Origin of the sequence: Cryptosporangium aurantiacum, assembly GCF_900143005.1 — a bacterium.
Taxonomy (GTDB): domain Bacteria; phylum Actinomycetota; class Actinomycetes; order Mycobacteriales; family Cryptosporangiaceae; genus Cryptosporangium; species Cryptosporangium aurantiacum.
On the sequence record NZ_FRCS01000011.1, the window covers coordinates 115,344 to 172,780 of the forward strand.

Sequence of the window (57,437 nt, forward strand, 5' to 3'; positions counted from 1 at the left end):
GGCGTCCGCCAGGGCTTGCCCCGTACCGGGGCGGCGGTGTGGGATCGATCACACGGACCTGTCTTCCGGTGGCGCGGCCGGGATGTGCGCCGGCCGCCGGCCAGGCGTCCCGGCGAGCGCGAGGAGGCACCCCGATGGCGCAGAAAGTGGCTGGTAGCCCCGACCGGGCGGCATCCGCCGGGCCGGTGGTCGACGATCCCCGGTCCCTACGCAACGTCGTCCTGGTCGGCCATTCCGGGGCCGGCAAGACGACGTTGGTCGAGGCTCTGCTGGTAGCAACCGGAACAATCTCCCGGGCCGGATCGGTGGTCGACGGGACGACGGTCTGCGATTGCGACCCCGCAGCGGTACGGCAGCAGCGGTCGGTGACGCTGACCCCGGCGCCGATCGTCCACCGCGGCGTGAAGATCAACCTGCTCGACACCCCCGGCTACGCGGACTTCGTCGGTGAGCTGCGGGCCGGCCTGCGCGCGGCGGACGCGGCGCTGTTCGTCATCTCCGCGGTCGACGGCGTGGACGCCAGCACGATCGCGCTGTGGGAGGAGTGCGCCCGGGTCGGGATGCCGCGGGCGGTCGTCGTCACCCGGCTCGACCACCCGCGCGCGGACTTCGACGAGGCGGTGGCGATCTGCCAGCGGGTGTTCGGCGACGGGGTGATGCCGCTGTACCTGCCGGTGCACGAGGCGATCGAAGGCACCGTGGGGTCGGCCGCTGAATCCGGTAGCCGCCAGACGCTGTCCGACTTCCTCGGCGGCATCGACGGCGCCACCGAGCAGACCCGCACCGCCGGTCTGTTCGGTCTGGTCACCCAGCAGATCTACGACTACAGCGCCGGGGGCCCGGAACCGGTCATCCGCCCGGCCGACCCCGAGCACCTCGAACTGGTCGAGGAGTCCAGGAACAACCTCATCGAGGGGATCATCGCCGAGAGCGAGGACGAGACCCTGATGGACCGGTACCTGGCCGGCGAGGAGATCGACCCCGACGTGCTGATCACCGACCTGGAGACCGCGGTGTCCCGGGGCTCGTTCTACCCGGTCCTGCCCGCCGACCCGACGACCGGTGTGGGGCTGGCCGAGCTGCTGGACGGCATCGTCCGCGCGTGCCCGCCCCCGACCGAGCGGCCCACGCCCGCGGTGACGACGATCGACGGCGACCCCCGTGACGCGCTGACCGCCGACCCGAACGGCCCGCTGGTGGCCGAGGTGGTGAAGACGACCGTCGACCCGTACGTCGGCCGGGTGTCGCTGGTCCGGGTGTTCTCCGGGACGCTGCGCGCGGAGGACACCGTGCACGTCTCCGGCCACGGCGTCCGGACCCGGGACGACACGCACGCGCCCGACGAGGCCTGGGCCGACCACGACGCCGACGAGCGCGCCGCACACCTGTACTCCCCGCTCGGCACGCAGCTGCGCGAGGTGCCGTACGCGGTGGCCGGTGACCTCTGCGCGCTGACGAAGGTCGGCAGCGCGGAGACCGGCGACACGATCTCGTCGAAGGACAACCCGCTGCTGGTGGCGCCGTGGGACCTGCCGGAGCCGCTGCTGCCGGTCGCGGTCGTCGCGCGCAGCCGCAGCGACGAGGACGCGCTGGCCAAGAACCTCTCCCGGCTGGTCGCGGGCGACGCGACGCTGCGGATGGAACGCAACCCGGAGACCGGTCAGCTGGTGCTCTGGACGATGGGCGAGGCCCACGCGGACGTCGTCCTCGAGCGGCTGCGCGCGGGCGGCGTCGACCTGGACACCGAGCCGGTGCGGGTGCCGCTGCGGGAGACGCTCGCCGGCCCGGCCAAGGGGCACGGGCGGCACGTGAAGCAGTCCGGCGGGCACGGCCAGTACGCGATCTGCGACATCGAGGTGGAGCCGCTGCCGACCGGTTCGGGGTTCGAGTTCGTCGACCGGGTGGTCGGTGGGGCGGTGCCGCACCAGTACATCCCGTCGGTGCAGAAGGGCGTCCGGCAGCAGATGGAGCGCGGCCTGGTGGCCGGCTACCCGGTCGTCGACCTGCGGGTGACGCTGGTGGACGGCAAGGCGCACAGCGTCGACTCCTCCGACGCGGCGTTCCAGATGGCCGGTGCGCTGGCGCTGCGCGAGGCGGCGGCATCCGGGACGGTCAGCCTGCTGGAGCCGGTCGACGAGGTCGACATCACGGTGCCGGACACCTACGTCGGCCCGGTGATGAGCGACCTCTCCGGACGCCGCGGCCGGGTGCTCGGCACCGAACCGACTGGTGCTCGCGGAGAACCGGGACACGAGCGGACGATCGTGCACGCGGAGGTGCCGGCGACCGAGCTGGTGCGCTACTCCCCCGAGCTGCGGTCGCTGACGTCCGGCACCGCGACGTTCACCCGGACGTTCGCCCGCTACGAGCCGATGCCGCCGAACCTCGCCGCGAAGGCCCTCGCCGACCAAACCTGACCCGCTCCGTAGGATCGCTTGCATGACGGGCCCGGAGATCGAACGGCAGCAGGGGGCCGGCGACCCCGATCACTTCCAGCGACTGTGGACGCCCCACCGGATGGCGTACATCAAGGGCGAGGGCAAGCCTGCCGGCGAGGGAAGCGACGGGTGTCCGTTCTGCCTGATGCCGTCGCTGCCGGACGACCAGGGACTCATCCTGGCCCGGGGCGACACCGTGTACGCGCTGCTCAATCTGTACCCGTACAACTCGGGTCACCTGATGGTCGTCCCGTACCGGCACGTCCCCGACTACACCGACCTCGACGAAGCCGAGGTGGCCGAGCTCGGCGCGTTCACCCAGGACGCGATGCGCGCGGTGCGGAAGGCGTCCGGTGCCCACGGGTTCAACATCGGGATGAACCAGGGGTCGGTGGCCGGTGCGGGGATCGCCGCGCACCTGCACCAGCACGTGGTGCCGCGGTGGGGCGGGGACACCAACTTCATGCCCGTGGTCGGCCAGACCAAGGTCCTCCCCGAACTCCTCGGCGAGACCCGCACGCTGCTCGCCGCGGCCTGGGCCGACACCGCCGAAGCCGCCACCCTCGAGCGCCCGTAGCTCGCTTGCCCGGCGTCCACCGCAGCAATTGCTTGAGGCGCCGCCAGGCGCTGTTGTTTGAACCTGGAGCCCGTCCAGAGCGGCGCCGGCAGTCGAGCGGGCCGACGCCGTGACATCAGCGAAGCGTCATCAGGAGGCCCGCTCGCCTGTCAGCGTTGTTCTGGGCGGGCCGCCTACAGGGCGGACGGGCTCACGTTGGTGCGGGAGCGCACGACGTCGACGACGTGCTCGATCGCCTCGTCCAGCGGGACGCCGTTCCGCTGCGACCCGTCGCGGTACCGGAACGAGACCGTGCCCGCCGCCACGTCGTCGTCACCGGCGATCACCATGAACGGGATCTTCTGCTTCTGCGCGTTCCGGATCTTCTTCTGCATCCGGTCGCTCGCGGTGTCCACCTCGACCCGGATGCTCTGGCTGCGCAGGCGCGCGGCGAACTCCTCCAGGTACCCGACGTGGCCGTCCCCGATCGGGATCCCGATCACCTGCACCGGCGCCAGCCACGCGGGGAACGCACCGGCGTAGTGCTCGGTCAGCACCCCGAAGAACCGCTCGATCGAACCGAACAGCGCCCGGTGGATCATCACCGGCCGCTTCCGCGATCCGTCGGCGGCCTGGTACTCCAGCTCGAACCGCTCAGGCAGCATGAAGTCGAGCTGGATCGTGGACATCTGCCAGGTGCGGCCGATCGCGTCCCGCGCCTGCACCGAGATCTTCGGCCCGTAGAACGCCGCACCGCCCGGGTCCGGCACCAGGTCCAGCCCGGACTCGGTGGCGACCCGCCGCAGGGTCTCGGTCGCGACGTCCCAGACCTCGTCGTCCCCGATGTACTTCTCCGGGTTCTTGGTCGACAGCTCCAGGTAGAAGTCGTCGAGGCCGTAGTCCTTCAGCAGGTCCAGGACGAACTGCAGCAGCGAGGTGAGCTCACCCTCGATCTGCTCCTGGGTGCAGAAGATGTGCGCGTCGTCCATGGTCAGGCCGCGCACGCGGGTCAGGCCGTGGATGACGCCGGACTTCTCGTACCGGTACACGGTGCCGAACTCGAACATCCGCAGCGGCAGCTCGCGGTACGACCGCCCACGCGACCGGAAGATCAGGTCGTGCATCGGGCAGTTCATCGGCTTGAGGTAGTACTGCGCGCCCTCCAGCTCCATGGGCGGGAACATGCCGTCGGCGTACCAGTCGAGGTGGCCGGAGACCTCGTACAGGTGGCCCTTGGTGATGTGCGGGGTGTTGACGAACGAGTATCCGGCTTCCTCGTGCCGCTGCCGGGAGTAGTTCTCCAGCTCCCGGCGGATGATGCCGCCCTTCGGGTGGAACACCGGCAGGCCGGAGCCCAACTCGTCGGGGAAGCTGAACAGGTCGAGTTCTGCGCCGAGCTTGCGGTGGTCGCGCTTGGCGGCCTCTTCCAGGCGCTGCTGGTACGCCTTCAACGCGTCCCGGGTCGGCCACGCGGTGCCGTAGATCCGCTGGAGCTGCGGGTTCTTCTCGCTGCCCCGCCAGTACGCCGCCGCCGAACGCTGCAGGCTGAACGCCGGGATGTTGCGGGTGGTGGGCAGGTGCGGGCCGCGGCACAGGTCGGTCCAGACCCGGTCGCCGGTCTTCTTGTCGAGGTTGTCGTACATGGTCAGCGCGCCTTCGCCGACCTCGACCGACGCGCCCTCGGCGGCGTCGTCACCGGCTCCCTTGAGCGAGATGAGCTCGAGCTTGAACCGCTCGTGGGCGAGCTCGTGCCGCGCCTCGTCGTCGGTGATCGGGCGGCGGGAGAAGCGCTGACCGGCCTTGATGATCTCCTGCATGCGCTTCTCGAGGCGCTTGAGGTCGTCCGGGGTGAACGGCTTCTCCGGCAGGAAGTCGTAGTAGAAGCCGTTCTCGATCGGCGGGCCGATACCGAGCAGGGTGCCCGGGAAGACGTCCTGCACGGCCTGGGCCAGGACGTGCGCGGTGGAGTGGCGCAGCACGTTGAGCCCGTCGGGCGAGTCGATGAGCACCGGCTCGACCTCGGCGTCGGCGTCCGGGACCCACTCCAGGTCGCGGAGCTGACCGTCCGCGTCACGGACGACGACCGCGGCCTGCCCGCCGTCGACGGGGATCCCGGCGGCGACCAGCGCGTCCGCGGCCGTCGTCCCGGCCGGCACCACGACGGCGGCGGTCACGGGCGCGGAACGGGGTGCGGACACAGTTCTCTCCTCGACATCTCTGCGGGTGCCGGCTACTCGCTGCCGACTCGCCACGATGCTAGTCGGCGGGCGTCCCGAACCCGGCACCGGTTAATCCCGACACCGCCATCGGTTGCCAACTGTCGCCTGCACGACGGAACGGGGTCCGCAGGTGGCACGAAACCGGGATCCCCCGGCACACCGCCGTCCGTAGTGTCGTCGGCAAGCAAGCACACCCCTTTTGACGAGAACGGAAACCACGATGAGCGACAGCGGCGACACGATCGACTCCGGCGCCGACGCCCCCACCAGCACGATCGCCGACAACGATGTGCCGCTGGACTACGACGGCGACGGCGTCGTCGACGGTTACCTCCACCGGGAGGACGACGGCACGGCGTACGCGGTGCTCGACCTGGACCACGACGGTGAGTCCGAGACGGTCGCGGCCGACACCGACGGCGACGGCTACGTGGACGTCGTGGCGTCCGACACCGACGGTGACGGCGCGGTGGACTACGCGGTCGTCGACACCGACGGCGACCACATCGCGGACACCGCGGTCTACGACCGGGACGGCGACGGCGACTTCGACTACGCGGCCGTCGACACCAACGGCGACGGCGTGATCGACGGGACCGCCGCCGACACCGACAACGACGGTGACTTCGACGCGGTCGAGGTCGACTCCGACTACGACGGTGTCGTGGACGCGGTGGTCGTCGACACGAACGACGACGCCGAGTTCGACACGGTCTACTCCGACACCGACGGCAACGGCACCGTCGACACGGCGACCCCGATCGAGGACACGCCGGACCCGACGCAGCAGACCGCGGCCACCGACGCTGCGGCCGAGCCGACCACGACCACCACGACGACCACCACCACGACGACCACGACCGACAGCGCCGACAGCGCGACGACCGACACCACGACCGAGACGTCGACCGACCCGGCGACCGACCCGGCCACGGTCTCCGCCCAGCCGGCCGCCCCGGCCAGCTGATTCTCCCGCTCAGTGGGCGCTTCCGGCGCCCACTGAGCGCTCAGGCGGCGAGCAGGGCCGTGACCGACGCGCGGAGCGTCGCCCGCACCTCGGTGGGGTCGTCCAGTTGCCCGCCGACCACAACGCCGTCCCGCAGCATCACGAGCATCCGCGCCGCCGCGTCCGGGGTGGGGTGGTCGCTCGCCAGCAGCAGATCCCGCAGCGCGTCCGCGTACCAGCGCCGGTGGTCGGCGACGACCCGCCGCACCGGGCTGGCCGGGTCGGGGTATTCGACCGCGGCGTTGACGAACGCGCAGCCGCGGAAGCCCGGCCCGCAGGTGAATTCGCCCAGCGCGTCGAACATCGTCAGCACCACGTCGACCGGTTCGATGCCCGCCGACAGCGTGGCCAGCGCCGCCGCCTGGCGGTCGTGCAGGTCGGCGAGGTAGGCGCAGACCAGGGCGTCCTTGGTCGGGAAGTGGTGGTAGAACGTGGCCTTCGCGACGCCGGCCTCGGCGATGATCCGATCGATGCCGACCGCGCGGATGCCCACCGTGTAGAACAGCACGCTCGCGGTGCCGAGGATGCGACGGCGCGCGCTCGCCGGGCGTGCGTCCGGCGCGGTCTCGGACGCGAGACCGCCGGGGAGTTCGAGGGGAGGAAACGTCGGCACGCCTTGAAGTTACCAGACAGACCTGTCTATTCTGCGGGGTAGACAGACCAGTCTGTATGGCAACTTCGACGAAGGGACCGGCATGTCTGCGCTCTACACCGCGATCGCCACCGCCGACGGAAACGGCCGCAACGGGCACGTGCGCACGTCCGACAGCAAGCTCGACGTCCAGCTCTCGTTCCCGAAGGAGATGGGTGGCAGCGGCGCCGGGAGCAACCCCGAGCAGCTGTTCGCGGCCGGGTACGCGGCCTGCTTCTCCAGCGCGCTCGGGCTGATCGCCGGTCAGCGCAAGATCGACGCGTCCGAGGCCGCGGTGACCGCTGAGGTGGGCCTCGTCGCGGGCGAGAACAACGCGTTCGGGCTGGCCGTGACGCTGCGGGTCGAGCTGCCGGAGAGCCTGCAGGGAGAGGTCGGTCGCGAGCTGGTCGAGGCCGCCCACCAGGTGTGCCCGTACTCCAACGCGACCCGCGGCAACATCCCGGTCGAACTCGTCGTCGAGTAGGACGCGGCGCTGAGAGGCGCGGGCGGCGATCAGCGCCTACGGTCGAGCCATGACGCAGCTCGTCGCGGTCCATGGCGTCCTCCCCGACCACCGGTACCCGCAATCCGAGCTCACCGATCTGGTCGCCGAGGCCTGTCGGCTCGATGACGCCCAGCGGCGTTTCCTGGAGCGCGTCCATCGCGGCGCGGGCGTCCAGACCCGGCACCTGGTGCTGCCGATCGAGGAGTACCGCACGTTACGGGACTTCGGCGCCGCGAACGACGCGTTCCTCACCGGCGCGGTCGACCTCGGCTCGCGTGCGATCCTCGGCGCGCTGGCCGAGGCCGGCCTCACCGTGGACGACGTCGACGTGATCCTCGCGGTCAGCTCCACCGGCCTGGCGATCCCGTCGCTGGACGCCCGGATCGCCGGCCACATCGGCCTGCGCCCGGACGTCAAGCGCACGCCGATCGTCGGCCTGGGCTGCGCTGCTGGGGCGGTCGGCATCTCGCGGCTGCACGACTACCTGCGCGGCTGGCCGGACCAGGTCGCGGTCCTGGTCACGGTCGAGCTCTGCTCACTCACCGCGCAGTACGACGACCGGTCGCCGACCAACCTGGTGGCCAGCGGCCTGTTCGGCGACGGCGCCGCCGCCGTGGTAGCCGTCGGCCCGGAACGCGCAGCCGCCACGCCTGGCGTGGCCGGCTCGGCCGCCACGGCCGGGTCGGCCGCCACAGCTGGCTCGGCCGGCGCGCGGGCCTCGGCGCGGGGGCCGCGCGTGATCGCGACGCGCAGCGCGCTCTATCCCGGCACGTTCCGCACGATGGGCTTCGACGTCGGCGCCGGCGGCCTGCGGGTCGTGCTCGGCACCGAGGTCCCCGCGCTCGTCGCGGAGCACCTGCGCGCCGATGTGGACACGTTCCTCGCCGACCACGGGCTGACCAGGAAGGACATCACGACCTGGGTCTCCCACCCCGGCGGCCCGAAGGTGCTGGAAGCCGTGGAGACCGGCCTGGAACTCCCGGAGGGCGCGCTCGGCGCCAGCTGGAGCTCGCTGCGCCGGATCGGCAACGTCTCGTCGGCGTCCGTGCTCCACATCCTGCGGGACACTCTGGTGGATCGCCCACCGGAGCCGGATACGCCCGGCATGCTGTTGGCGATGGGCCCCGGCTTCTCCGCGGAACTGGTGCTGCTGCAGTGGTGAGCTTCTACACGATCCTCGTCCTGGCGGTCGGTCTCGAACGCGTCGCCGAGCTGTTCGTCGCCGTGCGCAACATGCGCTGGAGCTTCGCCCGCGGCGGCCGGGAGTACGGCAAAGGCCACTACCCGTTCATGGTCGTCCTGCACACCGGGTTCCTCGCCGGGTGCCTGATCGAGGTCTGGCAGGCCGACCGGCCGTTCCTGCCCTGGCTGGGATGGCCGATGCTGGTGCTCGTGGTGGCCGCGCAGGGTCTGCGCTGGTGGTGCATCCGGACGCTCGGCCACCAGTGGAACACCCGGATCATCGTCGTTCCCGGGATGCCGCTGGTCACCGGCGGCCCGTACCGCTGGCTCCGGCACCCGAACTACGTCGCGGTCGTCGTCGAGGGCTTCGCGCTCCCGCTGGTGCACACCGCCTGGGTCACCGCGCTGGTCTTCACGGTGCTGAACGCCGGGCTGCTGACCGTCCGGATCCGCGCCGAGGACGCGGCCCTGCGGGCTGCCTCGAGCACGTGACCGGGGTGATCGACCTGCTGGTGGCCGGGGGCGGCCCGGCGGGGCTGGTCACGGCGCTGCTCGCCGCGCGCCGCGGCCTCACGGTGACCGTGCTGGAGCCACGGGCCACCCCGATCGACAAGGCGTGCGGCGAGGGCCTGATGCCCGGAGCCGTCGAGCTCCTGTCGGAGCTCGGTGTCCAGGTTCCCGGCCTGCCCTTCCGCGGCATCCACTACGCGGACGCGACGCGCGGGGTCGACGCGCTGTTCCGGAGCGGCTCGGGACGGAGCGTCCGGGGCCTGGGCGTCCGGCGCACGGCGTTGCACGCGAACCTCGTCGACGCGGTAACGAGGGCCGGTGTCGAGATCGTGCCCCGCGCGGCGGACACCGTGGCCCAGGACGCCGACGGCGTCCGCGTCGCCGGGATGAGGGCCCGGTACCTCGCGGCAGCCGACGGGCTGCACTCGCCGATCCGGCGGCAGCTCGGGCTGCAGCGTCCGTCGAGAGGCCCCGCCCGGCACGGGCTCCGGCAGCACTATCGCGTCGCCCCGTGGACGGACCTCGTCGAGGTGCACTGGACGTCCGGCGCTGAGGCGTACGTGACCCCGGTGGCCCCCGACCTGGTAGGCGTCGCGCTCCTCACCACCGCACGGGGGCCGTACAACGACCACCTCGACGCGTTCCCCGCGCTGACGGCCCGCCTGGAACACCCGGTCGGCGCGGTCCGCGGCGCGGGCCCGCTCCGGCAGCGGGTCGCCTCCCGCGTCGCCGGCCGGGTGCTGCTGGTCGGCGACGCCGCCGGGTACGTCGACGCGCTGACCGGCGAGGGCCTCGCGGTGGCCTGGGCGAGCGCCGCCGAGCTCGTGGCCTGCGTCGCCGCGGACCGCCCGGCCGCGTACGAGCGACGCTGGCGCCGGGCATCCCGGCGGTACCGGGTGCTGACCGGTGGTCTGCTCTGGGCCCGCAACCGGCCGCTGCTGTCCCGGACGATCGTCCCGGCGGCGGCGCGGCTACCCCGCACGTTCGCGACGGTCGTGAACCAACTGGCCCGCTGACGCCCCCGCTCAGGCGACGCCCGATCATGGCGTCCATGGACGACGCCCTGCTCCGCACCCCCTCCGGCCGGCTGCGCGCTCGCGCGCTCGGAGTCCCGTTCCTCGGCACGCCCGGGCCCTGGAACGCGCTGACCGACGTGCCCGGCGTGGCCGTGGGCTACACGACGCTGGTCGAGGGTGCGGGCGTGCGGACCGGTGTCACTGCGATCCTGCCGCGCGGACGCGACGGCGTCGGCGTGCCGTGCGCGTCCGGCTGGTTCTCGTTCAACGGCAACGGCGAGATGACCGGGACGACGTGGATCAGCGAGAACGGCGCCCTGAGCACGCCGATCGCGATCACGAACACCCACGCGGTCGGCCCGGCGCACCAGGGCGTCGTCGACTGGATCGCCACCCACCACCCCCGGGTCGCCGAGCAGTGGCTGCTGCCGGTCGTCGCCGAGACGTACGACGGCGAGCTCAACGACATCAACGGGCGCCACGTCCGTCCGGAGCACGCGATCGCCGCGCTCGACGCAGCCACCACCGGGCCGCTCGACGAGGGCAGCGTCGGCGGCGGTACCGGCATGATCTGCCACGGGTTCAAGGGCGGTTCCGGTACGGCGTCGCGGATCGTGGAGTACGGCTCGGACCGGTACACGGTCGCCGCGTTCATCCAGGCTAACTACGGTGCGCGCCGGGAGCTGACGATCGCGGGCGTCCGGATCGGCGCGGATTTGGCCGAGACACACCCCGATCCGGTCGCGGGACCGGGCCGGAAACCGCCGGGCGCCGGGTCGGTGATCGTCGTGCTGGCGACCGACGCGCCGCTGCTTCCCGGACAGTGCGCGGCGCTGGCCCGCCGGGCGACGCTCGGCATCGGCCGGTCGGGCACCGCGGGCAGCCACTTCTCCGGCGACCTGTTCCTGGCGTTCAGCACCGCGAACGCGGGTGCGCTGACCAGCACGTTCCCGGCCGGACCGGTGGCGGACGACGAGTACGAGCAGCTGCGGTTCGTGCCCTGGGGCCGGATCGACCGGTTCTTCGACGCCGCGGTGCAGGCGGTGGAGGAAGCCGTGGTCGACGTCCTGGTGGCCAACGAGGACATGACCGGCCACCGCGGGTACCGGGTGCCGGCGCTCCCCCACGACGCCGTCCGCGCCGCGGCGGAGCGCGCGACGTAACGGCCGTTCATACCCAACGGAGAGCGCCCCACACGCCCGAGAACACCCCAATTTTTGGGATTCGGTACGATTGGTTCCCAACGGGTCGCTGACGAACACTTCGCGCTTCATAGTGGCCCCTGCACTGTGTCCGAGCTCAGGGAGACGCCGTGGACGAGCCCCAGCACCGCCTGGTCGTGCGCGCGCCGCTCTCCGCCGACGTCCTCGAGCCGTTCGCGTCCGGCGACGGCTCGCTGGACGTGGCGCGGGTGGTCGACGAGGAGACCCACTACGCGCTGTTCGTGCTCGTCGGCACGCTCGACGAGAGCACCGCGCCACAGACGCTGGAGCACCTGGTCGCGGCGGCCCGGCTGCCGGCCGTCGACCTGGTCATCGTCGACCTGCTCCGGGTGGCGTACCTGGGTGCGCCCGGGGCGGCCTGCCTGGAGGCCGCCTCGCGGGCGGCCGCGCGGCACGACGCGACGTTCGTCGTCTGCCGTCCCAGCCACTTCGTCCGGCGGGTCCTGGAGGCGGCCGGGCTGGCCGGGCTGATCGAGCACGACACCGACTGGCCGGACCTGCCCGGCCCGGCGTCCGGGTGGCGCTGGGAGTAGCTGCTCGGCGGCTCAGAGGATGCCGAAGCGCGCGAGCGGCTCGACCAGTTCGCGCTCCTCGTACGACAGGTGCGAGAGCAGCGTGTCCGAGAGCAGGTCGACGGCCGCCCGGACGTCGTCGATGGCCTTCTCGTCGGTCACCAGGGCGACCAGCGCCCGATCCACCCGTTCGAGCACCTCGTGGATCACCAGGTGCTCCTCCACCAGCCGGTTGACGACCGGCACCAGCCCGGCGTCCGCGCGGCGCAGCCTCGGGAAGAGCGCCTGGTCCTCCAGCGTGTGGTGGGTGGTGACGACCCGGCAGTACGACTCGCAGTAGGTGCCGAGCGTCCAGTTGTTCTGGCGCATCGTCATCGCGTTGATCGCCGATCGGGCGGCGCCGGGGTCGGTGAGCCCGTCCGCGACCTGCTCGACCAGGTCGCGGACGGTCGTGAGCTCGGAGCGCAGGTGGTCGTGGACGTCGATCAGGTGCTGGCCGGAGGCGCGCTCGGCGGGCGTGTAGGCCCGGTCGGCGTCGGGTGCCGGCCCGGTGGGCCGGGTGGTCTCGTCCCACAGTCGGACGTCGGAGAGCCGCACGCCGTCGTCGGGGGTCGGCGTGATCCCCAGCCCGACCGGCAACCGCCCGGCCGCCGCAGTGCTCCCGGCCGCAGACGCGGCAGCACTCCCGGCCGCCGCGGCAGCACTCCCCGCCGCGGGTGCGGCAGTGCTCCCGGCCGCAGACGCGGCAGCACTCCCGGCCGCCGCGGGTGCCGCGGTGCCGCCCGCCGCGGGTGCCGCGGTGCCTGCGGCGCGGCCGGTGGTGTCGGAGCCGGTGGGCGCCCAGCCCGCGTCGACCCTGCCCGCATCGACGCTGCTCCCCGTTGCGGTGGTGCGATCGGGGGACGGTGGGGCGCCCGCACGGCGCCCGCGCTCGGCGTCCACCAAGTCGTTGACCGCGGGAACCACCTCGGCGGCGAACCGGCGTACCTCGTCCGGGTCGTCGCCCATCGTGATGAACCCGCTGATACCCGAGCCGAGCGCGAGCTCGGCGAGTTGCTCGGCCCACATCGCCGGTGGCCCGGTGAGGAACCCGGTGCCGCGCGGCGCGAACCGGCCGGAGATGTTGTAGAGCCGCCGGATCTCCCGGGGGTCCCGGCCGGCCTCCTCGGCCGCCGCGTCGATCGTGGCGTTCATCGCGGGCAGCTGGTCCGGGCCGGCGTACGGGCTGCTGGGGAGCCACCCGTCGGCGGCGCGGCCGGTCAGCGTCAGCATGCGCTTTTTGTAGGCGCCCAGCCAGATCCCGACGTCGTGCGCCGGGGCCGGACCGGCATGCGCGCCCGCGACGCGGTAGTACTCGCCGTCGAGGCGAACCGACCCGCCCGGCGCCCACAGCGCCCGGATCACCCGGATCGCCTCGGCCAGCGCGTCGACGCCCTGCGCCGGGGTGAGCCGGCGTCCGCCGAGCGCGGCGATGCCGTCCCAGAACGCCCCGGACCCCAGGCCCAGCTCCACCCGGCCGCCGGTGAGCAGGTCGAGCGACGCGACGCTCTTGGCCAGCACCGCGGGTGGCCGCAGCGGTAGGTTCACGACGTTCGGCGTGACGCGCAGCGTCGTGGTGCGGGCGGCGATGACCGACAGCAGCGTCCAGGTGTCGAGAAATCGGGCCTGGTAGGGGTGGTCCTGCACGGTCGCGAGGTCGAGCCCGACCTGCTCGGTGAGCTGCGCGAGCGCCACCACGCGATCGGGCGCGTCGGCAGTCGGGGTCAGGAACGTACCGAACACCAGGTCGTGTCCGTAGTCGGCCATCGTGTCGCTCCACTCATCGTCCGTGGCAAATAGTCTGCCACGCAGAAGAGTTGAGTGACAGATGATCAGTCAGAGAGTCGCCCGAACGCCATCGCGTCGCGCACCGCGTCCGGCGAGAGCGGGCCACCGGGCAGCGGATGCGCCGCCTCACCACGCAGCCCGTCGAGCACGATCCCGACGTGCCTGCGCCAGGCGTCCGGCGCGACGGCCCGCAGCCCCTCGGTCGCCCGCACCGCCGCCCACATCAGCAGTCCGACGTCGGAGACGTCGACGTCCGGCCGGAGCGCACCGGCCCCCCGCGCCCGCTCGAGCAGCGCCACGAACAGCCCGTGCCCCCGCCCCTTGGCCTGTTCGGTGGCTGAGCCGGCCGGAAGCGTGCGGACGCAGATGTCGGTGAAACCGCGGTGCCGGGCTTGCAGCTCGCCGATCGCGGTCAGATGGTCGACCAGCCCCTGCCACGGATCGGGGTGGGCGAGCGCGCGTTCCGCGGAGGCCACCGACTCTTCGACGACGTCGATCAGGGCGGCGTCGATCAGCTCCGCCCGGGTCGGAAAGCGGTTGTAGAGCGTCCCGATGCTGACGCCGGCCTCGCGGGCGACGTCCTCCAGCGGCGCGTCGAGGCCCCGGGCGGCGAACACGTCCTTCGCGGCGGCCACCAGCAGATCGCGGTTGCGCTGGGCGTCCCGCCGCAGCGGGCGGGTCGGTGCGCTCATCGGACCAGGATAGCAACTTGAGGACTTCCTCAAGTTCAGCTAACTTGAGGGCATCTTCAACTTATTCGTTCGGAGGACTCCCATGCCCACGCTGGCTGTTTTCGGCGCCGGACCCGCGTTCGGCCTCTCGGTCGCCCACCGGTTCGGCCGTGAGGGATACGCGGTGACGCTGGTCGGCCGGAACCCGGCCACGCTGGAGCCGCTCACCGCGTCACTCCGCGCCGCGGACGTGTCCGCGACCGCCGTGGTCGCCGACCTGACCGACCGGAACCGGGTCCGCGAGGTCGCGCGGACGCTCAGGGCGCCGGACGTCACGGTCTACAGCCCGGGCGACGTGAGCCGGCTGCCGGTCGCCGCGCTCGACCTGGACGCCGAGGAGCTGGAGTCCTGGCTCCCGCTCAACCTGCTCTCGCCGGTCGCGCTGACGCGGGCGCTACTGCCGGGCCTGCTCGCCCGCGGGTCGGGAAGCCTGGTCGTGGCGCTCGGCTCGTCGGTGCGCACCCCCGACCCGGTGCTCGCCAGCTCCGCCGTGCCGCAGAGCGCGCTGCTGCAGTACCTGCACAGCGTCGCGGCGAGTGTCGGGCCGCGCGGCGTCGACGTGCACGCGTTTCTGATCGGCTCGCTGATCGAGCGCAGCGCGGCGGCCGCGCTGGTCGACCAGGGCCACTTCGACGAGCAGCTGTCCGGGGTGCTGCCGCGGATCAGCCCGGACGTCCTGGCCGACCGGGTGTACTCGCTCGTCGGCCGCACCGACACGGTCGAGACCGCGGCAGCCTAGACCGCGCCCGGATCACGCCGGGCGTGCCCAGTGACGCCGCAGTGCGGCGGCGAGCTCGCGTGCCCGCTCGTCCGGGAAGAACAACTTGCCGCCCGCGATCTCCACGACCCGGGACGCGCCCGGGATCGTGTCCCGTAACCAGTACGCCCACTTCCGCCGGAAGAAGATGTCCCCGGTGCCCCAGATGATCACGGTCGGGACGGTCAGCCGCGTCAGGTCCGACTCCACCGCGAGCAGGTCGCGGGAGCGCAGCGAGGTGAGGAACCGCTGGAACTGTCGAGCGGCGTCCGGGGTGCCGATCAGCGGTGTGAGGTTGGCCCGCACGATCTCCTCGGGGATCGCCTCCACGTCCTGGTACCCGGCGCCGTACACCAGCCTGCGCGCCCGGTCGACGTCGGCGAGCAAGCGCGGCCCGGTGCGTGCGAGCATGCCCGCCCGCGCGAGCAGCACGGTCGGCAGGAACGCGGTCGGCGGGATGTTGTCGTGCGCCTCGCAGTTTGTCAACGCCAGCGACGTCAGCCGGTCCGGGTTCGCGGCCGCGAAAACCTGCGCGACCGCCCCGCCGGTGTCGTTCGCGACCAGGTCGACACGATCGGCCCCGATCGCGTCGCAGCAGTCGGCGACGAACCCGGCCATCGCGGGCAGCGTGAAGTCCTGGTTGGGTTCGGCGGGCGTCCGGCCGTGCAACGGGAAATCGACCGCGACGCACCGGCGATCCCCGTCGAGTTCGGCGAACACGTTCCGCCAGAGGTAGCTGCTGGTCCCGACGCCGTGCAGGAACAGCACGGGTGTGCCGGGTCCGCCGGTGTCGACACAGCTGACCGGCCCGTTGCGGGTGGGTAACTCAGTCCGGAACTGGTCGAAGTAGTGCTGCCGCGTGCACGAAATCTCCGTCATGCCGCGCCCCCTCAACTCTGAGTAGAAACGGTCGAGACAGACTGTTCCGTTACCCCACATCGGAGTCCTACACCTCTCCGGCGTCACCTCGGCTCCCTCGCGACCGTCACACTGGAGGACGTCGAGCGAGGGGAAGCGCCCGGGTGGGGTGACGGCGTCCGTGGTGCTGCGGGGTGCCACCGCGGTCGCGAACCAGGCGCTGATGTTCGCGCGGCCGGACTCGATCGTTCATCCGGCGCTGGTGAACGGTGCGGCGGGCGTAGTGGTCACTGCGGATGGACGCCCGATCGCGGTGATGGGGTTCACGGTGGCCGGCGGGCTGATCGTGGCGATCACGGTGCTGGCGGACATGCCCCGGCTGGAGGCCTCGCACTCCCGGTCTTCCCGTGATTCGCGGCGCGGCCCGGCCTCTCGGGCCGGTTCGCTCGGGGCGGGCCGCTCGGACCGGTCGCTCGGGGGCGGGCCGCTCGGACCGGTCGCTCGGGCGGGCCGATCGGGGCGGGCCGCTCAGACCCGGCCGATCGGGGCGGGCCGCTCGGACCGGTCGCTCGGGCGGGCCGATCGGGGCGGGCCGCTCAGACCCGGCCGATCGGGGCGGGCCGCTCGGACCCGGCCGATCGGGGCGGGCCGCTCGGACCGGTCGCTCGGGCGGGCCGATCGGGGCGGGCCGCTCAGACCCGGCCGATCGGGGCGGGCCGGTCGGGCCGCCGAGCGGGCGTGGAGCGGGTGGGGCCTGCGGGGCGGGAATGACGGCGACGCGAGGGCATCTCCCCTGGATCCCCGGGTACCCCGCGGGAATCCATTTCGTCCCCGAGGAGGATCCCGTGCCTACTGCCAGGGAAATCATGACGCCGGACGTCACATGCGTCGGGGAAGCCGACACGCTCGCGGCCGCCGCCAAGAAGATGGCCGATCTGGACGTCGGGTCGCTGCCGATCTGCGGGCAGGACAACCGGCTGAAAGGAATGCTGACCGACCGCGACATCGTGGTGAAAGCGATCGCGGCGGGGCGCGACCCGGCGAACTGCACGGCCAGCGACTTCGCGCAGGGCAAGCCGGTGACGATCGGCGCTGACGACGACGCCGCCGACATCCTGCAGACGATGAGCAGCCACAAGGTGCGCCGCCTCCCGGTCATCGACGGCCACAGCCTGGTGGGGATCGTCGCGCTGGCCGACGTCGCCCGCGCGCTGCCGGACCGCCGAGTAGGCGACCTGATAGACGCCCTCACAACGCCGTAACCCGGGAGTGGGGTGGGAAGCGCTGCACACTTTGTGCCGTCAGAGGGGCACAAAGTGTGCAGCGCTTTCACACGGGTAGAGTGTCAACCGACGGATGACTTTCTACGTGTCATCGGAAGGACGACGATGGCGGACGAGGACGCGAGCGACCTGCCCCCGATACCGCAGGCCGCCGCCGACCGCGTCCGGCTCGTGCACGGCGTCGTGTCGGCGCCGCGCACCGAGGAGCCCGACGCCGCCACGATCCTGGCCGCACTCTCCACGCTCCGCGAACTGCGAGACGAACTCGCCGGGTGGGAGCCACAGCTGATCGACGCCGCCCGGGCGCTCGGCGTCAGCTGGCACGACCTGGCGCCGGCGCTCGGCGTCGCCAGCAGGCAAGCAGCCGAGCGGCGCTACCTGCGACTACGCCCGGCCCGCGACGACGAGGCCGGCTCCACCCGGGACGAACGGGTCCGCAACGAGCGCGACCGGCGCGCGGAGGATCGCGCGGTCGTCGAGTGGGCCCGGCGGCAGGCCGGGACGCTGCGCCGAATCGCCGCGCGCGTAGCCGAGTTGCACGACCTCCCGGACCTGGACGAGCCGACCCGGGAGAGCGTCGACCGCGTCCACCGGACGCTCGGCGGCAGCGACACTGCCGAGTTGCTCGGGCCGCTCCGGGCAGCCCGCGACTCGCTCGGCCCGAGCCACCCCGCGCTGGCCCAGTCGATCAGCGACGTTCTCGACCACACCGAGGCACTCCGCGACGACACCCGCCGTCGCCGCTCCGACGCCCGGCCGTGAGCCGCCGCGACGCTGCCTGCCCGCGGCGACCCGCGATACTGCCTGCTGGTGGGAACCGCGGGACCGATCGCCTCACTCCGCGGGAGGCCGACCCCGAAGCAGACGAGTGGTGCTCCGGTACGCCTTCGCCTCCGCGCTGTCCGGCGGGAAGAACTCGACCTTGCCGGCCGGGCGTCCGTCGGCGTCGCGCACGATGAGGTCCTGACGGGCGTTGAACGCTCGGAAGATCGCCTCCGCCTCGTACTGCTTCACCCACCGGATGAGTCGTTCCTGACCGTTCGCGCGGATCCGCAGCAGCGCCACGTTCGCGTGGAACTTCTGCGCCTCCTCGGTGCCCTCGGCGTAGTACCGCGCCTCGCCGACCTTCGCGCCGCCGGACCGGACGAAGGTCGTGCGCTCGCCCTCGTAGGCGGCGAGCACGGCGGCCGCCTCGTCGGGCCGGATCCACCCCGCCAGCCGGTAGCCCGGCGGAACCGGCACCGACGGCTTGTCGGACACCCGAGCCGCCGGACCCGCCTCCACGGCCCGCGCCGCTGGCACCGCCTCCACAGCCCGCGCCGCCGCCACCGGCTGCGGCGGTGCCGGCGGAGCAGCCTCCGCCGTCCGCACCACCCGCGCAGGCGCCGCCACCGGCTCCGGGGGCGCCGGTGGAGCCGTCTCTGCCGTCCGCACCACCTGCGTGGGCGCCACCACCGGCTGCGGCGGTGCCGGCGGAGTTGCCGCAGCCGGCACCACCCGCGCAGGCGCCACCACCGGCTCTGGCGGCGCTGGCGGGGCCGGCCGCTGTCGTGCCGCCGGATTGGCGCCTCCGTCGGGCACGGGCGGCAGGGGCGGCTCAGGGGGTGCCGGCGGAGTTGCCGATGGAGCGGTGGCGGGCTCCCGGTCGAGCGTCGGAGCGGACGCCACGATCGGGACCGGGCGCACATCGAGCACGTCGTCGACCGTCAACCGCGGCTCGACCGGTGAGTCCGCCGCCGACCCGGACCGACCCTCCCCGGCCGCGCCGATACCGAGCTCGGCGACCAGCGCCCACAGCCCCGCCAGGGCGCCCTCCGGATCCCGGGCGAAGTGACTCCCGCGCACCCGCCAGAACACGCAGCGGCCGACCCGCTCCAGGACGCTTTGCCGCCGAAGGTCGTCCTCCCAGCGATCGAGCCCGTGATACTGATCGCCGTCGCACTCGATCGCGAGCCGCCGCCCGTCCGGGGCAGGCACGACGAAGTCGACGCGGTAACTGCCGATCGGAAACTGCGGCACCGGCGTCAGCCCGCGGGCGACGAGCTTCCGGAGCACCGCCCGCTCCAGCCCCGACTCACACCGGTCCTCCAGCCGGTCGTAGACCTCGTCGGGCCGCTGCGGGTCCGCGCAGTACCGCAGCAGCTTCCCGCGGACGTCGTCGAGGCCCAGGTCGTCCGCCCGGACCGAATGGAAGACCCACATCTGGTCCTTGGCCCGGCTCGCCGCGACGTTGATCCGGCGCTCGCGATCCTGGGCGGTGAAGGCGCCGATCCGTCCCGTGTCGTTCGCCGAAACGACCAGGCTGAGGAACATCACGTCCCGCTCGGCGCCCTGGAACGCGTACGAGTCCCCCACCTTCAACTGACGGCGCGCCATCTCCTGCACGCCGAGGCGCTCTACCAGCGCCTCCTCGATGTACTGCGCCTGATTGCTGCCCGAGAGCAAGCTGACGACCCCGAAACTCTTGCCGTCGTAGCGCGGATCGACCGCAAGCCGGCAGATCGTCTCGACGAGCGCGTCCGCCTCGGCGTGGTTGACGGTCTTACCCCCGATGTCCTGCCGGACCCCCTCCGGGATGAACTCGGTGCGGATCGGCGGCAAGCCACCGCGGTCGGTGCGTAGCGGCTGGATCGCCCCCGCGTACCAGTGGATGCTCGAGAACGTGATGATTTCCGGCACGCACCGGAAGTGTTCGGTGAGCATGAGCTTCTCGGGCGCACGGCGCAGCGCGTGGTCGTAGACGCTGGTCGTCAGGTCGAAGAACTCGCGCGACGGAATCCCGGTCAGGTGCTGCTCGGTGAGCCGGACGACCGCCTCGGTCGGAATGCCCACCGCGTACGGACCGATCTGCTTGTCGTCCCCCACCACGACCGCGCGGCGCGCCAGCGACAGGACCGGCAGCGCGAACGGGCCGCACTGGCTGGCCTCGTCGACGATGACGACGTCGAACGGCGTGGTGCCGCCCTGGAACTGCTGGATCGCGCGGTCGGCGGACATGATCCAGACCGGGACGGCGGTCTGGGCATCGCGCATCTTCTCCTGGGCGAGGGCGATCAGCGGCGCGGCCCGTTCGCCGGTCTTCTTGCCGATCTTGCGGAGCGCGAGCGCCCACCCGCCGAGCGCGTCGCGGGTGCGGTCGTCGATGCCCTGCGCGACCGACAGCCACGCCGACTGCGTGGTGATCTCCCTGGTCAGCTCGCGGATCCGCTCGTTGAGCGCGTCGATCTGGCGGCTGAGCTGCCCGGTCTGCTCGGTGCCGATGACCTCGCGCATCCAGGTGTCGGCCTGCCGCCACCGCCAGGCGGCTTCGCACACGTCCGCGTCCGGCAGTGTGGTCGCCTCCGCTACGCGGGCGGCCCACAGCGGTGCGGCCCGGTCGAGCGTCGCCCAGAGATCGCGCCAGCGGCGTGCGCCCGCGGTGAGCGTGCGGAGGTGCTCGCTGTCGGCGAGTACGGCGTCCCAATCGTCGTAGTTGCCGGCGGTCCACGCCTCGTGCAGGCGCCGCCAGTGCGCCGCGCCGTAGGCGTCGGCCAGCCCGTCGTCCAGCGTGGCGCGCACCGCCCGGCGTTCGGCGTCGGCTTCGTCGAGCTCGTGGACGGACAGCAAGCCCGAGACCCGCTCGGCCAGCGACTGCACCGCGGCCGGATCGGCGCGGCCCTCCGGCGGAAACGGCAGGTAGCGCGCGGCCTGCGCCCGGAGCTCGGGCCACCGGGTCGCCTCGGCCTCCAGTACCGCGCCAAGCACGGGGAGGTGACGGCCGACGGCGTGCTCGGGGGCCACCTCGGCGTCGAGCGGCGGCCCGTCGATCTCGACCACCAGGTTGACCCAGCGGCGAGCGAGTTTCGCCCGCTCGTCCCGCAGCCGCAGGGTGCCGATCACCGCGTCGATGTCCTCGACCGTGCGCGCTGTTCCTCCGTTGACCCGGATCGCATCGCGCACGGTGACCAGGCGCCGGTGCAGGACCCGGTTCAGGCCCTTGCCGTCGGTCAGCCGCGCGCGGATGGCGGTCAGCTCGTCGAGCAGCCGCCCGCGGTCGGTCTCCAGGTCGGCCGGGATGTCGACGTCGTAGGAAGCGGTGTCGGTCTTCCACCGGGCGGTCTCCCGGACCGCCTCGCGGCACCGCTCGACGCCGGTGACCCAGGATTCCCGCCAGGTCTCGGAGAGCGCGATCTGCTCGGCAATGCGTTCGACCCACGCCGGTCGGCTACTGACGCCGTGGGCGAGTTGCTCGAGCGCGTCGGCGAGATCGGTCACCGCCGCCCGGCCGGAACGGCGGACTGCCTCCACGTCGACGCCGTCGGCCCGAAGGTCGCGCACCCGGGCAGCGGCCCGCGCGAACCGGTCGTCGATCCGGTGCAGCACCGCGCCGCTCGGGAGCTCGGCCCAGGACGGCAAGCGCCGGATCGCGTCCCTCCGCGCCTCCGGTGAGAGCGATCGTGTCAGCTCCACCAGCGCCGTGGTCTCCGTGGCGCCGAGCGGGAACGGATCGGCCGCGCTGAGCAGATCGGGAATGAACCCGTAGGTCGATTCGTGCGCGCGCAGCCACTCGCCGACCTGGGTCGCGGGTGCCTCGGCGCCGTCGAGCCGGAACGTGCGCCCGTCACGCTCGGCCACCGCCCGCAGCGCGGCCTGCTTACCCGCCCGATCCCGCTCGGCCCGCTCCAGCAGCGCGTACGTCTGCTGGAGCGCGTGGGCGGTGCGATCGGGTTCCAGCGATGCCGCCTGGCCCTGGAGGTGCTGGACGGCGATCTGCAGCTGGGTCAGCTGCGCGGAACTGGATCCCATCACGCTGACCGCGAGCGGCCGGATCGACGGGGGCAGCTTCTCCCGGACCTCGGCCAGCGGCTCCTCGCGGTGCGCGACGACCAGCACCCGCTGCCCGTTCGCCACGAGGTGACAGATGAGGTTCGCGATCGTGTGCGTCTTGCCGGTGCCGGGCGGACCCTGGACGGCCACCAGCCGGTGCCGGGCCAGCCGCCGGACGATCGCCACCTGCTGGTCGTTGGCGGGCAGCGGAAACAGCACGCGCTCGCCGGCCGGGAACCGCTCGTCCTCGGTGTCCGGCAGCAGCGACGGCGCATCGGCCAGCATCATGTCGAGGGCGCCGAGCGTCGCCGTGCCCTCGGCGATGCGCTCGCGCATCTGCTCCAGGAAGCCGGGTAGCGCGGTACGCCGGGGCCGCAGCATCAGCAGGCCGCTGTCGCGGACGTAGGCGTCACGGACCGGGGCGTCGTCGTCGGGCCCGACCACCACCGGGTCGAATCCCAGCCGGATCAGGGCCCGCCGGTACAGGTCCTCGCGCTGCTCGGCGTTCCACGGGTCGAACTTCAGGACGCCACCCGGTTCCGCGAGTTCGAGCAGCGCCTTGACCTCGACGGGCAGCCCTTCGAACATCTCGCTCTGCAGGCGGCTCTCCGCGCCCGGCGCGACCGTCAGCGAGGCCGAATCGACGTCGACCTCGACCTGGACCGGGGTCACGACCAGCGGGTACTCGACCGAGTGCCCGTTGATCGTCGCGACCAGCACGCCGTGGCCCCAGACGAGCTCGTGGGTGCCCGCCTGCCGCTCGGCGGCCAGCCGCAGCTCGAACAGCCGGTGGTAGCACGACCGGATTCGAACGGCCTCCTGCGCCTCCTCCGCCCACGGACGCCAGGAGCGCGCGACCCAGTCGGCGACCCCCTGCGGGCCCGCCTCGAGCGGCAACCGGCGGTCCGCGGCGAGCTGCGCCCAGTCGGCCCGCAGCTGCGGCTCACGAGCCGGGTCGTCGTACGCCGTCACCAGCGGTCCGATCGACGCGGACGGCCGTGGCGGCGGCGGCAGCGCGACGCGCCGGACGGCCAGCCATGGCCCGTCGAGCACGTCACCGAGCTGGGCGCCGCCGGGGCCGACCGGCAGGTGATGCTGCCAGTACAGAGAGGACCGGACCTGGTCGAGCCCGCGGATCGGCTCGGCCCAGAGCGACCGCAGCGCCGCGAGATACTGCGCGAACCGGGAGAGCCGCCCGCGCAGCGCCTCCGCGGTGTCGGTACCGACCGTTGCCGCCCCCATGACGCCCCTTCACCGTGCCGCCGATCTCCGGGCACGGTAACGGAGCCCACCGACAGAACCCGCAACGCCGATCCCTCACCAGCCAGTTCGGACAGTCGAAGCTCGGCCGAACGTCAGCGAATCCAGGTCATCACTCCGACGACACTGGGCTTGTCATCGTTCGGACGACGTGCTACAAAATAACTGCGCGTTGACGACCACTAGCGAGTTCGGAGGAGGACGCCATGTTGATGCGCACCGACCCGTTCCGGCAGCTCGACCAGCTGACGCAGCAACTGCTCGGCGGCGCGACCGGAACCTGGTCCAAGCCGTCGGTGATCCCGATGGACGCGTACCGCGTCGGTGACGAGTTCGTCGTCGACTTCGACCTGCCGGGGGTCTCCCCCGAAGCCGTCGAACTGGACGTCGAACGGAACGTGCTCACCGTCCGTGCCGAGCGCCGGCCGAAGGCCGAGCAGCCCACCGAGGTGCAGGTACGAGAGCGCCCGCTGGGTGTGTTCACCCGGCAGCTCTTCCTCGGCGAAGCACTGGACACCGAGCGCATCAACGCCTCGTACGACAACGGTGTGCTGACGCTGCGCATCCCGGTGCGCGAGCAGGCCAAGCCCCGCAAGATCAGCATCGCGCACGCCGAGAGTGGCCCGAAGCAGATCAACGCCTGACCGGGCCCCACGGGCCCGTGGTGCTCCCGCGGGAGGCAGACATGTCCGTAGCGGCTCCCGACGACGTCGACGAAGCCTTCTACGCGCTGATCGCCGCCGATCCCGATCTCGTCCGAGCGGAGTTCGAGGAGCTGATCGACGCCGCGTGGGATCCGCCGGAACCCGACGAAGCCTCTCCCCCGCAACGGCGGAGACCACGTCCGGCACCGGTGGGTGAGCGGACACGGTGCGGGCGCGGCCGGCGGGCGTGCGGTGTCCCGCGGCGCCAGGAGCGGTCGCCGCCGAGACGAACCTGACGGTAACTCACAGTAATCCGGAAAGGAGACAGGTCAGCACAGTGAGCCGACGGCGCCCCGATCGGCGCCGTCGGCTCCGCGCGCCGGAACGGAGGTGGTGGATGAGCGCTCGCCTCGATCACGTCCTCGACCTGGTCGTGGCCACCCTCGCGGACGCCACCGGACACGAGGCCGGTGTCCTGATCCGGAGCGACGACGGCTGGCACCCGTCCGCCGCGAGCGGCGTGGCGGCCGACCGCCTCGACCGCCTGCGGAGCGCGCAGGACGACGTAGCGCCGGGCCCCGTCCGGCTGCCCGACGACCGCAGGCCGGAGCTCTCCCGAGCCGCCGCGGAGTACGACGTCCGCGCGGTACTCGGCGTCCCGCTCGGCGTCGACGGCCTGTTGACGCTCTACGCCCGCGGCACGTCCATCCCTGATCAGGACGTGACGCTCGCGACCGTCTGCGGCGCGGTCGCCGCACCGGTGCTCGCCGAGGCCCGCCACGCCGACCACCTGCACGCCGCGCTGCGCACCCGGGATCTCATCGGCCAGGCCAAGGGCATCCTGATCGAGCGCCACCGGATCTCCGCCGAGAACGCGTTCGAGCTGCTCTCCGTCGCGTCGCAGCGGTCCAACCAGAAGCTCGCCGACGTCGCTGCCGCGCTGGTCGAGAACGGTCGGCTGGCGGGCTCGCCGACCCGGCGTCCGCGTAGGGGCAGAACACCGGCCTGACGGAACTGCTCAACGAGCCTGCCACCCGGCCGATCGGGAAGAGATGTGGCGGAGGAGGTCTGGTCGGGGACCGCGGCGGGCCGGCTGAACGACCCCGCCCGGCTCCAGGCGCTGCGGGCGACCGGTCTGTCGGAGACGACGTCCGCTCCGATCCTCGACCGCCTCACCGGCCTGGCCGCCCGCTGGCTGCGGGCGCCGATCGCGCTCGTCTCGCTGGTGGAAGCCGACCGGCAGTTCTTCGCGAGCGCCCACGGCCTGACCGGTGAGCGGCAGACGCCGCTCGAGCGCTCGTTCTGCCGGCACGTCGTGCTGGAGGACGCCGCCCTCGTCGTCGGCGACGCCCGGCTGGACGACCGGCTCCGGGACGACCCCGCGGTGGCCGGCGGCGTCGTGGCGTATGCCGGCATCCCGCTGAGCAGCCCAGAGGGACACGTCCTCGGGACGTTCTGCGTAATGGACACCCGTCCACGGACCTGGACCGACCTCGACCTGGCCACGCTCGCCGACCTCGCCGCGGCGGCCGAGGCGGAGATCGCGCTGCGGCAGGCCAACGGGCGGCTCGCGGAGTCCGCGAACCGCAGGCAGCGTGTCCTCGACACCGCGCTGGACGCCTACGTCGCGATCAGCCCGTCCGGGTCGATCGCCGCGTGGAACGCCGCGGCCGAAGGCATGTTCGGGTGGTCGGCGGCCCAGGCCGTCGGGCAGGGCCTGACCGGGTTGATCGTGCCGGAGCGGTTCCGCGAGGCCCACGAGCGTGGCCTGGAGCGGGTCCGGGCGACCGGGCGGTCCACGCTCGCCGGGCAGCGTCTCGAACTCGCCGCGGTGGACCGGGACGGCCGGGAGTTCCCGATCGAGCTGACGCTCCAGGTCAGCGGCGACCGGGACACGACGATGTTTCACGCGTTCATCCGGGACATCACCGACCGGCTGTCGGCCCGTGCCGCCCTGGAGCACGAACGGCAGCGGCTGGCCGACGAACGCACGTTCCTCCAGACGCTCCTCGACAGCCTGGACACCGGGGTGGTCGCGTGCGATAGCGCGGGGCGGCTCGCGCTGTTCAACCAGGCCCTGCTGCGGATGCACGGCACGAACATCCAGCCGCTGGACGCGGAGACCTGGGCCCTAACCTACGACCTGCACGGCCCCGACGGACGCACCCCGCTCGAGCCCGACGAGAACCCGCTCACCCGCGCGTTCTCCGGCCAGGTCGTCGACGGGCAGGAGATGGTGATCACCGCACCGGGTGTGTCCGCCCGGCGGTTCCTCGCGAACGGCAGGCCGATCGACACCCCGGACGGACGCCGCCTCGGCGCCGTCGTCGCGCTGCACGACATCACCGACGCCCACCGGGCCGAGGCGCTGCGGCGGGCCGAGCAGGCCGTCGCGCAGGCGCTCGCCGACGCGACCTCGGCGGACCAGGCCGCCGGCGCCGCGCTGGCCGCGGTCGCCGGTGGGTTGGGCTGGTCGTGCGGCGAGTACTGGGAACTGGACGAGGAGTCTCCCCGCCCGGTCCGGATCAGCCGCTGGGTGAATCCGGGCGGCAGCCCTTGCGGTCACGCGCGGAGGTTCGGCACCGACGGCCCCGACCCGGGTGACGCCGTCGACCCGCTCGCCCGGGAAGTCTGGGAGAACCGGTCCACGATCGTCACCGATCCGCAGGAGGAGGACGTCCGGATCCGGATCGGGCTACCGGTCCCGACCGCGGACACGGTGTCGGGTGTCGTCCTGTTCTGCCTGAACGGGACAGACCCCCCGGACGCGGACACGTTGATCATGCTCGACGGTGTCTGCGCCCGGATCGGACGTTATCTGGCTCGGCGCCGCACCGAGGACCTCGCGCTCGCACTGGCCGCGGCCCGCCGGGACTTCGAGCGCGTCGCCGCGCAGATCGAAGACTTCTTGTGGACGGTGGAGTTCGGACCGGACGGGGCGGTCCGGGAGGTCTATACGAGCCCGAACAGCGCCGGGGTGTTCGGCGCAGCCCTTCCCGGAGGCGCCAACGCGGGCGCGATCCTCAGCGAGCGTCTGCACCCGGAGGACCAGCCGCCGTTCGCCGAGTTCTCCACCGCGATCCGCGCCGGACGCACCGCCGAGGTCGAGTACCGCATCCGTGGCTTCGACGGCGAGACCCGGTGGATCTGGACCCGTGCGGTCCCACGCCCGGAGGGTGACCGGCTGGTCGTCGACGGGATCTCGACGAACGTCACCGAGCGTCGTCTGCTGGCCGAACGCCGCGAGCAGTTGCTCGCCACCGAGCAGCAGCAGGTCGCCAAGCTACGCGACCTCGACCGGATGAAGGACGAGCTCGTCGCGGTCGTCAGCCACGAGCTCCGGAATCCGATCGGCACGATCCGCGGGTACACCGAGCTGCTGCTCGACGACCCCGATCTGCCGGCCGAGCACCGCGCCTACGCCGAGGTCATCGATCGCACCAGCGCCCACCTCAAGCAGCTCGTCGACCAGCTGCTGGAGCTCGCGCGCATCGACGCCGGCCACGTGCGCCTCGACGCGCGCCCGCTGTCGGCGACCAAACTCGTCCGCGAGGCGCTCGGCGACCACCGCCCCGAGGCCGACACGAAGGGCCTGACGCTCGTCACCGACCTCGCCGCGCACCTGCCCGTCCACGGTGACGCCACCCGTCTGCGCCAGGTGCTGGACAACCTGCTCAGCAACGCGGTCAAGTACACCCCGGCGGGCGGCACCGTCTCGGTCAGCGGCAAGCCGGTGGACGGCGGTGTGGAGATCGCAGTCGCCGACACCGGGATCGGCGTCCCCGCCGACGAGTTGCCCCAGCTGTTCACACGGTTCTTCCGCGCGTCCACGGCGCTGGACCGCGGGATCAAGGGCACCGGGCTGGGGCTCGCGGTCACCAAAGCGATCGTTGAGGCCCATCACGGCACGATCACCGCGGAAACGGCCGAGCCCCACGGCACGCGCTTCTGCATCCGTCTCCCGAGCCGACCGCCGGGAGAGCCGGTCGGGTGAGGGTTTTGCGGGGATACTGGGTTGGCTTCGACCCGCCGTCGTTGGGACCTGCCTGTGGCGCCGCCCTCGTACGAACCCGGTCATCGCAGCCCCGTCCCCCGGGGCCGGGTCCTCGTGATCGGAATCGTGCTGCTCACGCTGATCTTCGTGTTATGGGCGGTGACGACCGGTGCGATCCGGTTCCTCGGCTCCGACGACGACGAGCCGGGGCCGAATTCGACGACCGCGCAACCCAGCGTCGGGTCGACCACGGCGGTCACCGACGGGGACCTGGAGATGAAGCTCCGCTCGATCCGGCCTGCCGGGCCGGGCAAGCTCGCGGTCACGCTCGTCGTCCGCAACCGCACCTCGGCCTACGTCTCGTTCTTCAGCGAGAGCCAGAAGCTGGTGAGCGCCGACGAGCACGGCGTGAACGGCGCGGTCGGGCTGACGCCGCTGGAGCCGCAGGAGACGGCGACCGTCACCGTCGTGTTCACGCTGCCGGACGGCTTCGTGGCCGACGAACTCGAACTGCACGCCGCCCCCGCCAGCCCCGGCGTCCGCGTCCCCCTGAGCTAGCGCTCCGGTGGGTCGATGCGGTGCGGGCGGCGGATGGGGACGCGGCGGGCCAGGCGGGCGGGCAGCGCCGCGACGGCGGCGACCCGGGCGTCGACGGCCTCCGGCGACGGCGTGCTCCACCCCAGACGGATCGCGCCCAGCCGCAGCGCGACGACGAGCGCGACCGCGGGGCCGAACCAGACGCCCGCGTTTCCGGTGAGCGACACCGGGACCGCGTAGAGCGTCGCGCCGAGGGCCGCCGCGGTCGCGTACACCGCGCCGGGTCGTAGCAGGACCGGCCGGTCGCCGACCAGGATGTCCCGGAGCACACCGCCGCCGACGCCGGTGATCACGCCGAGCAGGACGCACGACACCAGCGGAAGCTCCGCCCGCACCGCCTTGTCCGCCCCGACCACCGAGTAGACGCCGAGGAACAGCGCGTCGAGCAGGGCGAACGGTGTGGAAAGCCGGGTGGCGACCCGGGCGAACAGGATGCCGCCGAGCGCTGCGACCAGCGCGGTGGAGATCAGCCACGGGTTCGTGAGCGCGACCGGCGTCCCGCGTTGCAGGAGCGTGTCGCGCAGCAGCCCGCCGCCGAGACCGGTAGCGACCGCGATGACCACCGAGCCCATCAGGTCAAGGCCCGCCTGGCGGGCGGTCAGCGCGCCGAACAGGCCGCCGACCGCCGCCGAGGCAGCGTCCAACCAGGCCGGGATCGTCAGCGCGGCCGTGACGTCGGCCGCCAGCACCCCGCGCTACCCGGCCGCGCCGAACCGCAGCAGGAACAGCGCCTCGGCCAGCGCCATCGCCGCGATCTCCGCCGGGTCGACGCTCTCGTTCGGGGCGTGGATCAGGCACCGCGGCTCCTCCACGCCGAGGATCATGATCTCGGCGTCCGGATAGGTCTCGCGGAAGACGTTGCAGAGCGGGATCGACCCGCCCTGGCCCTGCGTCGTCAGCGGCCGCCCGTACGACTGCTCCAGCGCGTCCTGCAGCGCCGCGTAGGCCGGGCCCTCGGTCGCACCGGAGAACGGCTGGCCGAACGACTCCGGCTCCACGTCGAGGTCGACGCCCCAGGGCGCGACCGCGCGCAGGTGTGCGACCAGCGCCTGCTGCGCGGCCGTCGCGTCGAGGCCCGGCGGTACCCGCAGGCTCAGCCGGGCTCTGGCCTCCGGCTGGACGGCCGCCGACGACCCGACGACCGGCGGGCAGTCGATCCCGAGCACGGTCAGCGCCGGCCGGGCCCAGAGCAGGTCGGCGGGTGAGCCGGAGCCGATCAGCCCGACGCCTGGCCGCACGTTCGCGTCCACCCGGAACTGGTCGGCGGGGTAGTCGACGCCCGGCCAGGTCTGGTCGCGCGGCAGGCCACGGACCGTTGTGTTCCCGTCGGCGTCGTGCAGCGTCGCGAGCATCTGGATGAGCGCCAGCAGCGCGTCCGGAGCGGCGCCGCCGAACTGTCCGGAGTGCACGGCGCTGTTCAGCGTTCGCACCGTGACCACGACGTTCGCCAGGCCGCGCAGCGTCGTCGTGAGCGTCGGGACGCCGACCGCGAAGTTACCGGCGTCGCAGACCAGGATCGCGTCCGCGCGGAGCAGGTCCGCGTTCGCGGGGACGAACTCCTCCAGCCCACCGGTGCCCTGCTCCTCCGAGCCCTCGGCGATGAGCTTGACGGTCACCGGGAGGTTCCCGCCCAGCGCCCGGAGCGCGGTGAGGTGCGCCGCGATGTTGCCCTTGCAGTCCGCGGCGCCGCGTCCGTACCACCGCCCGTCCTTCTCGGTGAGCTCGAACACCGGCGTGAGCCACGCGCCCTCGTCCAGCGGCGGCTGCACGTCGTAGTGGCAGTAGAGGAGCACCGTGGGCGCACCGGGAGGGCCCGGCGCCTGACCGAAAACGGCCTTGCTGCCGTCGGGCGTCGGATAGGCCACCAGGTCGCGCAGCCCGGCCTCCCCGAACGCGTCGATCAGGTACTGGGCGGCCCGCTCGCACTCCTCGGGCGGGTACTGCTTCGGATCGGCGACCGATCGGAACGCGACCAGTTCGGCCAGGTCAGCGCGGGCCCTGGGCATGAGAGCCGTGACACGGTCGCGGAGCCCGCCGACGTCGAGGGAGATGTCAGTCGTCATCCGGAGCTTCCTTCGTTCGCGAGGGGTGGCGTGGCCGGATCATCCGCAGGACGGCGGTGTCGGTACTTCACCCACTGCGGGTGAATTCAGTCCTGTGTCCCCTGTGGTCCCGTGCATCCCGGACGACCGGAAGGGGCGCCGATGGCCGGGGACAGCCGACGCTGGGTCGGGTTGGTGGGGATGTGCACGGCCGCGGGCCTGGTCTGGCTGGCGTTCGCGGACTTCGGCGTCGCCGTGCCGACGATCTCCCGGGACATCGGTGGCTCGCTGACCGCCCTGCAGTGGGCGAACAACGCGTTCAGCCTGGTCACCGGCGCGCTGGTGCTCGCGACCGGGCGGCTGGGTGACCTCTACGGCCGACGCCGGATGCTCCAGGCCGGGCTGGTCGCGTTCGGCGTCACCGCGCTGCTCGCCGCGTTTCCGTCCGGGGTCGCCGGCCTGATCGCCGGGCGCGCGCTGATGGGCATCGGCGCCGCGCTGATCCTGCCCGCGACCCTGGCCCTGATCCCGGCGATGTTCCCGCGAGCGCAGCAACCCACCGCATTCGGCGCGTGGATGGCCGTGGCCTGGGTCGGCCAGGCGGCGGGTCCGGCGGTCGGCGGCCTGCTCACCGACACGATCGGCTGGCGGTCGATCTTCTGGGTGAACGCACCGCTGGCCGTGGTGGCGCTCGCGCTGGTGGGCTACGGAACCGCGGAGTCCACCGACCGGGCCGTACCGCGCCGGCTGGACGTCTCCGGCATCCTCACCAGCGCCCTCGCGGCGTTCTGCCTGCTGTACGGCTGCACCGAGGGACAGGAGCTCGGCTTCACCCACCCGCTGGTGCTCGCGCTGTTCGCCGCTACCGCGGTGCTGATCGTCGTGTTCGTCGTGCGGGAGAACCGCGCCCGGTTTCCGCTGGTCGACCTAGCGCTGTTCCGCGTGCGGTCGTTCGACGGCGCGCTGGTCGCGAACACCGTGATGAACATGGTCTTCGCCGGGACCACGTTCCTGCTCACGCTGCACCTGCAGGACGTGGAGGGGTACAGCGCGGTGGCCGCCGGGCTGCTGCTCCTGCCGTCCACGGTGACGATCCTCGCGGTGAACCCGCTCGGCGGGCGGCTCAGCAGGCGACGCGGAGCCCGGTTGCCGGTCGTCGCCGGCCTGCTGACGATCGGCGTCGGAACCGTGATCGTCGGGCTGATCGGCCGCGACTACTCGTACGCGCTGCTGGCGTCCGGGCTGGTCGTCGTCGGCGCCGGGTTGGGCCTGCTGTCGATCCCGCTGTCCGACACCGCGGTCGCCGGGCCGCCGGAACGGCTGGCCGGAACCGCGGCCGGCCTGTTCAAGATGACCAGCATGCTCGGCGGCGCGCTCGGCGTCGCCGTGCTGATGGCGGTGTCGCAGGCCTTCCGCCCCGACGACGCCGCTGAGGGCGCCCCCGAGGCCGCGTTCCGGCAGGTCGAGGCGATCGGCATCGGCCGGGCGATCCTGGCCGCCGGTGTGTTCACGCTGTTCGCCGCCGTCGTCGTCCGCCTCATGTGGCGGCCGGCCGGGGCGGAGGCGTCCACAGCCGACACCACCGCAGGCTCACTCCGCGCGGATGAAGCCACGCCCTCGGCGGGCGGCGACCGTGGCTGACACTACGAGGCTAACGGAGGACGCATGAGTACGGATGCGTTGAGTGGCGCGGACTCGGTCGAGCCGCGCGCCTCTGGGTCGGGCGGGTCCGGCTCGGCCGTCGACAAGGTCCGCACGGTCGCCACCAACCCGCAGTTCATCGCCTGGACCGCGCTGGCGTTCATGACGACCTCGTCGGTCGCCAGCCTGCGGCCCTCCCCCACGATGGCCGTCTACGGGCTGGCCTGCGTGTTCCTCTACCTGGTTCCCGCCATCGTCTTCCTGCTACCGACGTCGCTGGTCTCCGCGGAGCTGGCGTCCGGCTGGTCGGGCGGCGTCTACAACTGGGTCACCCGCGGCATCTCATCCCCGGCCGGCTTCCTGGCCGTCTGGTGCCAGTTCGCGATGACGATCTTCTACTACCCGAGCCTGCTGTCGTTCGTCGCGAGCACGCTGGCCTACGTCTTCGCCCCCGACCTGGCCAGCAACGGCGTGTACGTCGCCGCGGTGATCATCATCGTGTACTGGCTGGGCGTCTACGTCTCCTCGCGCGGCACCAAAGCGCTGGCCGGGCTGGCGAGCAGCGGCCTGATCATCGGGACGCTGATCCCCGGCGTCGCGCTGGTCGTGCTCGGCATCGTCTACCTGCTCCAGGGCAACGACTCCGCGGCCCCGATGGACGCCGGGCACCTGCTGCCGGAGTGGGCCGGGCTGGCGAGCCTCGTCCTCATCGTCAACAACTTCCTGAGCTACTCCGGCATGGAGATGAACGCCGTCCACGTGTCGTCGCTGCGCAAGCCCGGCAAGGAGTTCCCGCGGGCGATCTTCCTCGCGATGGGCCTGGTCCTGGCGATCTTCATCCTGCCGGCGCTGGCGATCAGCTTCGTGATCCCGGCCGAGGACCTGAGCCTCACCGCCGGGCTGATGCAGGCGTTCCAGGGATTCTTCGCCGAGTTCGGGATCGAGTTCCTCACGCCGATCCTCGCGCTGATGATCGTCTGCGCGTCGCTGGGCGGCATGCTGACCTGGCTGGCCGGCCCGTCCAAGGGCCTGCTGCTGATCAGCCGCCAGCAGGGTTACCTCCCGCCGTTCCTGCAGAAGATGAACAAGCACGGCGTCCAGCAGAACATCCTGGTCACCCAGGGCGTGCTCACGACCGTGATCGCGCTGGCGTACGGGCTGATCCCGGACGTCTCCAGCGTGTACTGGATCTTCTCGGTGATGACGACGCAGGTGTACCTGATCATGTACCTGCTGATGTTCATCGCGGCGGTGCGGCTGCGGCGGCTCGAGCCGAACCACCCGCGCGGTTACCGCGCGCCGGCGCTCGGCCTGCTCTGCGGCGTCGGATTCTTCGCCTCGCTGGCCGCGCTCCTCATCGGGTTCGTTCCGCCGTCCCAGTTCGGTGGCGGCAACCCGGCCAGCTACATCCTGATCGTGGGGACCGGGGTCGTCGTGATCGGCCTGCTCGTCCCGTTCCTGCTCTACCGGTTCCGGAAGCCGAGCTGGAAGACAGCGACGCCGGACGAGCCCGAAACCCCGGCTGAAGCCACGGTGTGAGGAGTATCTGATGTCCGTCGAGACCGAAGCATCGGCGCACGACCGGAACCGCGTCATCCTGTACGCGGTCATCGCCACCGCGTTCGTCCTGCTGGCGATCTGGGCGCTGATCGTGTTCCCGACCGCGACCGACAACAGCGTGGCGAGGGTGAAGGCCGATCAGACGATCGCCGCGCTGGAGGACGCCGGGCTCCCCACGCCGTCCCGGGACTTCCTCGTGCAGACGCTCGGCACAGATGGCGGCTTCCCGTGCCGCGATCCGGGCGGAGCGTTCGAGAAGGCGATCTGGAACCTGCAGCTGACCAACGGCGCCGCGCACGTCGGCGTCCGGCCGGTGCTGGTCGCCCGCAACCTGGTCCGGGCCGAGGCGATCGTGCTCAGCGTCTACTGCCCGGACCAGCTGGCCACGTTCGAGCGCTACCGCGACGGCCTGCGGTACTCCTAGAGGGGATTCCCCGTGACGCACCCCGATCAGCGGCGGCCGTTGCGCGGCACCGCGCACCGCGCGACCGCCGAGCCGGCTCCGTTCACGCCCGACGACTTCAGCGCCCGGATGGCCAGGGCCGCCCGAGCCGCCGGGAAGGCCGGTTTCGACGGGATCCTGGCGACACCCGGCCCGGACCTGCTCTACCTGACCGGCTACGCCCCGGTGGCGATCACCGAGCGGCTCACGCTGCTCGTCGTCCCGGTCGACGGTGACCCGACGCTGATCGTGCCGACCCTGGAGCGTCCGGACGCCGAGGCGGCGCCCGCCGCGACGCGCCTGACGCTCCGCGACTGGTCCGACGGCGGCGATCCGTACCGGCTCGCCGCCGGGGTGCTCGATCCCGGCGGACGCTACGCGATCTCCGACTCGGCCTGGTCGCTCCAGCTGCTCGGGCTCCAGGACCGGTTGCCCGGTACCGGATACGCGCCACTGACCACCGCACTCCCGATGCTGCGGGCGATCAAGGACGCCGACGAGCTGGAGCGCCTGGCCGCAGCCGGGGCGGCCGCCGACGCGACGTACCACCAGATCCTCGACGTCCGGTTCGCCGGACGCCGGGAGACCGAGGTGGCGCGCGACCTCGCCGACCTGCTGACCGAACACGGGCACTCGGAGGTGGACTTCACGGTCGTCGGGTCCGGCCCCAACGGCGCGAACCCGCACCACGAGGCCGGTGACCGGGTGATGCGCGAGGGCGACGCCGTCGTGCTGGACTTCGGCGGCATCAAGGCCGGCTACGGGTCGGACACCACCAGGACGGTCAGCATCGGCGAGCCGTCCGCCGAGGTCCGGCAGGTCCACGAGGTCGTCCGCCGGGCACAGGAAGCCGCGTTCCTGGCGGTCCGCCCCGGCGTGACGTGTGAGTCGATCGACCGGGTGGCGCGGCAGTACATCACCGCGGCCGGCTACGGCGAACACTTCGTCCACCGCACCGGCCACGGGATCGGGCTCACCACGCACGAGCCGCCCTACATCGTCGAGGGCGAGAAGCAGCAGCTGGAACCGGGTATGTGTTTCTCGATCGAACCGGGCGTCTACCTGCCGGGCCACTTCGGCGTCCGGATCGAGGACATCGTCACGGTCACCGACGACGGCGGACGGCGTCTGAACACGACCAGCCACACGCTGGCCGTCGTGCACTGACGAGGTCAGGCGCCGGAGCGCCGCAGCGACGCCGCGAACCCGATCTGGCAGAACCCGATCACGATCGCGGCGATGCTGATCGTGAGCACGATCGAGGCCAGCGAGAGCTGGGGCCACACCAGGAACGCGATGCCGGCCACGACCGTCAGGCCGCCCACGACGAAGAGCCAGATCCGATCGCTGCCGCGCGCCCCGACCGCGAGGACCAGCTCGGCCGCGCCGTCGATCACCCAAAGTGCCGCGACCAGGAACGCGAGCGCGCCCTTGCCGGTGGCGACGTCGGCCAGGCACAGCACGCCACCGACCGCGAGCACCACACCGACCACGATCGAGCCGAGGCGGCGTCCCGCGACGAGCCCGAGCAGCACCCGGATCACGCCGACGGCCAGCAGCCCGAGACCGAGCAGCACCGCGACCACCCGGATCGTCGCCTCCGGCCAGGCCAGGACGGCCACGCCCAGCACGATCCACAGGAAGCCCAGTGCGGCCTCCACCATCCAGGCCGAACTCCGTCCGACCGTCCCCACCGCAGACTCGGTAGCCATCGATGCCCTTCCCCTGTCGCTCGGGAACCCCCACCGGTGGGATCCGCGGGGAGAGCGTCTCGTCAGGGACGGGGCCGGGGATCACCCCGCGGGAGTGAATCCGCTCCGGCCGTCCGCGACGTCGTCGACGAGGTGCAGCTCGCGGGCGCGGCGGGAGGTCGCGCTCCGGTCGGACGTCCCCAGCTTGCGGTAAACGGACTTCAAATGGCTCTTCACCGTGTTGACCGAGAGGTTGAGCTCGCGCGCGATGTCGGTGGTGGACAGTCCCTGGGCGAGCCTGCTCACGACCTCGGTCTCCCGCGCGGTCAGCGGAACCGTGATCTCGGGCTGCGGATCGGCGTCCCGGACGGCCGACGGTTCGGCCGGGGCCCGGAACAGCCGGGCATACGGATCGGCCAGCGCCGGCTGCCGGTCGATCAGCTGGCGTAACCACGGCCCGGCGTCGACGAACGGGCGGCGACGCTCGTCCACACGCGCCTCCGCCAGCGCCTCCGCGACCCCACGTTCGGCCGCGTCGATCGCGCCGGTCAGGAACGCCACCTCCGCCCGGAGCAACGCGAGCCGAACCCCGGCGTCGGTGCCGAGATCCTGCGCGTGCGTGCCGGCCAGCAGGTCGGCCGCCCGGCCGAACTCTCCGGTCAGGAGCAGGAGCCGGCCGTGGACGAGCGTCCGGCAGGGCGACTCGGGTACCGCGGCGACGAGACGGCGGGCCTTGTCCAGGTGCCCCAGCGTCAGGTGGGCACGGGCGGACGCCAGGTCGATCCGGTGCTCGGCCTCGGGGTTCGCACGCCACCCGGCCGCCAGCGCCCGGAATCCGGCGAGCACGGCGAGCGCCTGCTTGCCGTCCCCCCGCGCGGTCGACGCCCCGGCCCGCAGCAGCACGAGCGCCAGCGCGGTCGTCGGGTCGTGGCGGGCGTCGACCGCGGTCAGCGCCCGGGGCAGGTGCGCGCGGGCCGTCGCGAGGTCGTGGTGCTCGAACGCGATGATCGCCAGGGCGACGCTCGCCGCCCCCAGCCGCGCCACCGGGCGCACACCGGCCGCGTCGGCCGCCGACAGCGCACCGGCCGCCTGGCGCTCGGCGCGCCCCAGCGACCCCTCGGCCAGCTCCAGCAGCGCGAGCTGGCCCTCGGCATCGTGGACCCCGTGGCCGGTCCCGGCGCGGGCGGCGCGTTCCAGCATCCGGCGCGCGCCACCGAGGTCGCCGGTCCACAGCTGGGCCGCACCGAGGTTGGCCAGCAGGAGCGAGCGGGTCCGATCGTCGGCGAGCGCGTCGTCCGGTCCGTGCGCCACCGCGAGCAGGTCCAGCCGCATCGCCGCGTCCTGTGCGGCCACGACGTCCCCGGTGCGGCGGGCCAGCAGCAGATCGACGGCGGCCAGCGCCGAACGATGCGGCGCCGACCGCTCGTCCACCAGCACCGCCGCGTTCGCCGCCGCGGTGCCTGCGGCACCCAGGTCGTGGCGGCCGAGTGCGATCGCGGCCCGGACGACCGCCGCCGCCCCACCTGGCGTCTGCGCCGGAAGCTCGGAGAGAACAGCGCCCGGCCCGGCCTCGTCGAGCGTTCCCACCAGCCAGCCGACGCCGAGCTGGTCGACGGCGAGTTCGGCGGCGTACTGCCACTCGTCGATGCGGGCGGCGTGCGCCACCGCCTCGGCGGGCCGGTGCCGCTCCGCGTACCAGAACGCGGCGCCCTTGTGCAGCGCGGCGACCGCGCTCGGGTGCCGGGCGGCGAGGTCGTCCGCGAGAACGTCCCGGAGCAGCGGGTGGATCCGGTAGGTGTCGTCGCCGGCCGGGCGGACGAACGCGTTGCGCGCGACGAGTTCCTCCAGCGTCGCCCGGACGCCGTACCGCGCCGTCAGCCACTCCGCGAGCCGCACCTCGACGACGTCCAGCACGGAGAGGCGTTGCAGCAGGTCCTGCAGTGCGGGCGGCAGGTCGGCGAGCACCTCGGCACGGAGGTACTCGCCGCAGAGCCGGTGCGTGGTCTCGAGGCCCCGGTGGACCGCCGACGCATGCAGGCAGACCCCGGTGGCCCAGCCTTCGGTGCGCCGGTAGAGCGCGTCGGCCTCCGCCGCCGACACGCGTACCCCGTACCGGCCGAGCAGTGCGGACATCTCGTCGAGGCGGAGCGCCAGGTCCCGGCCGTCGATCGTGGTGAGGTCACCGGACAGGCGGTAGCGATAGGTGGGAAGCGGTGGGGCGGTGCGGCCGAGCAGGATCAGGCGGACGGCGTCCGGCGCGGCGCGTACCAGCCGGTCCAGGCCGATCCCGACCGGGTCGGGGATCCGGTCCGCCCCGTCGACGACCAGGACGACCGGTGAGCCGCGCGCCGCGAGCGCTGCCGCTAACTCGGCCGGGTTCGGATCCGCGCCGACCGGCAGCGCGGGCACCGTAGGGCGGAGCGCCGCCACCACCGACGCCCAGTCGGGCGGGTCCGCGTCCGCGTCGACCGTGAGCCAGGCGACCGGACCGGCAACCGGACCGGTCAGCGCCCAGTCCGCGACGAGCGCGGTCTTTCCCGCGCCCGCCTCCGCCACCACGGTCGTCAGCGGACGACGGCCGAGCAGCTCGGTCAAGCGCGGGCGGACGAGGTGGTGCGGTGGGGGGCGGGGAACGGCGACCGGATCACTCATCGCTGCCCCCTAGCGGCGTCTCGGCCCGGTCTGCCCCGCCCGAAGATACGGGATACGGGCGCTTTTGTCGCTCCGAAATGGGGGCACTACCTGGCGCTACGCACACCGGTGAGCAACCTCGCGTGGGCGGTTTGCAACGGCCTGGGTGAGGAACACCGTCTATGGCGGGGCACATCGGACGCGGCAGGGAGACCTAGATGAGCGGCACGGACCGCACCCGACTGCTGGTGGCGGACTTCCCCACCGATGCCCTGGCGACCGGACTGGCCGCGGTCGCCGAGCGCATCGCTGCCACCGAGGCGACGACGGTAGTTCGCGCGACCTTGCTCGTCGCGGACGGCGGCGGTGCGCTTCGCGAGGAGGACGTGACCGACGTGCTGCTGCTCGGCACGTCGAGGGCGTCCGCCCGGCCCCTTACCGACGGATCGGAGTTCGACGAACTCGCCGGGCTCCGCGCCGCGCTCGGTCCGGAGCGGAGTGCGCTGGTCCTGGTCGTCCGCGCCACCGACGATCTGAGCCTGGAGAGCGCGATCCGGGACAGCGACGGAACCGTCCGGTTCGCCGCGGTGCTGCCGCGGCCGGTCGGAAAGAATCCACTCACCCGGACGTGTCGACCCGGTCATCGGACGGAAAGCGCGGTGGGCCCTTCGCCCCGATCTGGGCGGCCGTCACCAGCACCCTGATCCCGAGCCCCAGGAAGATCATGTTGCCGATCATCTGCACCGATGCGAGCAGCCGCGCGGGGGCACTGACCGGGGCGATGTCCCCGAATCCCGTCGTCGAGAACACGGTGATCGTCAGATACAGGGCGTCGTGGCGGGACAGCCGCTCGGTGAAGCTCTCCGGGTCCACCCCGGACAGGACGTGGTACGCGGTCGCGAACGTCACCAGGAACAACGGCGCCGAGACGGCCAACGCGTCGATCGCCCGCAGCCGCGGTGTCTCCGAGCGCGCGATCACGCGGGTCTGCCAGGCCAGAACGGCGGCCACTCCGACGGTTCCGACCGCGACCAGCACGATCGCGCTCCAACTCGTGCGCGCCGAGAATCCCGGAGCGGCGTAGTACACGGCGAACAGCAGCGTCGTCGTGCCCGCCGACCGCAGCAGCGTGGCGCGGACCGGCGTCATCCTCCGCGCAGGCGCCGCCGGATCAGCACGGCCGCCAGGCCGGCGAGTGCTCCGACGAAGAGTCCGAGATAGATGTTGAGGAACGACGACGGGCGGATCCCGCGTCGTGGGGCCGGCGCCACCTCCGGCGGCGCGACGGTGGCCGATGTTCCGGTAACCATGAGGGTCCTCTCCGCGTCCGTCGCCGGACGCCCGTGTCGGATCAGTACACGACCGCGAGCTCGTGCGGCGCCCGATTCAGCACGCGTCGGCCCGCCCGGGTCACGGTGACGACGTCCCCGAGCCGGACGCCGAACCGGCCGGTCAGGTGGACGCCGACCTCGAACGCGAAACACATGCCGACGTTGAGCGGCTGGACGTCGCCCTCGACCGGCCACGGCGGCTCGTCGGCAGTGAGGCCGACGCCGTGCGCGGCGCAGTGGGCCTTCGCGTGCCCGGCGTCGAGCAGTACCCGCCGCGCGGCCCGCTCGATGTCCTGGCCGGGCACGCCGGGCCGGACCGCGTCGGTCGCTGCCTGCTGAGCGCGGTACACGGCGTCGTGGAACCGGTGCAGCTCCGGGCTCGGCGGCCCGACGCTGACGGTCCGGACGAGGTCCGCGCGGTACCCGTCGACGACGCCGCCGAGACGCAGCACGACCGCGTCACCGAACTGGATCGGCCGGTGGCCGGGAGTGTGCAGCGGATCGGCACCGGACGGACCGGTGGCCACTGCGGCGTCCACCCGGGAGTGACCGCGTCCGTACAGGCATCGGGCGAGGTCGGCGGTCACCTCCTGCTCGGTGCGGCCGGCGAAGCGCCCCTGCACGACGTCCGCGTACGCGAAGTCGACGGCGGCCGCAGCCATCTCCAACTGCGCCACCTCCTCCTCACCCTTCAGCGCGCGCAGCATCGGCAACGCCTCGGAGACCGGGTGGAAGACGACCGCCGGTGCGACGCGCTCGATGCCGAGCAGGTGACGCGCCCAGGCCGAGTCCGACACCGCGTAGACGCCCGCCGGGTCCAGCAGGTCGCTCAGGGGCCGGTACGGGCCGTCCGTGTCGTCCCAGGCAACGACAGTGAGGGCCGCCGCGGCCGGCGACGCCGCGGCGGCCCGCTCGTCCCGACGGGGCACGACCAGCGTCGGGTCCTGGCCGGGCGACAGGACCAGGACGGTCAGCCGGTCGGCGCCCGACGCGGGCGTGTACCCGCACAGGTAGCGGAGGTCGGGCCCGGGTGTCGCCAGGATCCCGTCGAAGCCGGAGCGGGCGGCCTCCCCGGTGGCACGCTCCAGACGGCTGCGGAGATCCTCCGCGTCGACGGCCGGGGAGCGCCTCGGCCAGGGCCGGTACGGCGCTTGCGTCATCGATCCTGCTCCTCGGCCGGGCGGCACACCGGAGCACCGCGGATCTCCCACGGTGGTCGAAGACCCGCCCGGGGGCCTCACCCCTGGCGGGCGATTCCACCGTGCCGCGCCATCGCGGGCCGGGCGTCACCCGCCGGGGATGAGCCGCCGCGGGGTGCGGCACGCCGAGCATGAGGGTCCGGGAGAGGCCGACGAAAGGACGCCCGATGTCCGGTGCCGAGAACGTGGCCGCCGCGCCGAGCCGCCCCGCGGCCCGCAGTCTGCTCCTCGTCACGTGCCTGTCGACGCTGGTCGTGAACGCGAACACGTCGGCGGTGTCGATCCTGCTCCCGGCGATCAGCCGGGACGTCGACGCGCCACTGTCGACGCTGCAGTGGGCGGTGACCGGCTACAGCCTGGTCGGCGCCGCGGTGATCGTCACCGCGGGCGTCCTCGGCGACCTGCTCGGCCGCCGCCGGGTGTTCCTCTGGGGGCTGGCGCTGTTCATCGCGTCGTGCGTCTGGATCGCGTTGTCCGCGAACGGGGTCGGCATCGTGCTCGGCCGCGCGGTCCAGGGCGCCGCGGGCTCGACGATCATCGCCTGCGGGCTCACGCTGCTGACGCTCGGCACCGCGGGCTCCGGCCGGGTCGGAGCGATCTCGCTGTGGGGTGCGGCGTCCGCGGTCGGTGCCGCCGCCGGGCCGCTGATCGGCGGTGCGCTGGCCGAGCTGTCCGGCTGGCAAGGCCTGTTCTGGTTGGACGCCGCGCTCGCCGCGATCTGCATCCCGATCACGCTGCGGGCGGTCGCCGAGTCCCGGGACGCCGGCCGCTCCGGCAAGCTCGACATCACCGGTTCGGTGCTGATCGCCGCGGTGCTCGCGCCGTTCGTCCTCGCCGTGACCAAGGGCGGCGACTGGGGCTGGGCCTCACCGGCGACGCTCGGCTCGTTCCTCGTCAGCATCGTCGCGGCGGTCGCGTTCTTCTACGCGGAGCGGCGGGCGGAGTCGCCGCTGGTGGCGCCGGAGCTGCTCCGCAACCGGCTGCTGATGGCAGGCACGCTGGGCATCCTGATCGGCGCCGGGACCGTCAACGCGCTCGGGTACCTGGTGAGCCTGTATTTCCAGGACCCGGCGACGCTCGGGATGAGCCCGATGGGCGCCGGCCTGGCCACGCTCCCGCTCACCGTGACGCTCGTGCTCGTGTCGCCGACCGTGGTCGGCCTGGCCCGGCGTCTGGGCACCCGGGTCGTCGTCGGCGCCGGCTTCGCGATCAGCACGGTGGGGTTCGTGCTGCTCGTCCCGGTCGACCCCGGATGGGGGTACGCGCTATTCGTCGTGCCGCTGGTCGCGGTCGCGGCCGGGCTCGGTCTCTCCAACGGCCCGTGCTCCTCGCTGGCGACCAGCGCGGTGCCGGAGAGCGAGGTGGGCGCGGGATCGGGCATCTCGAACATGGCCCGCTACATCGGCGCCTCGGTGCTGGTCGCGGTCGTCGCGGCGGTCTACGGGAACGCCGCACCCGCCGCCGACGCCGACCACGCCACGTCGGTGGCGGACCAGTTCTCCCGGGCCAACGCCGTCCTCGCGGTGATCTCCGCGCTGGGCGTGGCGCTCGCGGTGCTGGCCGCACGGCATCGCCCGGAGCGGACCCACCCGGCGGACTACGCGGCCGCCGCCGTCTCGTCCGCGCACACGATGCCCAGCCAGGCGATGCTGCGGCGCGACCGGTTCTGAATTTTTCGGCCGCCGATGTTTGGATCTGCAAACGAAGGGTAACGGGACTATCCGAATCGGGTGATGCGCCCTCGCGGCGACCACGCCAGGCTGAGATGGATTCATCGGGGTCGGCCGGCGCTTGGGGGTCGTGTGGCTACTGATGTTGCAATCGCACTCTCCACCAACCCGGTCCCGGTCCCAGCGGGCGAGGACCCGCTCCTGGAGTCGAAGTTCGCCGTTCCGGAAGCGCCGCCGTTCCTGGTCACCCGATCCCGGCTCTGGGGCACGCTCACCGCTGCCGAACACGATCCGATCACGGTCGTCGTGGGTTCCGCCGGAGCGGGGAAGACCCAGCTCGTCGCCTCCTGGCTGCGCATCCGGACCAGCAGCGCACCCGCCGCCTGGATCACGCTCGAGGAGGGCGACGGCGCGGCGGCCGTGTTCTGGGCCTACGTCGTCGAAGCGCTCCGCAGGGCCGGGGTGAACCTGCCGACCGCGACCCAGCACGCGTTTCCCGGCGCCGCCACACACCGTTCGTTCCTGTCCTGGCTGGCGGGTGAGATCGCGGCCGCACCGGAGCCGGTCATGCTGGTTCTCGACGGCACCTCCTGCCTCGACGACCAGCACCCGTGGGCGGCCGACCTGGACTTCGTCCTGCGCCATGCCGGCGAACGCCTGCGCATTATCCTGATCGGACGGTCCGACCCGCCGCTCCCCCTGCACCGATACCGGCTGGCCGGGCGGTTGACCGAGATCCGGGGCCGCGACCTCGCGTTCACCCCTGCGGAGACCGCCGAACTGCTCGACCTGCACGGGATCTCGTTGCCGGACGGCGCGCTGTCCGCGCTGTTGCGGCGCACCGAGGGCTGGGCCGCCGGCTTACGGCTGCTCGCGATGGCGCTCTCCGGACGACCGGACGCCGACCGTGAGGTCGAGCAGCTGACCGGCGACGACGCGGGGATCGCCGAGTACTTCCTCGGGGAGGTACTGCGGAACCAGCCGGCCGACGTCCGCTCGTTCCTGCTGGAGACCAGCATCCTCGACGTGGTCACGCCGGCGCTGGCCGAGGCCGTGACCGGACGCGGCGACAGCCGGCGGGTGCTGGCTGCCCTGCGCCGGAAGAACGCGTTCGTCGTGCCCACCGACGACCACGCCACCGCGTACCGCTACCACCCGCTGTTCGCCGACCTGCTCCGCACCCAGCTCGCGCTGGACGCCCCGGAGCGGCGTCCCCGGCTCCACGGCCGCGCGGCGAGCTGGTTCGCGGCCCGCGGCGACCTCACCCGCGCGGTCGAGCACGCGTTCGCCGCGGGCGACCCGACCGCCGCCGCGTCGCTCGCGATCCACGGCTACGCGATCGGGCAGCTCGTGCTGCACGGACAGCGTTGCCGGCCGGGGGAACTGCTCAGCGCGGTGCCGGAGGCCGCGCCGACCCCGGAGAGCGCGCTGGTCCAGGCGGCGCTCGCGGTCGCCGAGAACGACTCCGAGCGGGCCATCCACCTCCTCGACCGCGCGCGAAGCCTGGTGGTCGAGGGCGGTGCACCCTGTCCCGATCCGGTCGCGCTGACCGGGATCGTGCTGGAGATCGTCCTCGCGGCGGCGCATCAGCAGTCCGCGCGCGTGGTGCGATCGGCCCACGTCGCCGACGTGCTGCTCGACCGGGCCCCGCCGGAGTTCCGGGCGCGCTGCGCCGAGATCCGCGCCGTCCTGCTGACCGCCCGCGGGGCGGCGGAGAGCCGGCTCGGCCTGGTCGACGTGGCAGTCGAAACCCTGCGTCAAGCGATCACGGTGGCCGGATCGGCGGGCTGCGCCGGTCCGCGGAAGTCCGCGCTGGAGCAGCTGGCGCTGGTGGAAGCCCACCGGGGCCGGCTCCGACAGGCGGCCGCCCTCGCCGGCGAGGCGGCTTCGGCGGCTTCCGGCGCTTCCGGCGCTTCCGGCGCTTCCGGCGCTTCCGGCGCTTCCGGCGCTTCCGGCGCTTCCGGGGCCGAGGCCGCCGAGCTGACGCTGGCCTGGGTCGCTGCCGAGCGGTACGAGGTCGAGCCGGCCTGGCACCACCTGCGCGCGGCCGCAGCGCATCCGTCCGCCGATCCCGCCGTGACGTCCGGCATCGCGCTGATCAAAGCGCGCCTGCTGCGTGCCCGCGGTGAGTTCCGCGAGGCGCGCGCGATCCTGGAGGCCTGCGCCGATGAGCGACATACACCGCTCTGGATGGCGCGGGAGCTCGCGATCGCCCGCGCCCGGCTGGCGATCGCCGCCGGAGACCCGGCCGAGGCCGAGGCCCTGGTCCGGTCCCTGACCCCGTCGGAGACCGACGACGTCACGGTGGTCCATGCCGCGGCACGGCTGGCCGCCGGGGACGCCGAGCAAGCACGGCTGCTGGCACGCGCGGTGGCCGGTGGCAGCGCGCCCGCACCCGTCCAGGTCGACGCCTGGCTGTTGCTCGCGACGATCGCCGCCGACGAGCAGGACGCCGACCGGGCGCGCCGGGCGCTGCGTCACGCGTTGCGCGCGGCGGCTCCCGAGTCGCAGCGGCGTCCGTTCAACGAGATCGCGCCGGTGCTGAGACGTCTGCTCCGTGAAGACCCCGAACTCCGCGAACGGTTCCGGCTGCCGGGTACCGACGAGCCGTCCCGGCCCGCGCCGACGCCGGCCACCGCGGAGGAACCGGTCCTGGTGGAACCGCTGAGCAAGCGGGAGATGGACGTCCTGCTCCAGATGGCCGCGATGCTGCCGACCGAGGAGATCGCCGCGACGCTCTACGTGTCGATCAACACGGTGAAGACGCACGTCCGCAGCATCCTGCGCAAGCTCGCGGTCTCCCGGCGCAGCGAGGCCGTCCGGCGCGCGCGGGCGCTCGGCTTGATCTGAGTGGTCCTTCTCGTCCGCTGCGGGTGACGCCCGGCCCGCGGCGGCGGCGGATCGTGGATCGCAGAAGGTGTCCACGTTCCGCGCTCTGGAGGGACCTCCATGGACGACCTCGAACAGACCACTTTGGACGAGCTGGGCCCGATCGACTTCTTCGTGATCGAATTCCCGGAGAGCCACCTGACCGGCGAAGGGCTACTCGCCCTGGTAGAGCTGGTCGATCGGGGCATCATCCGGGTACTCGACCTGGTGTTCGTGGAGCGACGCTCCGACGGGACCACCGTCCGCCTCCACCTCGACGAGCAGGACCACCGGCCGGTCCTCGCGCAGTTCACCGGTGCCTCCTCCGGACTGGTCGGCGACGACGACCTCACGGTGATCGGCGAGATCCTCGAGCCGGGCACCTGGGCCGCGGTCCTGGTCTACGAGAACACCTGGGCCGCGCCGCTCGGCCGCGCACTGCGCCGGGCCGGCGGCCAGCTGGTCGCCGGTGGCCGGATCCCGGTCCAGGCGATCCTCGCGGTCCTCGACGACATCGAAGCCGACTCCGGAACCGACCACCGACTCGTGGAAAGGGCGTGACGCAGATGCCTGGTCTCCTGCGCGGCGTCGCACGCACCGCTGTGATCGCCGGGACCGCGACCGCGGTCTCCAACCGGGTATCCCGGCGCCAAGCCGGACGGTGGGCAGCTCAGAGCCAGCCGGAGCCGCTGCCGCCGCCCCCTCCCCCGCCCCCGGCCCCCGCCGGTTCGGGTGTCGAGAACCAGCTCGCGGCCCTGAGCCAGCTCGGCGAGCTCAAGGAGAAGGGCATCCTCACCGAGGCCGAGTTCGAGAACCAGAAGCGCCGCATTCTCGGGACCTGAGCGCCGTGCCGGACGAGAACCCCGTACTCAACATGGCTTCGGCGACCGCACCGGTGCCGCGGCGGATCCGCTGGGTGCAGCGCGGCCTCGCCCGGTCGGCGTTCCTCGCGGCCGCCGCGTGCCTGGTCTTGCCGCTGACCGTGGCCGGCCTGCGCAGCATCAGCCTGCTGGCGCTCGGTGTCGGCGGGGCGGCGCTGACGCTCGCGGCCGGCTGGTGGTTCCTCAGCCACCGCGGGGTGCGGCGCTGGATCGCGGGCGCCGTCGTGCTGGCCGTGCCCTGCGCGGTCGCGGCCTGGTACATCCGGGCGGAGCTGCTCTGGGCGGTGATCGTCACCGCGTTCCTCTGGGGGCTGGCGCTCGGCCTCGGCCGCGCGGCGCTGGCCGAATTCCCCCGGCCGGCGCCACCGACCGAGTACGAGACCCCCACGCCCCGGCACCCGTACGTGATCATGAACCCCCGCTCCGGTGGGGGAAAAGTCGACCGGTTCGGGCTGGCCGACGCCGCGCGGGCCCGCGGTGCCGAGGTCGTACTGCTCGACGACGACCACAAGGACGCCGCCAGCCTGGCGAGACAGGCCGTCTACGCGGGCGCTGACCTGCTCGGCGTCGCGGGTGGCGACGGGACGCAGGCCCTGGTCGCCGACGTCGCCGCGGAGACCGGCGTCCCGTTCATGGTGATCTCGGCCGGAACCCGGAACCACTTCGCGCTCGACCTGGGGCTCGACCGCGACCATCCGGAGACCTGCCTGGACGCGCTGACCGACGGTGTCGAGGTACGGATCGATCTCGGCCGGGTCGGCGGCCGGACGTTCGTCAACAACGCGTCGTTCGGCGCGTACGCGACGATCGTCGACCGCCCGACGTACCGGGGGAAGAAGGCCGGGACCGCGCTCGACGTCCTCCCCGACCTGCTCGCCGAGCACTCCGGGCCGGCGCTGCGGGTCACCGTCGGGCAGACCGTCCTGAACGGACCGGTGGCCGCGCTGGTGAGCAACAACCCGTACCGCGTCGATGACGTCGCCCACTTCGGACAGCGTCCTCGGCTGGACGGCGGCGTGCTCGGCGTGCTGGCCGTCGTGATGCACGGCGCGATGGACGCGAGCCGGATACTGCGCGGACGGCGTTCGCGGTCGTTGCGGGTCGTCCAGGGACGCGAGGTGGTCGTCGACGCGGACGTCGCGTCGATCCCGGTCGGCATCGACGGCGAGTCGTTCTGGCTGCACACGCCGGTGCGCTGCACGATTCGTCCGCGTGCGCTCCGGGTGCGGGTCCCGCGGAACCGGCCCGGGGTCCGGCCGCCACGACCGACGATGGACTGGCGGCGGCTCGGTCGGATCGCGCTGTCCACCGGCTCCCGCACCGTGGATGCGTGAGCCGATGGTCGTCCTCGCGCTCGTCGCCGATCTCCACGCGGGCGCGTACCCGGTGGCCGCGATCGAGACGCTGGTCGCGGACGTCGGGGCGGCTGGCCCGACGCTGACCGTGGTGACCGGGGACTGCACGCGGCCGGCCGGTGGCGCGGTGGCCGACCTGCTGGCCCGCCTCCCCCGGCCGCTGCTGCCGCTGCTGGGCACGCACACCCCGACGCCGCTCCGGGACCGGCTGCCCAGAGCAGCCGGGCGGGCCGGCGCGGCCGGGCGGGCCGGCGCAGCCGCGCGGGCCGAACTAGCCGCGCCGTCCGGCGCCGACGACGCGGTGGTCGAGGCGCCGGGCGTCCGCGTCGTCGGACTGCAGTCGATGACCGGCTGGCGGTGCGCGCACGGCCGGGTCTCCCCCCGCCAGGTGTCCACGGTGCGCGCGGCGATGGCCGACACACCACCACCGGTGTTGCGGGTGGTGGCGCTGCACCACCCGCCTGCGGTGTCCGGACCCGGTCGTCCCGGTGGACGCGCCTCGCTGACCGACGCGCTGGTCCACACCCGGGTCGACGTCGTGCTCGCCGGGTCGGCCCGGGTGCCGAGCGTCCGGCGGACGCAGCTGTGGAGCGGCGGGCTGGCTCATCCGGTGATCGAGGTGATCGCCGAAGACGGCTCGATGTACGACGGGCGGGGCGGCCATCGGTCGTGGAGCCTGGTCCGCGTCGACGCCAGGACGATCACCGTCGAACAGCGTCATCTCGTCGACGGCGGCTGGCGCACCGGACGGAGCGTCGTGTATCCCCGGGCCCGCTGACCTCGATCATCCGCCCGGGGTGACCAAACCCGACCCCGTCGCCCGCACGCTGGACCCGACCCGTGCGGAACGACGGAAGGCAGAAAAATGTCGGACACCGAGACTTCGTCCGCAGCACCGGCTCGAGGCACCGGCTACACCCCACCCGAGGAGGTGGCGACCGGCTGGGCGGGCTGGGTCGTGTTCGGCGGCGTCATGCTGATCATGATCGGCGCGTTCCACGCCTGTGAGGGCTTCGTCGCGATCTTCGACGAGGGCTTCTACGCGGTCACCGAGAGCGGTCTGGCCGTCGAGATCGACTACACCGCCTGGGGCTGGGTGCATCTCGCGATGAGCGCGCTGGTCATCGCCGTCGGCGTGGCCCTGATCGCCGGCCAGACGTGGGCCCGGGTGGCCGCGGTCGTGCTGGCGGTGCTCGGAGCGCTGATCAACCTCGCGTTCCTCGCCGCCTATCCGGTGTGGTCGACGATCATGATCGTCCTCAACGTCATCGTCATCTACGCGACCGTCGTGCACGGGCGCGAGGTCAAAGCACTCCGCTGAACCGCCGACGACGACGAAGGAGGCGGGTGCGCATGCCCGACGAATCCAGAGCCGCGCGGATCGCGGAACTCGTCCGGACGCTCCGGGTCGACCCGGGCTCGGACGTGGTGCTGTCCCGGGACTTCGACCCCGGCTACAAGTCCGACCTGGTCCGCAAGCGGGACGGCGACGAGTTGCTCCGCGCGGGTATCGCGCTGCTGGCCGACTACCAGGCCCGGCTGGCCGCGCAGAACACCCACGGGGTGCTGGTCTGCCTGCAGGCCCTGGACGCCGCCGGGAAGGACGGGACGATCCGCCACGTGATGAGCGGGGTCAACCCGCAGGGTGTGCACGTGCGGAGCTTCAAAGCGCCGTCCACCGAGGAACTGGACCACGACTACCTCTGGCGGTACGCCCGGCAGCTGCCCGCCCGCGGTGACATCGGCATCTTCAACCGATCCCACTACGAGGAGGTCCTGGTGGTCCGGGTACACCCCGAGCACCTGGACCATCAGCACCTCCCCCCGGAGGCCAAACAGGGCGACGTCTGGAAACGCCGCTACCGGGAGATCAACGACTGGGAGCGGTACCTGTCCGAGAACGGCTTCCGGATCGTCAAGCTCTTCCTCAACCTGTCCAAGGAGGAGCAGCGGACCAGGTTCCTCCGCCGGATCGACCGCGCGGACAAGAACTGGAAGTTCTCCTCGGCCGACGCCCACGAGCGCCGCTCCTGGGACGACTACCAGACCACGTTCTCCGAGATGCTGTCGGCCACCAGCACGGAGTGGGCGCCCTGGTACGTCCTCCCGGCCGACCGGAAATGGTTCACCCGCATCTGCGCCGCCGCGGTCCTCGCCACCACCCTGGTCGAACTCGACCCGCAGTACCCGACGATCCCGCCGCACGTGGCCAAGGAGCTGAAAGCGGCCAAACGGGCGCTGAAGAAGGAGGCACCCGAGGGCCGGCCCGCGGATCCCTACGCCGAGAGCGCGAAGCGCAAGGCACGGAAGGGGGCGAGATCGTGACCGGCCAGGTCGACGTCGCGGCGACCCCGGACACGCCGTGGTACGCGACGGCACCGGACGCGGTCGCCCGCGCGCTCGCCGTGGACCCGCCGCAGGGCCTGAGCGACGAGCAGGTCGCCGAGCGGCTCGGCCGGGACGGTCCGAACGAACTGCCCGCCAGCCCTCCGACGCCGGGCTGGCGGCGGTTCGTCGACGAATACCGCAGCTACATGCAGCTCATCCTGCTCGGCGCGGCGATCGTCGCGATCCTGATCCAGGAGTGGAGCACGGTCGTCATCCTGCTCGCGCTGACCGTCCTCAACGCGGTGCTCGGCCTCCGGCAGCAGGGCAAGGCCCAGGACGCGATGGCCGCGCTGCAGTCGATGACCGAGGCCACCGCACGGGTGCGCCGGGCGGGCGGCACCGAGGCGACGATCCCGGCGTCCGGGCTGGTGGCCGGCGACGTCGTCCTGCTCAGCGCCGGTGACCAGGTGCCCGCCGACGGCCGGATCGTGGCCGCGAGCGCGCTGCAGATCGACGAGTCCGCGCTGACCGGCGAGAGCGTGCCCGCGGGCAAGGACGCGCTGACGCTGCCGCCCGATCCGGTCGGCCCCGGCGACCAGGCCGACATGGTGTTCATGAACACGCTGGTCACGCACGGATCCGGGACCGTGGTCGTGACCGCGACCGGAGCACGCACCGAGGTCGGGAAGATCTCCGGCATGCTCGCGGGCGACGAGCGGCACAAGTCGCCGCTGGCCCGCCAGCTCGACCGGCTGACGCTGTACATCGTCGGCGCCGCCGGGCTGACGATGCTGGTGATGTTCGTGCTCGGCCGGATCCGCGGTGAGGACTGGGACGCGCTGTTCCTGAGCGCGGTCTCGCTCGCGATCGCCGCGATCCCGGAGGCGTTACCGACCGTTTCCCAGGCGATCCTGTCCCGGGGCAGCCTCGAGCTGGCCGACCAGCAGGCGATCGTCAAGGACCTCCCGTCGGTCGAGACGCTGGGCTTCGTCTCGGCGATCAACAGCGACAAGACCGGCACGCTGACGCTGAACCAGATGACCGCGGTGGAGGTCGTCGACCCCGGCGACCGCTACACGGTCTCCGGGTCGGGCTACGAGCTCGCCGGCCGGATCCACCACGCGGCCGGGAGCTCGGATCGGATCGACGATGCGATCCTGCCGTTCGTCATGGCCAACGACGCCACGCTCGTGGACGACGCGGTGGTCGGCGACCCGACCGAGGGTGCGCTGCTGGTGCTGGCGTTCAAGGCCGGGCTGGACGTCGAGGAGACCCGGCAGCGTGCGCCGCGGCTGGCCACGCTCCCGTTCGACCCCACGTACAAGCTGATGGCGACGTTCCACCGGCTCACCGACGCGAGCGGACGCGAGGTCGTGCGGTGCTACGTGAAGGGCGCCGCCCCCGCGGTCGTCGCGCGGGCAGCAGATATCGCCGAGTGGACGGACGAACCGCAGCGCCGGATGGGCGAGAGCGGGCTGCGGGTGATGGCCGCGGCCACCCGTGACCTGGACGTCGCGGACTTCCAGCCGGACCGCGACCTCCTGGAGTACGTCCGCGACCTGCAGGTGACCAGCCTGGTCGGGATGGTCGACCCACCGCGGAAGGAGTCGATCGCCGCGGTCGCCGGCGCGACCGACGCCCAGATCCGCGTCCGGATGGTGACCGGTGACGACGTCATCACCGGCGCGGCGGTGGCCCGCCAGGTCGGCATCCACGGCGAGGCGATGCTCGGCGCGGACTTCGCCGCGCTGCCCGAATCGGAACGCCTCCGGCGGATCGACGACATCGGCGTGCTCGGCCGGGTGGCCCCCGAACACAAGGTGCTGCTCGCCCGGACGCTGCAGGCCAAGGGCGACGTGGTGGCGATGACCGGCGACGGCGTCAACGACGCACCGGCGATCAAGGCCGCGGACATCGGGATCGCGGTCGGCAGCGGCACCGAGGTGGCCAAGGAATCCGGCCGGATGATCCTGTCGAACGACAACTTCGCCACGATCGTCTTCGCCGTGGAGCAGGGCCGCAAGATCTTCGACAACCTCCTGAAGTACATCCGGTTCGTGCTCGTGCTGCTGGTCGTGTTCGTGTTGACGTTCCTCGGCGCGACGCTGTTCAACATCGCCGACGGCGCGCCGTTCACGCCGATCCAGGTGCTGTGGGTGCACTTCGTCATCAACGCGTCGTTCGGGTTCGCGCTGGGCTTCGACGCGCAGAGCCCCGGTCTGATGACCCGGGCTCCACGCCGGCGCGGACAGTCGATCACCGACCGGGCAGTCGTGGTCACCGTGGTCCTGACCGGCCTGCTCATCAGCGTGGGCCTGCTCGGCCTGATCGTGCTGGGCCAGGAGCGACTCGACGGGCTCGACGCGGGCCGGTCGATCGCGTTCACCTCGTTCGCGTTCTGCCTGATCGTCGCCGCGTTCGAGTGCCGCAGCGAGACCGGGACCGCGTTCAGCCGCGCCGCGCTGGACAGCCGCGTCTTCAACCGCGTGGTGATCGCCCAGTTCGTGCTCGCGATCCTGGCCACCCAGACCGACGTGCTGCGCACGATCCTCGGCACGACCCGGCTGACGTTCGCCGAGACGCTCTGGGCACTGGTACCTGCGCTCGTGCTGCTGGGCCTCTGGGAGCTCGGCAAGCTCCTGGCCCGCCGGCGTGCGTGAACGAACGAGGAGGCGGCCCCCACGGGGGCCGCCTCCTCGCTGTTCAAACCAGCTCTACCGAGACGACGTGCCATCCCCACGCCGGCAGGTCGACGAACAGGCCGACGTCGACCATCTCGTCACCGTCCCGGACATACCGGTCCCCGTCGAGCAGCGGCGCCAGCGCCCAGCGGTGGGACCGCAGATCGGCCCACGGCATCCGGACGCGCCCCTGCGCGGGGGCGCCGGAGTAGTTCAGGACGACGAGGTGCCGCTGCGAGCCCCGCTCCCACGTCCAGGCGAGCAGATTCTGGTGGCTCTGGTTGTCCGGCCACCCGGTCGTCTCCAGCAGGCACCAGGTACCGGCCCGCAGCGCGCTGCCGTCGACCGCGGCGAGCAGCTCGGTCGCGAACCGCCGCAGCTCGGGGTCGGCCGGTTCGACCGGTCGCCGCCCGAGGAACACCGGCAGCCGGACCCGCCTGCCGTCGAACTGACCCTCGTGCCAGAGCGTGGCGCCGGGCAGCGTGGCGATCGCGACCGTCGCGGCGCGCAGGCGCTCCGGCGGCGGCAGCGTGGACGCCGCCCGGGGCTCGTCGTGGTTCTCGATGAACCGGATCAGCTTCCGCTGGTAGTCGATGCCTGCCCTCAGGTGCCCGCGCACGCCGTCGGCGGTGCCGTCGGCGAGGCGGTCGTAGAGGCGCTTGTCGTAGCAGAAGTCGAAGCCCTGCTGCTGCAGGATCCACTCCCGGTCCCAGTACGCCTCGGCCACGAACAGCATCTCGGGGTTGTGCTCGCGGACCAGGCCGAACACCTCCGGCCAGAACTCGGCGGCCGGTGCCGGTCCGGCGCGCTCACCCCAGGTCGCGGCGAAGACGTCGGTGAGCATCAGCATCGCCATGTCGCAGCGCACCCCGTCGCACTGCTCCCCGATCCGCAGCAGCGTGTCCGCGGTGGCTCGCCGCATCTCGGGCCGGAAGGCGTTCAGCTGCAGCACGTCCGGCCAGGGCGGAAAGAACGGATCCCGTCCGCGTGCCAGCACCGACCCGGCCACCGCGACGAACGCGTCCGGCGCGCGGGCCAGGTCGTCGGCGGTGCCCCGGATGAACCGCTCGGGGTGGGCCCGCACCCACGGATGATCCGGTGCGACGTGGTTCGGAACGTAGTCGAGCACCAGCCGGACGCCACGCGCGGCCAGCACCGCCCGCGCGGCCGCCAGCCCGTCCGGCCCGCCCAGCCGGTGGTCGACCGTGTACTCGCGGACGCAGTACGGCGAGCCGACGACGTCGTCCGGGCGCAGGTCCGGGAGGGCCGTGTGGAACGCGGCGGCCAGCTCGGGGTTGCCCCGGGCGATCTGGAGCCCGGCCGGGCTGCGCGCCCAGACACCCATCAGCCAGATCGCGTCGACGCCGGCGAGCGTCACCTCGTCCCAGGCCTCCGCGGGCACGTCGCCCAGCGTCACCGGGCGCTCGTAGCGCCTGCCCAGCTCGGTCAGCCAGACCCAGGTGTCCACCTCGTGGATGACCGGTTGCGCCGGCCACACCAGGGCCGCGGTCACGGGGCCGCCGTCCGGAACCGGAATGCCCGGAACGCGGCCGACGTGCCCTCGGCGCACAGCTCGGCGGGCTCGAGGTTCTTGAACAGCCCGGCCAGCACCGCGACCAGGCCGGTCCAGCCGGTCTGGTGGCTCGCGCCGAGACCGGCGCCGTTGTCGCCGTGGAAGTACTCGTAGAACAGCAGGAGGTCGCGCCAGTGCGGGTCGTCCGCGAACCGGTGCTGGCCGCCGAAGACCGGCCGGTTACCGTCCTCGTCCGGCAGGAAGATGCTGGTCAGCCGGTCGGAGATCTCCTCGGCCACCTCGTAGAGCGTCATCTGCCTGCCCGATCCGGTGGGGCATTCGACCGTGAAGTCGTCGCCGTAGAACGTGTAGAGGTTGATCAGCGCCCGGATCACCAGTGCGTTGACCGGGAACCAGATCGGGCCGCGCCAGTTCGAGTTGCCGCCGAACATCCCGCTGTCCGACTCCGCGGGCAGGTAGCCGACGCCGTAGTCCTGCCCGTTCACGTCGACATGGTACGGGTGCTGGGCGTGGTACTTCGACAGCGACCGGAGCCCGTAGCGGCTCAGGAACTCGCCCTCGTCGAGCATCCGGGCCAGCACCCGCCGGAGGCGCTTCTCGTCCAGCAGTGCGAGCAACACGCGGTCCTCCAGGCCGGCGGTGTGCGACGGGGTGATCGAGGCCATGATCTCCGGGTGCCGGGCGAGGAACTCCTGCGCCCGCTCCACCAGCTCCGGGAACTCGGTGCGGAGGTCGCTCGGAAGCACCGTGGCCGCGGTCATCGGGAGTAACCCGACCATCGACCGGACCGACAGCCGCTCGGACGTGCCGTCGGGCCGCCGGAGCAGGTCGTAGAAGAACCCGTCGTCCTCGTCCCACATCGTCGCGCGGTCGGCGCCCACGCGGTTCATCGCCGCGGCGATCCAGGCGAAGTGCTCGAAGTACATGTTCGCCTCCTCGAGGTAGACCGGGTTCTCCCGGCCCAGCTCGAGCGCGATCGACAGCATGCTCTGCGCGAACAGTGCCATCCAGGCCGTTCCGTCGGCCTGGTCGAGGTGGCCGCCGGTGGGCAGCGGCGCGCTGCGGTCGAAGACACCGATGTTGTCCAGGCCGAGGAAGCCGCCCTGGAAGATGTTGTTGCCGTCGGCGTCCTTCCGGTTCACCCACCAGGTGAAGTTCTTCGACAGCTTGTGGAACGCGTTCTCCAGCCAGGCCCGGTCGGCGTTCCCGGTGCGGCCCTTCTCCACCTGGTAGACGAACAGCGTCGCCCACGCGTGGACCGGCGGGTTGACGTCGCTGAAGTTCCACTCGTACGCGGGGATCTGGCCGTTGGGGTGCAGGTGGAAGCGGCGCAGCAGCAGGTCGAGCTGCTGTTTGGCGAAACCGACGTCGACCAGCGCGAGCGCTACCGCGTGGAACGCGAGGTCCCAGGCGGCGAACCACGGGTACTCCCACTTGTCGGGCATCGAGATGAGGTGCCCCGACAGCAGGTGCGGCCAGTCGCGGTTGCGGATCGGCGCGTCCAGAGCGATCGGGTCGTAGCCGTGCTCGGTCAGCCACGTCTCGACGTCGAAGTGGTAGTACTGCTTGTTCCAGAGCAGCCCGGCGAGGGCCTGCCGGATCACCCGCCGTTCCTCAGGCGTCGTGTCCGGCGGGCAGAGGTCCTCGTAGAACGCCTCGCACTCCGCGCGACGCGCGTCGACGAGCGCGTCGAACTCCGGCCCGAACGGGCCGTCGGGCTCGCCGGGGGCCGGTTCGGACAACCGCAGCCGGATCGACGCGCTGCCGCCCGCCGGGACGTCGAGCACGTAGTGCGCCGCGACCTTGGTGCCGCGTTGCTCCGGGTTGACCGCCAACGGCCTGCCCCGGACGACGTGCTGGTCGACGCCGTCCTTGACGAACGGCGACGAGTTGGGGGTACCGAACAGCCGCTCGGTGTTGCTCTCGTTCTCGGTGAACAGCAGCGGAACCGTGCCGTCACAGGACAGCGTGCGCCGCCCGAGCTTCGGATGGTCGGCGGTCACCCGGGCCGTCCCGGGCGGGCCGGGGACCTCCACCAGGTGGGGCCGCTCCTTCCCGGGCGCCCAGGACCAGGTGTTGCGGAACAGCAGCGTCGGCAGGACGTGCAGGGTCGCGGCCTCCGGGCCCCGGTTGTGCACGGTGATCCGGACGAGGAGGTCCTCCTCGTCCGCCTTGGCGTACTCCACGTCGACGTCGTAGTAGCGGTTGTCGTCGAAGACGCCGGTGTCCAGCAGCTCGTACTCGAACTCACCGCGGCCGCGGGAGCGGTTCGTGGCCACCAGCTCGGTGTACGGGAACGCCGCCTGCGGATACTTGTAGAGGTACCGCAGGTAGGAGTGGGTCGGCGTGCTGTCCAGGTAGAAGTAGTACTCCTTGACGTCCTCGCCGTGGTTGCCCTCCGCGTTCGTGAGCCCGAACAGCCGCTCCTTCAGGATCGGGTCGCGGCCGTTCCACAGCGCGACCGAGAAGCAGAGCTGCTGCTCGTCGTCGCTGACACCGGCGATGCCGTCCTCGCCCCAGCGATACGCGCGGGAACGCGCCTGGTCATGGGTGACGAAGGACCAGGCGTCGCCGTTCGCGCTGTAATCCTCGCGGACCGTGCCCCACTGGCGCTCGCTGAGGTACGGACCCCAGCGGCGCCAGCGGCTCCCCGGTCTGTCGGCGTCCCTCAGGCGGTGTCGCTCGGCCGATTCCTGCTCGGTCATCTGCGTGCCTCCCTCCCCGGAGCCGCCGGTGGAGTGCGTCAGGCGTTCGCCGCCGGCTTCTCACCGTGCAGGGCCTCCTGCAGCTGCGCCTCGGCCTCGTGCGACAGCGAGGACTTCAACACGGTCCCGCCGTACGGCGCCAGCGCGTCGATCGCCTTGTCCGGCGTCGCCTTCTCGACGACCAGGAACAACGCCGACGTACCGGGCTTCAGGAGGTCACGCACGCCCTCCTCGAACTCCTTGTTCACGACGCCCTTCGTCATCTTGCCCATCAGAGCGCCCAACCCGGCGCCGACCGCCATGCCGAGGAACGGGATGAAGAA

General features: G+C 72.6%; 48 protein-coding genes (1 of these 48 only partly in view). 31 read left to right on the plus strand and 17 right to left on the minus strand.

What is annotated here, in order from left to right; genetic code table 11:
* Window positions 1-134: 134 nt before the first annotated feature.
* Together BUB75_RS30720 and BUB75_RS30725 are read left to right on the plus strand one after the other, a co-directional pair.
* Window positions 135-2,417 carry an elongation factor G-like protein EF-G2 gene (locus BUB75_RS30720; RefSeq protein WP_073261763.1) on the plus strand — a complete coding sequence of 761 codons (2,283 nt, stop codon included), beginning with the start codon at window positions 135-137 and terminating at the stop codon, window positions 2,415-2,417.
* Between the two features lie 22 nt (window positions 2,418-2,439).
* On the plus strand, window positions 2,440-3,015 hold the full coding sequence (locus BUB75_RS30725; protein WP_073261765.1) for an HIT family protein: 576 nt from the start codon (window positions 2,440-2,442) through the stop codon (window positions 3,013-3,015).
* A 173-nt stretch (window positions 3,016-3,188) separates the two neighbouring features.
* On the opposite strand, the gene thrS is transcribed toward BUB75_RS30725, so the two are convergent.
* Window positions 3,189-5,192, minus strand: coding sequence for a threonine--tRNA ligase (gene thrS / locus BUB75_RS30730; protein WP_073261767.1), 2,004 nt, complete (start codon window positions 5,190-5,192; stop codon window positions 3,189-3,191).
* A 241-nt stretch (window positions 5,193-5,433) separates the two neighbouring features.
* Between thrS and BUB75_RS46585 the strand changes: the two genes are divergently transcribed.
* A complete protein-coding gene (locus BUB75_RS46585) occupies window positions 5,434-6,180 on the plus strand; it encodes a hypothetical protein (protein WP_073261769.1) in 747 nt (248 codons plus the stop codon).
* 40 nt (window positions 6,181-6,220) lie between these two features.
* On the opposite strand, the gene BUB75_RS30740 is transcribed toward BUB75_RS46585, so the two are convergent.
* On the minus strand, window positions 6,221-6,832 hold the full coding sequence (locus BUB75_RS30740; protein ID WP_084741912.1) for a TetR/AcrR family transcriptional regulator: 612 nt from the start codon (window positions 6,830-6,832) through the stop codon (window positions 6,221-6,223).
* A gap of 82 nt (window positions 6,833-6,914) precedes the next feature.
* Here BUB75_RS30740 and BUB75_RS30745 point away from each other — a divergent pair, with 82 nt between their 5' ends.
* From BUB75_RS30745 to BUB75_RS30770, 6 genes are all read left to right on the plus strand, one after another.
* Entirely contained in the window at window positions 6,915-7,334 is a 420-nt protein-coding gene (locus tag BUB75_RS30745; protein WP_073261771.1) for an organic hydroperoxide resistance protein, read from the plus strand.
* A 28-nt stretch (window positions 7,335-7,362) separates the two neighbouring features.
* Window positions 7,363-8,517 carry a type III polyketide synthase gene (locus tag BUB75_RS30750; RefSeq protein WP_281248402.1) on the plus strand — a complete coding sequence of 385 codons (1,155 nt, stop codon included), beginning with the start codon at window positions 7,363-7,365 and terminating at the stop codon, window positions 8,515-8,517.
* Window positions 8,514-9,029: an isoprenylcysteine carboxyl methyltransferase family protein gene (locus BUB75_RS30755; RefSeq protein ID WP_073262039.1), complete on the plus strand. Its 516-nt coding sequence runs from the start codon at window positions 8,514-8,516 to the stop codon at window positions 9,027-9,029. The genes BUB75_RS30750 and BUB75_RS30755 overlap by 4 nt, the downstream gene beginning before the upstream one ends.
* A 5-nt stretch (window positions 9,030-9,034) precedes the next feature.
* On the plus strand, window positions 9,035-10,063 hold the full coding sequence (locus tag BUB75_RS30760) for an FAD-dependent monooxygenase (protein WP_073262041.1): 1,029 nt from the start codon (window positions 9,035-9,037) through the stop codon (window positions 10,061-10,063).
* A 35-nt stretch (window positions 10,064-10,098) separates the two neighbouring features.
* Window positions 10,099-11,226 carry a DmpA family aminopeptidase gene (locus BUB75_RS30765; RefSeq protein ID WP_178380016.1) on the plus strand — a complete coding sequence of 376 codons (1,128 nt, stop codon included), beginning with the start codon at window positions 10,099-10,101 and terminating at the stop codon, window positions 11,224-11,226.
* A gap of 149 nt (window positions 11,227-11,375) precedes the next feature.
* The gene (locus BUB75_RS30770) at window positions 11,376-11,819 is read left to right on the plus strand and encodes an STAS domain-containing protein (RefSeq protein ID WP_073261775.1); all 444 of its coding nucleotides are present in this window, start codon (window positions 11,376-11,378) and stop codon (window positions 11,817-11,819) included.
* Between the two features lie 12 nt (window positions 11,820-11,831).
* Here BUB75_RS30770 and BUB75_RS47275 read toward each other — a convergent pair whose 3' ends face one another.
* A complete protein-coding gene (locus BUB75_RS47275; protein WP_218617859.1) occupies window positions 11,832-13,604 on the minus strand; it encodes an LLM class flavin-dependent oxidoreductase in 1,773 nt (590 codons plus the stop codon).
* Between the two features lie 65 nt (window positions 13,605-13,669).
* Window positions 13,670-14,317, minus strand: a complete 648-nt coding sequence (locus tag BUB75_RS30785) for a TetR/AcrR family transcriptional regulator (protein WP_073261777.1) — start codon at window positions 14,315-14,317, stop codon at window positions 13,670-13,672.
* Between the two features lie 82 nt (window positions 14,318-14,399).
* On the opposite strand from BUB75_RS30785, the gene BUB75_RS30790 reads away from it, so the two are divergent.
* Window positions 14,400-15,095: an SDR family NAD(P)-dependent oxidoreductase gene (locus BUB75_RS30790; protein ID WP_073261779.1), complete on the plus strand. Its 696-nt coding sequence runs from the start codon at window positions 14,400-14,402 to the stop codon at window positions 15,093-15,095.
* 12 nt (window positions 15,096-15,107) lie between these two features.
* Here BUB75_RS30790 and BUB75_RS30795 read toward each other — a convergent pair whose 3' ends face one another.
* Together BUB75_RS30795 and BUB75_RS48915 are read right to left on the minus strand one after the other, a co-directional pair.
* Window positions 15,108-15,992 (minus strand): alpha/beta fold hydrolase, encoded by an 885-nt coding sequence (locus tag BUB75_RS30795; protein ID WP_073261780.1) that lies wholly within the window; start codon window positions 15,990-15,992, stop codon window positions 15,108-15,110.
* Between the two features lie 228 nt (window positions 15,993-16,220).
* Entirely contained in the window at window positions 16,221-16,343 is a 123-nt protein-coding gene (locus tag BUB75_RS48915) for a hypothetical protein (RefSeq protein ID WP_281248397.1), read from the minus strand.
* A 473-nt stretch (window positions 16,344-16,816) separates the two neighbouring features.
* Here BUB75_RS48915 and BUB75_RS30805 point away from each other — a divergent pair, with 473 nt between their 5' ends.
* Window positions 16,817-17,233, plus strand: coding sequence for a CBS domain-containing protein (locus BUB75_RS30805; RefSeq protein ID WP_073261782.1), 417 nt, complete (start codon window positions 16,817-16,819; stop codon window positions 17,231-17,233).
* A gap of 126 nt (window positions 17,234-17,359) precedes the next feature.
* Window positions 17,360-18,016 (plus strand): hypothetical protein, encoded by a 657-nt coding sequence (locus BUB75_RS30810; RefSeq protein WP_073261784.1) that lies wholly within the window; start codon window positions 17,360-17,362, stop codon window positions 18,014-18,016.
* A 72-nt stretch (window positions 18,017-18,088) separates the two neighbouring features.
* On the opposite strand, the gene BUB75_RS30815 is transcribed toward BUB75_RS30810, so the two are convergent.
* The gene (locus BUB75_RS30815) at window positions 18,089-23,302 is read right to left on the minus strand and encodes an AAA domain-containing protein (RefSeq protein WP_073261786.1); all 5,214 of its coding nucleotides are present in this window, start codon (window positions 23,300-23,302) and stop codon (window positions 18,089-18,091) included.
* 224 nt (window positions 23,303-23,526) lie between these two features.
* Here BUB75_RS30815 and BUB75_RS30820 point away from each other — a divergent pair, with 224 nt between their 5' ends.
* The 5 genes from BUB75_RS30820 to BUB75_RS30840 all read left to right on the plus strand — a co-directional run bounded on the left by BUB75_RS30820 (window position 23,527) and on the right by BUB75_RS30840 (window position 28,516).
* The gene (locus tag BUB75_RS30820; protein ID WP_073261788.1) at window positions 23,527-23,964 is read left to right on the plus strand and encodes an Hsp20/alpha crystallin family protein; all 438 of its coding nucleotides are present in this window, start codon (window positions 23,527-23,529) and stop codon (window positions 23,962-23,964) included.
* Between the two features lie 41 nt (window positions 23,965-24,005).
* Window positions 24,006-24,260: a hypothetical protein gene (locus BUB75_RS30825; RefSeq protein ID WP_143175510.1), complete on the plus strand. Its 255-nt coding sequence runs from the start codon at window positions 24,006-24,008 to the stop codon at window positions 24,258-24,260.
* A 101-nt stretch (window positions 24,261-24,361) separates the two neighbouring features.
* Window positions 24,362-24,973 (plus strand): ANTAR domain-containing protein, encoded by a 612-nt coding sequence (locus tag BUB75_RS47280; protein ID WP_073261792.1) that lies wholly within the window; start codon window positions 24,362-24,364, stop codon window positions 24,971-24,973.
* Window positions 24,974-25,018: 45 nt separating this feature from the next.
* The gene (locus BUB75_RS30835) at window positions 25,019-27,958 is read left to right on the plus strand and encodes an ATP-binding protein (RefSeq protein ID WP_073261794.1); all 2,940 of its coding nucleotides are present in this window, start codon (window positions 25,019-25,021) and stop codon (window positions 27,956-27,958) included.
* 114 nt (window positions 27,959-28,072) lie between these two features.
* On the plus strand, window positions 28,073-28,516 hold the full coding sequence (locus BUB75_RS30840) for a hypothetical protein (protein WP_143175511.1): 444 nt from the start codon (window positions 28,073-28,075) through the stop codon (window positions 28,514-28,516).
* On the opposite strand, the gene BUB75_RS30845 is transcribed toward BUB75_RS30840, so the two are convergent.
* A complete protein-coding gene (locus BUB75_RS30845; protein ID WP_073261797.1) occupies window positions 28,513-29,244 on the minus strand; it encodes a trimeric intracellular cation channel family protein in 732 nt (243 codons plus the stop codon). The two genes, BUB75_RS30840 and BUB75_RS30845, sit on opposite strands and share 4 nt — an antisense overlap.
* A 6-nt stretch (window positions 29,245-29,250) precedes the next feature.
* Entirely contained in the window at window positions 29,251-30,618 is a 1,368-nt protein-coding gene (locus BUB75_RS30850) for a dipeptidase (protein ID WP_073261799.1), read from the minus strand.
* A gap of 141 nt (window positions 30,619-30,759) precedes the next feature.
* Here BUB75_RS30850 and BUB75_RS30855 point away from each other — a divergent pair, with 141 nt between their 5' ends.
* From BUB75_RS30855 to BUB75_RS30870, 4 genes are all read left to right on the plus strand, one after another.
* Window positions 30,760-32,238: an MFS transporter gene (locus tag BUB75_RS30855; RefSeq protein WP_073261801.1), complete on the plus strand. Its 1,479-nt coding sequence runs from the start codon at window positions 30,760-30,762 to the stop codon at window positions 32,236-32,238.
* A gap of 162 nt (window positions 32,239-32,400) precedes the next feature.
* A complete protein-coding gene (gadC, locus tag BUB75_RS30860) occupies window positions 32,401-33,777 on the plus strand; it encodes a glutamate/gamma-aminobutyrate antiporter GadC (protein WP_425430906.1) in 1,377 nt (458 codons plus the stop codon).
* Window positions 33,778-33,787: 10 nt separating this feature from the next.
* Window positions 33,788-34,222: a hypothetical protein gene (locus BUB75_RS30865; RefSeq protein WP_073261805.1), complete on the plus strand. Its 435-nt coding sequence runs from the start codon at window positions 33,788-33,790 to the stop codon at window positions 34,220-34,222.
* A gap of 108 nt (window positions 34,223-34,330) precedes the next feature.
* The gene (locus tag BUB75_RS30870) at window positions 34,331-35,407 is read left to right on the plus strand and encodes a M24 family metallopeptidase (protein ID WP_073262045.1); all 1,077 of its coding nucleotides are present in this window, start codon (window positions 34,331-34,333) and stop codon (window positions 35,405-35,407) included.
* A 5-nt stretch (window positions 35,408-35,412) separates the two neighbouring features.
* On the opposite strand, the gene BUB75_RS30875 is transcribed toward BUB75_RS30870, so the two are convergent.
* Together BUB75_RS30875 and BUB75_RS30880 are read right to left on the minus strand one after the other, a co-directional pair.
* Complete coding sequence (locus BUB75_RS30875; protein WP_084741914.1) at window positions 35,413-35,952, minus strand: DUF308 domain-containing protein; 540 nt, start codon at window positions 35,950-35,952, stop codon at window positions 35,413-35,415.
* Window positions 35,953-36,033: 81 nt separating this feature from the next.
* Window positions 36,034-38,583 (minus strand): winged helix-turn-helix domain-containing protein, encoded by a 2,550-nt coding sequence (locus BUB75_RS30880; protein ID WP_073261809.1) that lies wholly within the window; start codon window positions 38,581-38,583, stop codon window positions 36,034-36,036.
* A gap of 197 nt (window positions 38,584-38,780) precedes the next feature.
* Between BUB75_RS30880 and BUB75_RS30885 the strand changes: the two genes are divergently transcribed.
* Complete coding sequence (locus tag BUB75_RS30885) at window positions 38,781-39,266, plus strand: hypothetical protein (protein ID WP_073261810.1); 486 nt, start codon at window positions 38,781-38,783, stop codon at window positions 39,264-39,266.
* Here BUB75_RS30885 and BUB75_RS30890 read toward each other — a convergent pair.
* The 3 genes from BUB75_RS30890 to BUB75_RS30895 are packed head-to-tail and all read right to left on the minus strand — an operon-like array spanning window position 39,181 to window position 41,053.
* Complete coding sequence (locus BUB75_RS30890; protein ID WP_073261813.1) at window positions 39,181-39,711, minus strand: potassium channel family protein; 531 nt, start codon at window positions 39,709-39,711, stop codon at window positions 39,181-39,183. The two genes, BUB75_RS30885 and BUB75_RS30890, sit on opposite strands and share 86 nt — an antisense overlap.
* Window positions 39,708-39,872, minus strand: coding sequence for a hypothetical protein (locus tag BUB75_RS46595; protein WP_178380017.1), 165 nt, complete (start codon window positions 39,870-39,872; stop codon window positions 39,708-39,710). The genes BUB75_RS30890 and BUB75_RS46595 overlap by 4 nt, the downstream gene beginning before the upstream one ends.
* Before the next feature lie 41 nt (window positions 39,873-39,913).
* The gene (locus BUB75_RS30895; protein WP_073261815.1) at window positions 39,914-41,053 is read right to left on the minus strand and encodes a M24 family metallopeptidase; all 1,140 of its coding nucleotides are present in this window, start codon (window positions 41,051-41,053) and stop codon (window positions 39,914-39,916) included.
* Window positions 41,054-41,259: 206 nt separating this feature from the next.
* On the opposite strand from BUB75_RS30895, the gene BUB75_RS30900 reads away from it, so the two are divergent.
* The 9 genes from BUB75_RS30900 to BUB75_RS30940 all read left to right on the plus strand — a co-directional run bounded on the left by BUB75_RS30900 (window position 41,260) and on the right by BUB75_RS30940 (window position 52,854).
* The gene (locus BUB75_RS30900) at window positions 41,260-42,762 is read left to right on the plus strand and encodes an MFS transporter (protein WP_073261818.1); all 1,503 of its coding nucleotides are present in this window, start codon (window positions 41,260-41,262) and stop codon (window positions 42,760-42,762) included.
* A gap of 132 nt (window positions 42,763-42,894) precedes the next feature.
* Window positions 42,895-45,612 (plus strand): winged helix-turn-helix domain-containing protein, encoded by a 2,718-nt coding sequence (locus BUB75_RS47855; protein ID WP_084741915.1) that lies wholly within the window; start codon window positions 42,895-42,897, stop codon window positions 45,610-45,612.
* 99 nt (window positions 45,613-45,711) lie between these two features.
* A complete protein-coding gene (locus BUB75_RS30910; RefSeq protein WP_178380018.1) occupies window positions 45,712-46,191 on the plus strand; it encodes a DUF6325 family protein in 480 nt (159 codons plus the stop codon).
* Window positions 46,192-46,196: 5 nt separating this feature from the next.
* Window positions 46,197-46,472: an SHOCT domain-containing protein gene (locus tag BUB75_RS30915; RefSeq protein ID WP_073262051.1), complete on the plus strand. Its 276-nt coding sequence runs from the start codon at window positions 46,197-46,199 to the stop codon at window positions 46,470-46,472.
* Window positions 46,473-46,504: 32 nt separating this feature from the next.
* The gene (locus BUB75_RS30920) at window positions 46,505-47,845 is read left to right on the plus strand and encodes a diacylglycerol/lipid kinase family protein (protein ID WP_073262053.1); all 1,341 of its coding nucleotides are present in this window, start codon (window positions 46,505-46,507) and stop codon (window positions 47,843-47,845) included.
* Window positions 47,838-48,644, plus strand: a complete 807-nt coding sequence (locus tag BUB75_RS30925; RefSeq protein ID WP_073261824.1) for a metallophosphoesterase family protein — start codon at window positions 47,838-47,840, stop codon at window positions 48,642-48,644. The genes BUB75_RS30920 and BUB75_RS30925 overlap by 8 nt, the downstream gene beginning before the upstream one ends.
* Window positions 48,645-48,731: 87 nt before the next feature.
* A complete protein-coding gene (locus tag BUB75_RS30930; protein WP_073261826.1) occupies window positions 48,732-49,187 on the plus strand; it encodes a DUF7144 family membrane protein in 456 nt (151 codons plus the stop codon).
* A gap of 32 nt (window positions 49,188-49,219) precedes the next feature.
* Window positions 49,220-50,191, plus strand: coding sequence for a polyphosphate kinase 2 family protein (locus tag BUB75_RS30935; protein ID WP_073262055.1), 972 nt, complete (start codon window positions 49,220-49,222; stop codon window positions 50,189-50,191).
* A complete protein-coding gene (locus BUB75_RS30940) occupies window positions 50,188-52,854 on the plus strand; it encodes a cation-translocating P-type ATPase (RefSeq protein WP_218617862.1) in 2,667 nt (888 codons plus the stop codon). The genes BUB75_RS30935 and BUB75_RS30940 overlap by 4 nt, the downstream gene beginning before the upstream one ends.
* 43 nt (window positions 52,855-52,897) lie before the next feature.
* Here BUB75_RS30940 and BUB75_RS30945 read toward each other — a convergent pair whose 3' ends face one another.
* The 3 genes in view from BUB75_RS30945 to BUB75_RS30955 are tightly spaced (at most 38 nt apart) and all read right to left on the minus strand, a layout consistent with a single transcriptional unit that may run on beyond the window.
* Window positions 52,898-54,388, minus strand: coding sequence for an alpha-amylase family protein (locus BUB75_RS30945; RefSeq protein ID WP_218617863.1), 1,491 nt, complete (start codon window positions 54,386-54,388; stop codon window positions 52,898-52,900).
* Window positions 54,385-57,114: an MGH1-like glycoside hydrolase domain-containing protein gene (locus BUB75_RS30950; RefSeq protein WP_073261828.1), complete on the minus strand. Its 2,730-nt coding sequence runs from the start codon at window positions 57,112-57,114 to the stop codon at window positions 54,385-54,387. Before BUB75_RS30950 ends, BUB75_RS30945 begins: the two co-directional genes overlap by 4 nt.
* Before the next feature lie 38 nt (window positions 57,115-57,152).
* On the minus strand, window positions 57,153-57,437 hold the 3' portion of the coding sequence (locus BUB75_RS30955; protein WP_073261830.1) for a DUF1269 domain-containing protein. 219 nt of this gene lie beyond the right edge of the window; the window shows 285 of its 504 coding nt (coding positions 220-504); the start codon falls outside the window, past its right edge; the stop codon is at window positions 57,153-57,155.

Excerpts from the sequence above, each read along its gene's own strand:
- BUB75_RS30875 (WP_084741914.1), bottom strand. The coding sequence starts at position 35,952 with ATGGCTACCGAGTCTGCGGTGGGGACGGTCGGACGGAGTTCGGCCTGG.
- BUB75_RS30870 (WP_073262045.1), top strand. The coding sequence starts at position 34,331 with ATGGCCAGGGCCGCCCGAGCCGCCGGGAAGGCCGGTTTCGACGGGATC.
- BUB75_RS30745 (WP_073261771.1), top strand. The coding sequence starts at position 6,915 with ATGTCTGCGCTCTACACCGCGATCGCCACCGCCGACGGAAACGGCCGC.
- BUB75_RS30920 (WP_073262053.1), top strand. The coding sequence starts at position 46,505 with ATGGCTTCGGCGACCGCACCGGTGCCGCGGCGGATCCGCTGGGTGCAG.
- BUB75_RS30925 (WP_073261824.1), top strand. The coding sequence starts at position 47,838 with ATGCGTGAGCCGATGGTCGTCCTCGCGCTCGTCGCCGATCTCCACGCG.
- BUB75_RS30910 (WP_178380018.1), top strand. The coding sequence starts at position 45,712 with ATGGACGACCTCGAACAGACCACTTTGGACGAGCTGGGCCCGATCGAC.
- BUB75_RS30795 (WP_073261780.1), bottom strand. The coding sequence starts at position 15,992 with ATGACGGAGATTTCGTGCACGCGGCAGCACTACTTCGACCAGTTCCGG.
- BUB75_RS46585 (WP_073261769.1), top strand. The coding sequence starts at position 5,434 with ATGAGCGACAGCGGCGACACGATCGACTCCGGCGCCGACGCCCCCACC.
- BUB75_RS48915 (WP_281248397.1), bottom strand. The coding sequence starts at position 16,343 with ATGTCCGCCAGCACCGTGATCGCCACGATCAGCCCGCCGGCCACCGTG.
- BUB75_RS30825 (WP_143175510.1), top strand. The coding sequence starts at position 24,006 with ATGTCCGTAGCGGCTCCCGACGACGTCGACGAAGCCTTCTACGCGCTG.
- BUB75_RS46595 (WP_178380017.1), bottom strand. The coding sequence starts at position 39,872 with ATGGTTACCGGAACATCGGCCACCGTCGCGCCGCCGGAGGTGGCGCCG.
- BUB75_RS47275 (WP_218617859.1), bottom strand. The coding sequence starts at position 13,604 with ATGGCCGACTACGGACACGACCTGGTGTTCGGTACGTTCCTGACCCCG.
- BUB75_RS30790 (WP_073261779.1), top strand. The coding sequence starts at position 14,400 with ATGCCCACGCTGGCTGTTTTCGGCGCCGGACCCGCGTTCGGCCTCTCG.
- BUB75_RS30885 (WP_073261810.1), top strand. The coding sequence starts at position 38,781 with ATGAGCGGCACGGACCGCACCCGACTGCTGGTGGCGGACTTCCCCACC.
- BUB75_RS30950 (WP_073261828.1), bottom strand. The coding sequence starts at position 57,114 with ATGACCGAGCAGGAATCGGCCGAGCGACACCGCCTGAGGGACGCCGAC.
- gadC (WP_425430906.1), top strand. The coding sequence starts at position 32,401 with ATGACGACCTCGTCGGTCGCCAGCCTGCGGCCCTCCCCCACGATGGCC.
- BUB75_RS30865 (WP_073261805.1), top strand. The coding sequence starts at position 33,788 with ATGTCCGTCGAGACCGAAGCATCGGCGCACGACCGGAACCGCGTCATC.
- BUB75_RS30725 (WP_073261765.1), top strand. The coding sequence starts at position 2,440 with ATGACGGGCCCGGAGATCGAACGGCAGCAGGGGGCCGGCGACCCCGAT.
- BUB75_RS30895 (WP_073261815.1), bottom strand. The coding sequence starts at position 41,053 with ATGACGCAAGCGCCGTACCGGCCCTGGCCGAGGCGCTCCCCGGCCGTC.
- BUB75_RS30765 (WP_178380016.1), top strand. The coding sequence starts at position 10,099 with ATGGACGACGCCCTGCTCCGCACCCCCTCCGGCCGGCTGCGCGCTCGC.
- BUB75_RS30855 (WP_073261801.1), top strand. The coding sequence starts at position 30,760 with ATGGCCGGGGACAGCCGACGCTGGGTCGGGTTGGTGGGGATGTGCACG.
- BUB75_RS47280 (WP_073261792.1), top strand. The coding sequence starts at position 24,362 with ATGAGCGCTCGCCTCGATCACGTCCTCGACCTGGTCGTGGCCACCCTC.
- BUB75_RS30880 (WP_073261809.1), bottom strand. The coding sequence starts at position 38,583 with ATGAGTGATCCGGTCGCCGTTCCCCGCCCCCCACCGCACCACCTCGTC.
- BUB75_RS30815 (WP_073261786.1), bottom strand. The coding sequence starts at position 23,302 with ATGGGGGCGGCAACGGTCGGTACCGACACCGCGGAGGCGCTGCGCGGG.
- BUB75_RS30810 (WP_073261784.1), top strand. The coding sequence starts at position 17,360 with ATGGCGGACGAGGACGCGAGCGACCTGCCCCCGATACCGCAGGCCGCC.
- BUB75_RS30720 (WP_073261763.1), top strand. The coding sequence starts at position 135 with ATGGCGCAGAAAGTGGCTGGTAGCCCCGACCGGGCGGCATCCGCCGGG.
- BUB75_RS30785 (WP_073261777.1), bottom strand. The coding sequence starts at position 14,317 with ATGAGCGCACCGACCCGCCCGCTGCGGCGGGACGCCCAGCGCAACCGC.
- BUB75_RS30820 (WP_073261788.1), top strand. The coding sequence starts at position 23,527 with ATGTTGATGCGCACCGACCCGTTCCGGCAGCTCGACCAGCTGACGCAG.
- BUB75_RS30915 (WP_073262051.1), top strand. The coding sequence starts at position 46,197 with ATGCCTGGTCTCCTGCGCGGCGTCGCACGCACCGCTGTGATCGCCGGG.
- BUB75_RS30900 (WP_073261818.1), top strand. The coding sequence starts at position 41,260 with ATGTCCGGTGCCGAGAACGTGGCCGCCGCGCCGAGCCGCCCCGCGGCC.
- BUB75_RS30850 (WP_073261799.1), bottom strand. The coding sequence starts at position 30,618 with ATGACGACTGACATCTCCCTCGACGTCGGCGGGCTCCGCGACCGTGTC.
- BUB75_RS30890 (WP_073261813.1), bottom strand. The coding sequence starts at position 39,711 with ATGACGCCGGTCCGCGCCACGCTGCTGCGGTCGGCGGGCACGACGACG.
- BUB75_RS30935 (WP_073262055.1), top strand. The coding sequence starts at position 49,220 with ATGCCCGACGAATCCAGAGCCGCGCGGATCGCGGAACTCGTCCGGACG.
- BUB75_RS30930 (WP_073261826.1), top strand. The coding sequence starts at position 48,732 with ATGTCGGACACCGAGACTTCGTCCGCAGCACCGGCTCGAGGCACCGGC.